Annotated in this window: 60 protein-coding genes (1 of these 60 cut by a window edge); 31 read left to right on the top strand and 29 right to left on the bottom strand. The window is 65.6% G+C overall.

Annotation, left to right across the window (positions count from 1 at the left end):
• Positions 1-734 carry the 5' portion of a polysaccharide deacetylase family protein gene (locus HNS34_RS03125; protein ID WP_172317824.1) on the bottom strand. The gene continues 43 nt to the left of window position 1, outside the view, so 734 of the gene's 777 nt are visible here — the first part of the coding sequence; it begins with the start codon at positions 732-734; its stop codon lies off the left edge, out of view.
• Between the two features lie 283 nt (positions 735-1,017).
• On the opposite strand from HNS34_RS03125, the gene HNS34_RS03120 reads away from it, so the two are divergent.
• A complete protein-coding gene (locus tag HNS34_RS03120) occupies positions 1,018-1,455 on the top strand; it encodes a tail fiber domain-containing protein (protein WP_172317822.1) in 438 nt (145 codons plus the stop codon).
• 50 nt (positions 1,456-1,505) lie between these two features.
• Entirely contained in the window at positions 1,506-1,709 is a 204-nt protein-coding gene (locus HNS34_RS03115) for a hypothetical protein (protein WP_172317820.1), read from the top strand.
• A gap of 45 nt (positions 1,710-1,754) precedes the next feature.
• Here HNS34_RS03115 and lon read toward each other — a convergent pair whose 3' ends face one another.
• From lon to tgt, 3 genes are all read right to left on the bottom strand, one after another.
• A complete protein-coding gene (lon, locus tag HNS34_RS03110; protein WP_172317818.1) occupies positions 1,755-4,160 on the bottom strand; it encodes an endopeptidase La in 2,406 nt (801 codons plus the stop codon).
• 235 nt (positions 4,161-4,395) lie between these two features.
• A complete protein-coding gene (locus HNS34_RS03105; RefSeq protein WP_214647396.1) occupies positions 4,396-5,493 on the bottom strand; it encodes an alkene reductase in 1,098 nt (365 codons plus the stop codon).
• 125 nt (positions 5,494-5,618) lie between these two features.
• On the bottom strand, positions 5,619-6,749 hold the full coding sequence (gene tgt / locus HNS34_RS03100; protein WP_172317816.1) for a tRNA guanosine(34) transglycosylase Tgt: 1,131 nt from the start codon (positions 6,747-6,749) through the stop codon (positions 5,619-5,621).
• Positions 6,750-6,826: 77 nt separating this feature from the next.
• Between tgt and rimK the strand changes: the two genes are divergently transcribed.
• Positions 6,827-8,218, top strand: coding sequence for a 30S ribosomal protein S6--L-glutamate ligase (rimK, locus tag HNS34_RS03095; protein WP_172317814.1), 1,392 nt, complete (start codon positions 6,827-6,829; stop codon positions 8,216-8,218).
• Here the strand turns inward: rimK and HNS34_RS03090 are convergent.
• Entirely contained in the window at positions 8,215-9,513 is a 1,299-nt protein-coding gene (locus HNS34_RS03090) for an MFS transporter (protein WP_172317812.1), read from the bottom strand. The two genes, rimK and HNS34_RS03090, sit on opposite strands and share 4 nt — an antisense overlap.
• Positions 9,514-9,664: 151 nt before the next feature.
• Between HNS34_RS03090 and HNS34_RS03085 the strand changes: the two genes are divergently transcribed.
• The 5 genes from HNS34_RS03085 (at position 9,665) to HNS34_RS03065 (ending at position 12,245) form a co-directional block, all read left to right on the top strand.
• Entirely contained in the window at positions 9,665-10,027 is a 363-nt protein-coding gene (locus tag HNS34_RS03085) for an SUF system Fe-S cluster assembly protein (protein WP_172317810.1), read from the top strand.
• A 112-nt stretch (positions 10,028-10,139) separates the two neighbouring features.
• The gene (locus tag HNS34_RS03080; RefSeq protein WP_172317808.1) at positions 10,140-10,790 is read left to right on the top strand and encodes a hypothetical protein; all 651 of its coding nucleotides are present in this window, start codon (positions 10,140-10,142) and stop codon (positions 10,788-10,790) included.
• Positions 10,784-11,485 (top strand): DUF3307 domain-containing protein, encoded by a 702-nt coding sequence (locus HNS34_RS03075; RefSeq protein WP_172317806.1) that lies wholly within the window; start codon positions 10,784-10,786, stop codon positions 11,483-11,485. The genes HNS34_RS03080 and HNS34_RS03075 overlap by 7 nt, the downstream gene beginning before the upstream one ends.
• A 59-nt stretch (positions 11,486-11,544) precedes the next feature.
• Entirely contained in the window at positions 11,545-11,925 is a 381-nt protein-coding gene (locus HNS34_RS03070; protein ID WP_172317804.1) for a HesB/IscA family protein, read from the top strand.
• A complete protein-coding gene (locus HNS34_RS03065) occupies positions 11,922-12,245 on the top strand; it encodes a TfoX/Sxy family protein (RefSeq protein ID WP_172317802.1) in 324 nt (107 codons plus the stop codon). Before HNS34_RS03070 ends, HNS34_RS03065 begins: the two co-directional genes overlap by 4 nt.
• Positions 12,246-12,346: 101 nt before the next feature.
• Here HNS34_RS03065 and HNS34_RS03060 read toward each other — a convergent pair whose 3' ends face one another.
• Complete coding sequence (locus HNS34_RS03060) at positions 12,347-13,270, bottom strand: isopenicillin N synthase family dioxygenase (protein ID WP_172317800.1); 924 nt, start codon at positions 13,268-13,270, stop codon at positions 12,347-12,349.
• Between the two features lie 145 nt (positions 13,271-13,415).
• Here HNS34_RS03060 and tpiA point away from each other — a divergent pair, with 145 nt between their 5' ends.
• The gene (gene tpiA, locus HNS34_RS03055; protein ID WP_172317798.1) at positions 13,416-14,165 is read left to right on the top strand and encodes a triose-phosphate isomerase; all 750 of its coding nucleotides are present in this window, start codon (positions 13,416-13,418) and stop codon (positions 14,163-14,165) included.
• Here the strand turns inward: tpiA and HNS34_RS03050 are convergent.
• Both HNS34_RS03050 and HNS34_RS03045 read right to left on the bottom strand, forming a co-directional pair.
• A complete protein-coding gene (locus HNS34_RS03050) occupies positions 14,162-15,502 on the bottom strand; it encodes a cytochrome P450 (RefSeq protein ID WP_172317796.1) in 1,341 nt (446 codons plus the stop codon). The two genes, tpiA and HNS34_RS03050, sit on opposite strands and share 4 nt — an antisense overlap.
• Positions 15,499-16,755 (bottom strand): hypothetical protein, encoded by a 1,257-nt coding sequence (locus tag HNS34_RS03045; RefSeq protein WP_407925846.1) that lies wholly within the window; start codon positions 16,753-16,755, stop codon positions 15,499-15,501. Before HNS34_RS03045 ends, HNS34_RS03050 begins: the two co-directional genes overlap by 4 nt.
• A gap of 237 nt (positions 16,756-16,992) precedes the next feature.
• Between HNS34_RS03045 and HNS34_RS03040 the strand changes: the two genes are divergently transcribed.
• From HNS34_RS03040 to HNS34_RS03015, 6 genes are all read left to right on the top strand, one after another.
• Positions 16,993-17,220 carry a sulfurtransferase TusA family protein gene (locus HNS34_RS03040; RefSeq protein ID WP_172317794.1) on the top strand — a complete coding sequence of 76 codons (228 nt, stop codon included), beginning with the start codon at positions 16,993-16,995 and terminating at the stop codon, positions 17,218-17,220.
• Between the two features lie 194 nt (positions 17,221-17,414).
• Positions 17,415-19,064: an MFS transporter gene (locus tag HNS34_RS03035; protein WP_235952594.1), complete on the top strand. Its 1,650-nt coding sequence runs from the start codon at positions 17,415-17,417 to the stop codon at positions 19,062-19,064.
• 127 nt (positions 19,065-19,191) lie between these two features.
• Positions 19,192-19,695, top strand: a complete 504-nt coding sequence (locus HNS34_RS03030; RefSeq protein WP_172317792.1) for a hypothetical protein — start codon at positions 19,192-19,194, stop codon at positions 19,693-19,695.
• Positions 19,692-20,081 carry a phage holin family protein gene (locus HNS34_RS03025; protein WP_214647395.1) on the top strand — a complete coding sequence of 130 codons (390 nt, stop codon included), beginning with the start codon at positions 19,692-19,694 and terminating at the stop codon, positions 20,079-20,081. The genes HNS34_RS03030 and HNS34_RS03025 overlap by 4 nt, the downstream gene beginning before the upstream one ends.
• Positions 20,074-20,892, top strand: coding sequence for a DUF3618 domain-containing protein (locus HNS34_RS03020; protein ID WP_172317790.1), 819 nt, complete (start codon positions 20,074-20,076; stop codon positions 20,890-20,892). Before HNS34_RS03025 ends, HNS34_RS03020 begins: the two co-directional genes overlap by 8 nt.
• A 57-nt stretch (positions 20,893-20,949) precedes the next feature.
• Positions 20,950-21,372, top strand: a complete 423-nt coding sequence (locus tag HNS34_RS03015) for a PRC-barrel domain-containing protein (RefSeq protein ID WP_172317788.1) — start codon at positions 20,950-20,952, stop codon at positions 21,370-21,372.
• Between the two features lie 63 nt (positions 21,373-21,435).
• Here HNS34_RS03015 and HNS34_RS03010 read toward each other — a convergent pair whose 3' ends face one another.
• Positions 21,436-21,636, bottom strand: a complete 201-nt coding sequence (locus HNS34_RS03010) for a CsbD family protein (protein ID WP_172317786.1) — start codon at positions 21,634-21,636, stop codon at positions 21,436-21,438.
• 126 nt (positions 21,637-21,762) lie between these two features.
• On the opposite strand from HNS34_RS03010, the gene HNS34_RS03005 reads away from it, so the two are divergent.
• Positions 21,763-22,818, top strand: coding sequence for an AI-2E family transporter (locus HNS34_RS03005; RefSeq protein WP_172317784.1), 1,056 nt, complete (start codon positions 21,763-21,765; stop codon positions 22,816-22,818).
• Here HNS34_RS03005 and HNS34_RS03000 read toward each other — a convergent pair.
• Genes HNS34_RS03000 through HNS34_RS02985 form a run of 4 tightly spaced genes read right to left on the bottom strand, consistent with a single transcriptional unit; the run spans position 22,815 to position 26,818 of the window.
• Entirely contained in the window at positions 22,815-24,365 is a 1,551-nt protein-coding gene (locus HNS34_RS03000) for a phospholipase D-like domain-containing protein (RefSeq protein ID WP_172317782.1), read from the bottom strand. The genes HNS34_RS03005 and HNS34_RS03000 overlap by 4 nt on opposite strands.
• 1 nt (position 24,366) lies before the next feature.
• Positions 24,367-26,100, bottom strand: coding sequence for a sensor histidine kinase (locus HNS34_RS02995; RefSeq protein WP_172317780.1), 1,734 nt, complete (start codon positions 26,098-26,100; stop codon positions 24,367-24,369).
• On the bottom strand, positions 26,100-26,657 hold the full coding sequence (locus HNS34_RS02990; RefSeq protein WP_172317778.1) for an RNA polymerase sigma factor: 558 nt from the start codon (positions 26,655-26,657) through the stop codon (positions 26,100-26,102). Before HNS34_RS02990 ends, HNS34_RS02995 begins: the two co-directional genes overlap by 1 nt.
• Entirely contained in the window at positions 26,654-26,818 is a 165-nt protein-coding gene (locus HNS34_RS02985; RefSeq protein WP_172317776.1) for a NepR family anti-sigma factor, read from the bottom strand. The genes HNS34_RS02990 and HNS34_RS02985 overlap by 4 nt, the downstream gene beginning before the upstream one ends.
• 107 nt (positions 26,819-26,925) lie before the next feature.
• On the opposite strand from HNS34_RS02985, the gene HNS34_RS02980 reads away from it, so the two are divergent.
• The gene (locus HNS34_RS02980; protein WP_172317774.1) at positions 26,926-27,738 is read left to right on the top strand and encodes a response regulator; all 813 of its coding nucleotides are present in this window, start codon (positions 26,926-26,928) and stop codon (positions 27,736-27,738) included.
• A 132-nt stretch (positions 27,739-27,870) separates the two neighbouring features.
• On the opposite strand, the gene HNS34_RS02975 is transcribed toward HNS34_RS02980, so the two are convergent.
• Positions 27,871-28,041, bottom strand: a complete 171-nt coding sequence (locus HNS34_RS02975; protein WP_172317772.1) for a DUF1328 domain-containing protein — start codon at positions 28,039-28,041, stop codon at positions 27,871-27,873.
• Positions 28,042-28,155: 114 nt separating this feature from the next.
• A complete protein-coding gene (locus tag HNS34_RS02970; RefSeq protein WP_172317770.1) occupies positions 28,156-28,515 on the bottom strand; it encodes a hypothetical protein in 360 nt (119 codons plus the stop codon).
• 100 nt (positions 28,516-28,615) lie between these two features.
• On the opposite strand from HNS34_RS02970, the gene HNS34_RS02965 reads away from it, so the two are divergent.
• Positions 28,616-29,344: a Crp/Fnr family transcriptional regulator gene (locus HNS34_RS02965; RefSeq protein WP_172317768.1), complete on the top strand. Its 729-nt coding sequence runs from the start codon at positions 28,616-28,618 to the stop codon at positions 29,342-29,344.
• 6 nt (positions 29,345-29,350) lie between these two features.
• Here HNS34_RS02965 and HNS34_RS02960 read toward each other — a convergent pair whose 3' ends face one another.
• The 7 genes from HNS34_RS02960 to HNS34_RS02930 form a co-directional block, all read right to left on the bottom strand.
• A complete protein-coding gene (locus HNS34_RS02960) occupies positions 29,351-30,268 on the bottom strand; it encodes a YihY/virulence factor BrkB family protein (protein ID WP_172317766.1) in 918 nt (305 codons plus the stop codon).
• Between the two features lie 3 nt (positions 30,269-30,271).
• On the bottom strand, positions 30,272-30,460 hold the full coding sequence (locus HNS34_RS02955; RefSeq protein ID WP_172317764.1) for a PLD nuclease N-terminal domain-containing protein: 189 nt from the start codon (positions 30,458-30,460) through the stop codon (positions 30,272-30,274).
• A 143-nt stretch (positions 30,461-30,603) separates the two neighbouring features.
• Complete coding sequence (locus HNS34_RS02950; RefSeq protein WP_235952593.1) at positions 30,604-31,761, bottom strand: iron-containing alcohol dehydrogenase; 1,158 nt, start codon at positions 31,759-31,761, stop codon at positions 30,604-30,606.
• Positions 31,762-31,784: 23 nt separating this feature from the next.
• Positions 31,785-33,431 (bottom strand): acyl-CoA dehydrogenase family protein, encoded by a 1,647-nt coding sequence (locus HNS34_RS02945; protein WP_172317760.1) that lies wholly within the window; start codon positions 33,429-33,431, stop codon positions 31,785-31,787.
• 87 nt (positions 33,432-33,518) lie between these two features.
• Positions 33,519-34,091 (bottom strand): NYN domain-containing protein, encoded by a 573-nt coding sequence (locus HNS34_RS02940; RefSeq protein WP_172317758.1) that lies wholly within the window; start codon positions 34,089-34,091, stop codon positions 33,519-33,521.
• 70 nt (positions 34,092-34,161) lie between these two features.
• Positions 34,162-34,728, bottom strand: a complete 567-nt coding sequence (locus tag HNS34_RS02935) for an MAPEG family protein (protein ID WP_172317756.1) — start codon at positions 34,726-34,728, stop codon at positions 34,162-34,164.
• 85 nt (positions 34,729-34,813) lie between these two features.
• The gene (locus HNS34_RS02930; RefSeq protein WP_172317754.1) at positions 34,814-35,263 is read right to left on the bottom strand and encodes a type II toxin-antitoxin system RatA family toxin; all 450 of its coding nucleotides are present in this window, start codon (positions 35,261-35,263) and stop codon (positions 34,814-34,816) included.
• An 81-nt stretch (positions 35,264-35,344) separates the two neighbouring features.
• On the opposite strand from HNS34_RS02930, the gene hpt reads away from it, so the two are divergent.
• From hpt to HNS34_RS02915, 3 genes are all read left to right on the top strand, one after another.
• Positions 35,345-35,887, top strand: a complete 543-nt coding sequence (gene hpt / locus HNS34_RS02925) for a hypoxanthine phosphoribosyltransferase (protein ID WP_172317752.1) — start codon at positions 35,345-35,347, stop codon at positions 35,885-35,887.
• 168 nt (positions 35,888-36,055) lie between these two features.
• Positions 36,056-36,538 (top strand): c-type cytochrome, encoded by a 483-nt coding sequence (locus HNS34_RS02920; RefSeq protein ID WP_172317751.1) that lies wholly within the window; start codon positions 36,056-36,058, stop codon positions 36,536-36,538.
• A gap of 85 nt (positions 36,539-36,623) precedes the next feature.
• Entirely contained in the window at positions 36,624-37,505 is an 882-nt protein-coding gene (locus HNS34_RS02915; RefSeq protein WP_172317749.1) for a c-type cytochrome, read from the top strand.
• A gap of 170 nt (positions 37,506-37,675) precedes the next feature.
• On the opposite strand, the gene HNS34_RS02910 is transcribed toward HNS34_RS02915, so the two are convergent.
• Both HNS34_RS02910 and lipA read right to left on the bottom strand, forming a co-directional pair.
• Positions 37,676-39,013 (bottom strand): SEL1-like repeat protein, encoded by a 1,338-nt coding sequence (locus HNS34_RS02910; RefSeq protein WP_172317747.1) that lies wholly within the window; start codon positions 39,011-39,013, stop codon positions 37,676-37,678.
• Between the two features lie 85 nt (positions 39,014-39,098).
• Positions 39,099-40,052, bottom strand: a complete 954-nt coding sequence (gene lipA / locus HNS34_RS02905; RefSeq protein WP_172317745.1) for a lipoyl synthase — start codon at positions 40,050-40,052, stop codon at positions 39,099-39,101.
• A 178-nt stretch (positions 40,053-40,230) separates the two neighbouring features.
• Here lipA and HNS34_RS02900 point away from each other — a divergent pair, with 178 nt between their 5' ends.
• Positions 40,231-40,779: a peroxiredoxin gene (locus tag HNS34_RS02900; RefSeq protein ID WP_172317743.1), complete on the top strand. Its 549-nt coding sequence runs from the start codon at positions 40,231-40,233 to the stop codon at positions 40,777-40,779.
• A gap of 101 nt (positions 40,780-40,880) precedes the next feature.
• Here the strand turns inward: HNS34_RS02900 and HNS34_RS02895 are convergent, their stop codons facing one another.
• Positions 40,881-42,023, bottom strand: a complete 1,143-nt coding sequence (locus HNS34_RS02895) for a DUF6456 domain-containing protein (RefSeq protein WP_235952592.1) — start codon at positions 42,021-42,023, stop codon at positions 40,881-40,883.
• Positions 42,024-42,228: 205 nt separating this feature from the next.
• Here HNS34_RS02895 and HNS34_RS02890 point away from each other — a divergent pair, with 205 nt between their 5' ends.
• Entirely contained in the window at positions 42,229-42,489 is a 261-nt protein-coding gene (locus tag HNS34_RS02890) for a DUF6477 family protein (protein ID WP_172317741.1), read from the top strand.
• Between the two features lie 6 nt (positions 42,490-42,495).
• Here HNS34_RS02890 and HNS34_RS02885 read toward each other — a convergent pair whose 3' ends face one another.
• Together HNS34_RS02885 and HNS34_RS02880 are read right to left on the bottom strand one after the other, a co-directional pair.
• Entirely contained in the window at positions 42,496-44,043 is a 1,548-nt protein-coding gene (locus HNS34_RS02885) for a trimethylamine methyltransferase family protein (RefSeq protein WP_172317739.1), read from the bottom strand.
• A gap of 337 nt (positions 44,044-44,380) precedes the next feature.
• Positions 44,381-45,079, bottom strand: coding sequence for an MgtC/SapB family protein (locus HNS34_RS02880; RefSeq protein WP_235952591.1), 699 nt, complete (start codon positions 45,077-45,079; stop codon positions 44,381-44,383).
• A gap of 147 nt (positions 45,080-45,226) precedes the next feature.
• On the opposite strand from HNS34_RS02880, the gene guaA reads away from it, so the two are divergent.
• The 8 genes from guaA to HNS34_RS02840 all read left to right on the top strand — a co-directional run bounded on the left by guaA (position 45,227) and on the right by HNS34_RS02840 (position 53,610).
• A complete protein-coding gene (gene guaA / locus HNS34_RS02875; RefSeq protein WP_172317737.1) occupies positions 45,227-46,798 on the top strand; it encodes a glutamine-hydrolyzing GMP synthase in 1,572 nt (523 codons plus the stop codon).
• 193 nt (positions 46,799-46,991) lie between these two features.
• Positions 46,992-47,876, top strand: coding sequence for a DMT family transporter (locus HNS34_RS02870; RefSeq protein ID WP_172317735.1), 885 nt, complete (start codon positions 46,992-46,994; stop codon positions 47,874-47,876).
• 169 nt (positions 47,877-48,045) lie between these two features.
• Complete coding sequence (locus HNS34_RS02865; RefSeq protein ID WP_172317733.1) at positions 48,046-49,152, top strand: OmpP1/FadL family transporter; 1,107 nt, start codon at positions 48,046-48,048, stop codon at positions 49,150-49,152.
• 145 nt (positions 49,153-49,297) lie between these two features.
• Positions 49,298-50,164 carry an ATPase gene (locus HNS34_RS02860; RefSeq protein ID WP_172317941.1) on the top strand — a complete coding sequence of 289 codons (867 nt, stop codon included), beginning with the start codon at positions 49,298-49,300 and terminating at the stop codon, positions 50,162-50,164.
• 15 nt (positions 50,165-50,179) lie between these two features.
• Entirely contained in the window at positions 50,180-51,124 is a 945-nt protein-coding gene (locus HNS34_RS02855) for a homoserine O-succinyltransferase (protein ID WP_172317731.1), read from the top strand.
• Positions 51,124-52,071, top strand: a complete 948-nt coding sequence (locus tag HNS34_RS02850) for an alpha/beta fold hydrolase (RefSeq protein ID WP_172317729.1) — start codon at positions 51,124-51,126, stop codon at positions 52,069-52,071. Before HNS34_RS02855 ends, HNS34_RS02850 begins: the two co-directional genes overlap by 1 nt.
• A gap of 56 nt (positions 52,072-52,127) precedes the next feature.
• The gene (ppk2, locus tag HNS34_RS02845) at positions 52,128-53,000 is read left to right on the top strand and encodes a polyphosphate kinase 2 (RefSeq protein ID WP_172317727.1); all 873 of its coding nucleotides are present in this window, start codon (positions 52,128-52,130) and stop codon (positions 52,998-53,000) included.
• On the top strand, positions 52,993-53,610 hold the full coding sequence (locus HNS34_RS02840) for a TetR/AcrR family transcriptional regulator (RefSeq protein ID WP_172317725.1): 618 nt from the start codon (positions 52,993-52,995) through the stop codon (positions 53,608-53,610). The genes ppk2 and HNS34_RS02840 overlap by 8 nt, the downstream gene beginning before the upstream one ends.
• A 153-nt stretch (positions 53,611-53,763) precedes the next feature.
• On the opposite strand, the gene rpsI is transcribed toward HNS34_RS02840, so the two are convergent.
• Complete coding sequence (gene rpsI, locus HNS34_RS02835) at positions 53,764-54,261, bottom strand: 30S ribosomal protein S9 (protein ID WP_172317723.1); 498 nt, start codon at positions 54,259-54,261, stop codon at positions 53,764-53,766.
• Between the two features lies 1 nt (position 54,262).
• A complete protein-coding gene (rplM, locus tag HNS34_RS02830) occupies positions 54,263-54,724 on the bottom strand; it encodes a 50S ribosomal protein L13 (protein WP_172317721.1) in 462 nt (153 codons plus the stop codon).
• Positions 54,725-54,868: the final 144 nt, after the last annotated feature.

The following is a 54,868-nucleotide window of genomic DNA, read 5'->3' as shown; positions in this document are numbered from 1 at the left end:
TGGTTCCAATGCGGCCAGCCGACCAGTTCCGAGACGGTGACGAACCGGTAGCCGCGCGCGATCAGCGCATCCAGCGCGGCGGGCATGGCGCGCACGGTGGATCCGATGATGTCATGCGCCAGGATCACCGCGCCGGGCCTTGTGCCGCCGACGATGCGGTTGGCAACGACCGAACTGCCCGGACGGCGCCAGTCCTGCGGATCGACCGACCACAAGATCGTGGGCAGCCCGCGCGTCTCGTTGATCAGGCGGCGCTGACGTTCGGACAGCAACCCGTAGGGCGGGCGCATCGTCACCGGCGGGCGGCCCACAACCTGGTGGATGGCCTGCGCGGTGCGGTCCAGTTCATGCATCAGCCCGGCATTGCCGAGGTTGATCAGGCGCGGATGGGAATAGCTGTGATTGCCGATCTCATGCCCCTCACTGGCGATACGCGCGGTCAGTTGCGGATACATCGAGACGCGCCGCCCCACCACGTAGAAGGTCGCCCGGATGCCGCGGGCCGCGAGAATATCGAGCAATTGCGGCGTCAGGCTTTGATGCGGACCATCGTCGAAGGTCATCGCGACAACGGGCTGTGTCGTCGGCACCTGGGTGATGGTGGTGGCCCCGCCGCGGGTAATCCCGGCGGGCAAGACATGGTCGAGCCGCGCCTGTGCGCGGGCCCGTCCGACAAGGGCAGGCATGGCCATAAAACTGGCCGCGCCACCCAGAAGGGTACGGCGTGTAAGCATTCTCAAATTCCCCAGCTACGTCAATTATTGGCAGATTTCTTGTGCAGCCGGGAAAGCCAAGCCGAAATTCCCTTGCGAATCAAGCATTGGCGAATCGCCGCCGGATTAAACTGTGACATAATGAACGCGGCCCGACTGGCGTGATTTCATCGGGAATATCAGGCGGTTCCAAGGTCAACTGCGTCCAAATGCCTGTATTCCTTGCTTTTGAAACCGGTTTGCTGAAGATTTGGGTTCTGATTGAAGCGGGGCGCGCTGCCAGTGTCCCGAAGGGGGAAACACAATGTTGAAAACCGTTCTGGCCGCAACGACGGCCCTGTCTTTTGCCGGGGCCACCAGCCTCGCCGCGCAGACCGCACCGGCCACATCGGTCGAGATCGTGACCCAGGATGCGACCTCGACGGCACCCGATGAGCGTCACCTGCTGGTGCCGATCCTGTTCGTGGTGCTGGTCATGGGGGCGGCCAGCGGCGGCGGCTCGGGCTATGGCGGCGCGGTCGCCAGCGACGAACGGCTCAAGACCGATATCGCCCGTATCGGCACCGCGCCCAATGGCCTGCCGGTCTACCAGTTCAGCTATATCGGGATGGCGGGCAGCTATCAGGGCGTGATGGCGCAGGATGTGCTATCCTACCGGCCCGAGGCCGTGATCCGGCATCCCAGCGGTTACCTGATGGTGAATTACGACATGTTGGGATTGGAGATGACACGCGTTGAGTGACGATTGGGGCGGCGTTCCCTGGCCCCGGAGCCAATATGAAGGAGGATATCATGAAAACTCTTCTGGCGGCGGGCCTGACCTGCATCGCTCTGACGGCAACCCCGGCCCTGGCCGGAGATGAAGGCGGGGATGAGGATGGCGACACCTATGTCACGCCACAAGGGACGGTCGTCCGCGACACCACCAGCAGCGCAGGCGGCATCATCTTGCCGATCATTTTCCTGCTTCTCGTCGCGGCGGCCGCCGCGGATTGAAAAAACCGCCGCATGATGTCGGTCATGCGGCGGTTCGTCTTTCTGTCAGTGGGCGGTGGCTCCGGCTGATCCGCCCGAGGCCTCCAGCCGCGCGGCGGCGGCGGCTTCCTCGGCTTCCTCGTCCCAGTCGATGGGCTCGGGCGCGCGGATCAGGGCGTGTTTCAGCACTTCGCGCACGTTCGAGACCGGGATGATCTCCAGTCCCGACTTCACGTTATCGGGGATCTCGGGCAGATCCTTTTCGTTATCCGCCGGGATCAGCACCGTCTTGACGCCACCGCGCAGGGCGGCCAGCAGCTTCTCCTTCAAGCCGCCGATCGGCAGCACGTTGCCGCGCAGCGTCACCTCGCCGGTCATCGCGATATCCTTGCGCACCGGGATCTGGGTCAGCACCGACACGATCGAGGTGACCATCGCCACACCGGCAGACGGCCCGTCCTTGGGCGTCGCGCCCTCGGGCACGTGGACGTGGATATCCAGCTTGTCGAACCTGGGCGGCTTGACCCCGATCTGCGGAGAGATGGACCGCACGAAGCTCGAGGCCGCGTCGATGCTTTCCTTCATCACGTCGCCCAGTTTGCCCGTGGTCTTCATCCGGCCCTTGCCCGGCAGGCGCAGCGCCTCGATGGACAGAAGGTCACCGCCGACCGAGGTCCAGGCCAGGCCAGTCACGACACCGATCTGGTCGTCTTTCTCGGCGAGACCGTATTTGAACCGCTTGACGCCGAGCATGTCCTCAAGATTGTCCGGCGTGATCTCGACCTTGTCGACTTCCTTCTTGACGATCTTGGTGACGGATTTGCGCGCCAGCTTGGCGATCTCCCGCTCCAGGTTCCGCACCCCCGCCTCGCGGGTATAGGTGCGGATCATCTCGGTCAGCGCGGCATCGGAGATCGAGAACTCGGACTTCTTGAGCCCGTGGTTCTTGACCTGCTTGTCGATGAGATGCTGCTTGGCGATCTCGCGCTTTTCATCCTCGGTGTAGCCTGCCAGCGGAATGATCTCCATCCGGTCCAGAAGCGGCCCCGGCATGTTGTAGGAGTTCGCCGTGGTCAGGAACATCACGTTGGAGAGGTCATATTCCACCTCCAAATAGTGATCCACGAAGGTTCCGTTCTGTTCCGGGTCCAGCACCTCCAGCATGGCGGATGCGGGATCGCCACGGAAATCCTGGCCCATCTTGTCGATCTCATCGAGCAAGATCAGCGGGTTGGTCGTCTTGGCCTTCTTCAGGGCCTGGATGATCTTGCCGGGCATCGAGCCGATATAGGTCCGCCGGTGGCCACGGATCTCGGACTCGTCGCGCACGCCGCCAAGCGAAATGCGGATGAATTCACGCCCCGTCGCCTTGGCGACCGATTGGCCGAGCGAGGTCTTGCCCACGCCGGGAGGGCCGACAAGGCACAGGATCGGGCCTTTCAGTTTGGCGCTGCGGCGCTGCACGGCGAGGTATTCGACGATGCGTTCCTTGACCTTTTCCAGCCCGTAGTGATCGTCATCCAGCACCTTCTCAGCGCGACCGAGGTCTTTCTTGACGCGGGACTTGGTGCCCCACGGGATCGACAGCATCCAGTCGAGGTAATTGCGCACGACAGTGGCTTCCGCCGACATCGGTGACATCGACTTGAGCTTCTTCAGCTCGGCATCGGCCTTTTCGCGGGCCTCCTTGCTGAGCTTGGTCTCGGCAATGCGCGCCTCAAGCTCGGCCACTTCGCCGGCACCATCCTCACCATCGCCCAGTTCCTTCTGAATGGCCTTCATCTGCTCATTCAGGTAGTATTCGCGCTGCGTGCGCTCCATCTGGGATTTGACGCGGGTCTTGATCTTCTTCTCGACCTTCATGACGCTCAACTCGCCCTGCATCAGGCCATAGACCTTCTCCAGCCGTTCGGCGACGTTCAGGGTTTCCAGAAGATCCTGCTTCTGATCCACTTCAATCCCGAGGTGACCGGAGACGAGGTCGGCCAGCTTGGCGGCTTCGGTGCTTTCGGCCACCGAGGTCAGCGCCTCTTCGGGGATGTTCTTCTTGATCTTGGAATAGCGCTCGAACTCATCGGCGACGGTGCCGAGCAGCGCCTGGATCGCCTGTGGATCGCCGGGGATCTCGTCCAGATCCTCGGCGCTGGCCTCGAAGAAATCGACATTGTCGACGAAACCGGTGATCCGCACGCGGGCACGGCCCTCGACCAGCACCTTGACGGTGCCATCGGGCAGTTTCAGCAATTGCAGCACATTGGCCAGCACGCCGGTGCGGTAGATGCCATCCGCGTCCGGGTCATCGACGCTTGGGTCGACCTGGCTGGACAGCAGGATCTGGCGGTCATCCTGCATCACCTCTTCCAATGCGCGGACCGATTTCTCGCGCCCCACGAAGAGCGGCACGATCATATGCGGAAACACCACGACATCGCGCAGCGGCAGGACAGGGTACGTAAGGGTATGCTCTGGCATTCAAGCCTTCCTTGTTCTTGGCAAGAGGGCACCGATCCCGATTGATTCCGGCAATCTGTTGGCCCTCTCCTGTTCAGGATACCTAAATCTGGGGTCGCGGCACCTGTGTTTCAACTGCTTTTCTTGTTGGCCCCAGTCTGCACTTCGCCGCCGCGCGGGGCAAGGCGCGATCTGTCCTCTTGATGAATGATGGGGGCGCGCGCCATGGCCGCAGGCGCGCGCCCGACCCTGGCCTTCAGGCGGCCGCACTGTGGTCCAGCGTCGGATAATCGGTGAAGCCCTCGCGCCCGCCGCCGTAATAGGTGTCGCGGTCGCCCTCGTTCAGGGGGGCGTCGCGGCGCAGGCGTTCGACCAGGTCGGGATTGGCGATGAAGGGCCGCCCGAAGGCCACAAGGTCGGCCTCGCCCGTGGCCGTCGCACGCAGCGCCATGTCGCGGTCATAGCCGTTATTGGCCATGTAGGGGCCGTCGAACAGGACGCGCAGCGCGCCGATGCTCTGCCCCTCCTCCAATTCGCGGCTGCCGCCGGTCGCGCCTTCGATCATGTGCAGATAGGCCAGGCCATAGCGGTTCAGCCCCGGCACGACATGGGCAAACAACGCCATCGGATTGCTGTCCGAAATGCCATTGGCGGGCGAGAACGGCGACAGGCGCAGGCCGACACGGCCCCCGCCCCAGACCTCGGTGATCGCGTCGAGCACCTCGAACAGCAGCCGCGCCCGGTTCTCGACCGAGCCGCCATAGGCATCCTCGCGCGTGTTCGCCCCGTCCTTCAGGAACTGGTCCAGCAGGTAGCCGTTCGCGACATGCAGCTCGACCCCGTCGAACCCGGCCTTTTGCGCCTGTTCGGCGGCGTGGCGATAATCGGCGACGATGCGCGACATCTCGTCCAGCGCCAGCGCGCGGGGGGTCGAGGTCTCCTCGAACCCGTCTTGCGTGAAGGTCTGGACCCCGGCGGCAATGGCCGAGGGCGCGACGGGGGATTGCCCGCCCGGTTGCAACGAGACATGGCTGATCCGGCCCACATGCCAAAGCTGCACGACGATCTTGCCGCCTGCCTCATGCACCGCATCCGTCACCTTGCGCCAGGCCGCGACCTGCGCGTCGCTATGAATTCCGGGGGTCTGGAAATAGCCCTTGCCCTCGGGCGAGATCTGCGTCGCCTCGGTCACGATCAGGCCCGCGCCCGCGCGCTGGCTGTAGTAATCGACATGAATCTGCCCGACCTCGCCGGTGTCGTTATCGGCCCGGTTCCGGGTCAGCGGGGCCATGACGATGCGATTGGACAGGTCCAGATCGCCCGCGGTGAAGGGGCTGAACAGCGCCTCGGTCATGATGGTGTCTCCTTGGTGTGGGGTCTCGTCTCTCACACTCACCTAGGCGCGGGGCGGGGCCGCCTCAATGACAGGGGCGCGCGCGGCCAGTCCTGCGCAGATGCACAGGGTGCGGGTGTTGACCCTCAGAGAGGCTCGACATCCCCCCCGGCGCGGTCCCGATGAAACCGCGTCTCGAACCCCGCGAAGTCATCCGCCGCAATCGCCGCCCGCATCTCGGCCATGAGCTCCTGATAATAATGCAGGTTGTGCCAGGTCAGCAGCATCGAGGAGATGATCTCCTGGCTGCGGAACACATGGTGCAGATAGGCGCGGGAATAGCCCGTGCAGGCGGGGCATGTGCAGGCTTCATCCAGCGGGCGCGGGTCGTCGGCGTGGCGGGCGTTCTTGATGTTGAGTTGCCCCCGGCGGGTCCAGACCTGCCCGGTGCGGCCCGAGCGCGAGGGCAGCACGCAATCCATCATGTCGATGCCGCGCTTGACGGCGCCGACGATATCGTCGGGCTTGCCCACCCCCATCAGGTAGCGCGGCTTGTCTTGCGGAAGCATGTCGGGCGCGTAGTCAAGGCAGTCGAACATCGCCGCCTGCCCTTCGCCCACGGCGAGGCCGCCGACCGCGTAGCCCTCGAACCCGATTTCGCGCAGCGCCTCGGCGCTTTGCCCGCGCAGATCACGTTCCAGCCCGCCTTGCTGGATACCAAAAAGGGCGTGACCGGGCCGGTCGCCAAACGCCTCACGGCTGCGCCTGGCCCATCGCATCGACAATTCCATGCTCTCCGCGATCCGGGTGCGGTCGGCGGGCAGTGCCGGGCATTCGTCGAAACACATCACGATATCCGAGCCCAGAAGCCGCTGGATCTCCATCGAGCGTTCGGGGCTGAGCATGTGTTTCGAGCCGTCGATATGCGAGCGGAACTGCACGCCGTCCTCGGTCAGCTTGCGCAATTCCGCGAGGCTCATCACCTGGAACCCGCCGCTATCGGTCAGGATGGGGCCCTGCCAGTTCATGAAGCGGTGCAGGCCGCCCAACCGGTCGATCCGTTCCGCCGTCGGGCGCAGCATCAGGTGATAGGTGTTGCCAAGCAGGATATCGGCCCCGGTCGCCGCCACGCTTTCGGGCAGCATCGCCTTCACCGTCGCCGCCGTGCCCACCGGCATGAAGGCGGGCGTGCGGATATCGCCCCGCGGCGTGCGGATCACCCCGGCGCGGGCGCGGCCGGAGGTGGCGTTGAGGGAAAACGAAAAGGGGGCTGTCATATCCGGGGCCGTGTCCTGTTAGGGTCGGCCCCGTTCATAGGCGATTCTGCCGCGATGAAAAGAGAGGGACCCTCTGGATGGATGATCAAACCGACAGCTTGCGCCTGGGGTGGGAGGAATGGGTGGGGTTGCCGGGGCTTGGGCTGCCCGCGCTCAAGGCCAAGGTCGATACCGGGGCCAAGACCTCGGCGCTGCATGCCTTCGATATCGAGACCTTCGGTCCGGCCTCCAAACCGCGCGTCCGCTTTGCCGTTCACCCCGTGCCGGGGCGCACCGACATCACCATCGCCTGCTCCGCCCCGGTCAAGGACCGGCGCGAGGTGACATCGTCGAATGGCGAGACCGAACAGCGTTTTGTCATCGAGACCGACCTCGCCATCGGGACCAGCCGCGAAAAGGTCGAGGTCACGCTGACCGACCGCACCACCATGGCCTACCGGATGCTTTTGGGCCGCCAGGCGATCCAGCCCGATTGGGTGATCACGCCCGCCGAGAGCTTCTGCCAGCCGGAACTGGATTACGACGTTTATCACAGCGCCGCGGTCAAGGCCGCCGCCCCCAACCGGGCGCTGCGCATCGCGGTGTTGAGCCGCGAGAACAACTACTCCACCCGCCGCCTGGTCAGCGAGGGCGAGGAACGCGGCCACACCATCGAGGTGATCGACACCACCCGCTGCTACATGGCGATCAACGCGCTGGCCCCCGAGATCCACTATGACGGCAAGCGCCTGCCGCGCTATGACGCCGTGATCCCGCGCATCGGCGCCAGCGTCACCGCCTATGGCACTGCCGTGCTGCGCCAGTTCGAGACGCTCGGCACCTATTGCGTGAACGGCAGCGCAGGCATCACCGCCAGCCGCGACAAGCTGCACGCGCATCAGCTTCTGGCGCGCCACAAGATCGGGATGCCGCGCACCGCCTTCGCCGCCAGCCCCAAGGATACCGACAACCTGGTCGGCCTGGTCGGCACCGCGCCCCTGATCGTGAAGCTGCTGGAATCGACGCAAGGCAAGGGCGTGGTGCTGGCCGAGACCAAGAAGGCCGCGCAATCGGTGATCGACGCGTTTCGGGGCCTGCGGGCCAATTTCCTGGTGCAGGATTTCGTCAAGGAGGCGGCGGGCGAGGATGTGCGCTGCCTGGTGATCGGCGGCAAGGTGGTGGCGGCGATGAAGCGCACCGCGGCGGGCGACGATTTCCGGTCGAACCTGCATCGCGGCGGATCGGCGGTCACCGTGCGCATCACCAGGGAGGAACGCGAGGCGGCGCTGCGCTCGGCCAAGGTGTTCGGGCTCGGCATCGCAGGCGTGGACCTACTGCGCGGATCGGAGGGGCCCAAGGTGCTGGAGGTCAATTCCTCGCCCGGTTTCCAGGGCATCGAGGAGGCCACCGGCAAGAACATCGCCGGGCACCTCTATGACGCGATCGAGAAGAAGGTGCGCCCGACGCCGGCGCGCAAGCGGAAGGGCTAACGCCGCTCCTCGGAGGCCGTTTCCGGATGGGGGTCGCTTGCGGCATCCGCTTCGGCCACGGCCTCCTCCTCGCTGGCGCCGAGCGAGGCGGTCTCGGGTGTCGAAATGCCCATCGTGGGACGCACCTGGAAGGCCGATTTCTCCTCCTCGGCCACCGCGTCGCGCACCGAGATGCGCCAGACGGCAAAGCCGATCAGGACGACATGCGCGGCCAGCGTCGTGGCAAACAAACCCGTTCCGCCAAGCCGTGCCATGCCGACCCCCGCAACAAGCGGCCCGATGATCGCGCCAAGCCCGTAGACCACCAGCAGCCCGCCCGAGGTCTGGATATAGGAGCCCTCGGGCGCGTGGTCATTCGCATGCGCCGCGATCACCGGATACATCGAGAAGATCGCCCCGCCGAGGATCGCGGCAAGGATCAGGTTGAGCATGCGGTTTTCCGGCGTCAGGAGGATGAAGGCCAGGTCGGCCAGCGCCGCGACCACCGCGATACCCACCAGCACCTTGCGCCGGTCGATCCGGTCCGAGAGATACCCCACCGGGATCTGCGCCGCGGCCCCCGCCAGGATCGGCAGGCTGGTGAACAACGCCACCGTGGTCAGCACCAGCCCGATCCGGTCGGCATAGACCGCGGCCAGCGTGCCGAAGGCGCTGTTGGAGACGCCAATGAGTGCCACGCCCATCACCGCGACGGGCGAATTGCGCCACAGGCTGCGCAAATCCAGCCGCACCGAGACCAGCGGGCGCGGCGTGGCCGAGGAACTGAGCGCCGTCGGCACCAGCGACAGGCAGTAGAAGATGGCGGCCAGCACGAAGAAGAGAAACCCGGTCGTGTCGCCAAGCGTCAGCGACATCTGCCCGGCGGTCGAGGCCCCGAGCGTGACCATCGTGTAGATGCCGTAGACCTTCCCGCGCGAGGCCGGTTCGGTGCGCTCGTTCAGCCAGCTTTCGACGATCATCGCGGCGCCTGCAAAGCAGAACCCCGACAGCGCGCGCAGGGGAATCCAGGCCGTGGGCGTGATGAAGATGAGCGACAGCAGCATCGCCACCGCCGCGAAGGCCGCCATCACCCCGAAGGCGCGGATATGGCCCGCAAGCGCCACCAGACGCGGCGTGGCGACGCAGCCGGAGATATAGCCAAGCGCCCATCCGGTGCCCAGAAGGCCAAGCGAAAAGGCGGAAAACCCCTCGGCCGAGCCGCGCACCGGCAGGATCAAGCCATTGATGCCGCCCGCAAAAAGCAAAAGCGCCGTGCCCAGGAGAAGGGCAGAGATGGGCAGAAGCTGACGTGTCATACCGGGGGCGCTCGCGTGGTTTGCTGGGGCCGACCCTAGCGGCGCGGGTCACGCCACCACAAGGGGATTTCGCCCGCGCCCCCCTGCCCCACTGGACGGCCTGCGCCATATTCCCTATATCTTTGGTCAAGTAATCAATGGACCGATACGCATGACCCAGAGCCAAGAGCAGCTTGAAGGCGCCCCCCTGATCAAACCCTCCTCGACAGAGCATCCGCTTTATGATCGCATCATCGAGGCCTGCCGCACCGTCTATGACCCCGAGATCCCGGTCAACATCTACGATCTCGGCCTGGTCTACACGGTCGAGATCAGCGATGAAAACGAGGTCGAAATCCTGATGACCCTGACCGCGCCGGGCTGCCCCGTGGCGGGCGAGATGCCCGGATGGCTGGCCGATGCGGTGGAGCCTGTCGACGGGGTCAAGACGGTGAATGTCGAGATCACCTGGGATCCGCCCTGGGGCATGGAGATGATGTCCGATGAGGCGCGGCTTGAGCTCGGGTTCATGTGAGTCGGTCAAGCCTTTTGGGTTAATTTTGGCAATTTCAAGCCATTTAGGTTGATTTTCTAACTTCAAGCCTTTTGGGTTGATTTTTGTATTATCAAGCTATATGGCTTGATATATGACAGGCGACACTTCCATCGTAGCCGTGCTGAGCGGTGATTTGATCGGTTCCTCCGAGGCTCCGCCTAAAGACACCGAATACGCCATCAAGCGGATTCTCGCGACGGCCGCCGCGATGGAAAAATGGCCAGGAAACGGTCCGACCCGGTTCACACGCGTTCGCGGGGATGGGTGGCAATTCATCCTTTCCAATCCCGCATATGCCCTTAGGGCATCGCTCACGGTATTTGCCGGTCTCATCGGCGCAAAAGATCTCCTCCATACCCGCATTGCTATAGGTCTCGGCGCAGCAAATCCGATAGATGGGCCCGATCTTTCCTCCGCTTCGGGCGCAGCATTCGAATCGTCGGGGCACGCCCTTGACGCCATGGCGACATCCGATCGTTTTGCAATCGCGGGCAAAGCCGTATCACCGCTACATCGGGCCATCATCGCCCTTGCGGAAAACCATATCGGTCGCTGGACTCCCGAGCAGGCCGAAGCAGCGTTCATCTATCTGAACACAACCGACCCGACCCTCAAAGACATTGGCCAGACTCTCGGCATATCGACGCAAGCCGCCCACTCCCGCGTGACCGGTGCGGGAGGTCAAGCGCTGAGACAAGCCGTCAAATACTGGGAAGACCAGAGGGATCTCGTTCCATGCTAGACACCATCGCCGCCCTCCTCCTCGCCCATGCCCTGGCCGATTTCGTGTTTCAATCCAGGTGGATGTCGGAGAACAAGCATGACATGCCGCCGCTTCTGGCGCATACGGCCATCGTCTTCGCCCTCAGCCTTGCAGCGCTTGGCGGCGCGTTCTGGCCCGCGCTGCTGGTCGCCCTTCTGCATTTGCAGATCGACTTCGCCAAGGCCCGGCTCGGCGGCCAGAGCCTTGGCCCCTTCCTGGCCGATCAGGCCGCGCATGGGGTCGCGATCCTGGTCACGGCGCTGCTCTTCCCTCTCGCGGTTGCACGCGGGCTCTGGCCCGCCATCCACTCGGATGCGGGACAGGCCATGGCGCTTCTGGCGGGGTTGATCCTGGCCACGCGGATGGGGCAATTCCTGGTCGGCAAGCTGATGGCGCCCTATGCCGATGCGATCCACGAGGAGGACGGGCTGCCCGATGGCGGCGCCCTTATCGGCCTTCTGGAACGCGGGCTGACCTTCATTTTCGTGCTGGCGGGGCAGACCACGGGCGTCGGCCTGCTGATCGCGGCCAAGTCCTTCCTGCGCGTCGGCACCGCCAATGAAAGCCGCAAGATGGCGGAATATGTCATCATCGGCACGCTGGCCTCGATCGGATGGGCCCTCCTCGTGGCCTATGGCGCGCAATGGCTGATCGCGCGCCTCGCGGATGGTTGAGAAACCGCGCCGCGGGCCTTACATTGGGGCTAACCACGCGAAACCAAGGACAACCCCCCATGTTCGGTATCCCCGGAAAACAGGCCGTCACCATGACCCCGCGCGCCGCGAAACAGATCGCGCGGCTGATGGAGAGGAACGGCACCACCGGCCTGCGCATCGGCGTCAAGAAGGGCGGCTGTGCGGGCATGGAATACACCATGGACGAAGCCACCGAGATCGACCCCAATGACGAGGTGGTCGAACAGGACGGGGCCCGCGTGATGATCGCGCCGATGGCGCAGATGTTCCTGTTCGGCACCGAGATCGACCACGAGGTCGGCCTGCTGGAATCGGGCTTCAAGTTCCGCAACCCCAATGTCTCGGATGCCTGCGGCTGCGGCGAATCCATCAAGTTCAAGGATGTCGAGGAGCTGGCCGCCGAACGCGGGCGGGAATGAGCCTCTCGGAGGAAGAGATCGCCCATGCGCGCGACCTCTTCGCAGGGCTTGGGGCCATTTCGGTGCGCAAGATGTTCGGCGGCGCCGGGTTCTATCACCGCGACACGATCTTTGCGGTGATGCTGTCGGATGGACGGCTGATGCTGAAGGGCAAGGGCGCGTTCATCGAGGTGCTGGAGGCCGAGGGCTGCACCCACTGGACCTACACGCGCGACAATGGCCCGTCAGGCTCGATGCCCTATTGGTCCCTGCCCGATGCCGCGCAGGACGACCCGGAGCTTGCCAGCGATTGGGCGCGCCGGGCGCTGGAGCATCTCTAGAGCACGTTGCATTCATTCACATTCACGCAGGCGCCCACTAGCCCTTTGATCCCGCATGTCCGAGGGGCTCAAAACCGGTTCCCACTTTTGAGCGACATGCTCTAACCCGTCTTCATATGCAGATAGGTCTCCTCAAACCGCCGGGTCAGGTGGTCGCCTGCCAGGATCACGTCGCCTGAGCCGATCGGGGCGACATTCGCCTCGAAATTCGGATTGAAGAAGAGCGGGATCGAGATCCGCTCGTCTTTCGTGCCACGCACCCGGTGCGGCGTCGCCTTGACGCGGCCGCCTGTCCACATCTCCAGCATCTCGCCGAAATTCACCACGTAATCGCCGATGGGGGCCTGCACAGCGGCCCATGTGCCGTCGCGCAACTGCGCCTCCAGCCCCGGCGCGCCATCGGTGGCCAGAAGCGTCAGGCAGCCGTAATCGGTATGCGCGGCGATGCCGAAATCCTTGTCGCCGGCCCAGGTCGGCCGCGCCGGGTAGTAATTGCCGCGCAACAGCGCCATGGGCCGGGTGAACTTGTCATCGAAGAAATCGGCGGGCTCTCCGATGGCCTTGGCGATGGCCGCCAGAAGCCGCAGCGAGAACGCGGTGGATTTCTGGTAATAGGCCTGCACAATGGGGCGAAACCCCGCCGGGGACGTGGGCCAGAGGTTGGGCGCATAGACCGCCAGATCGGACAGGCTGTCGCCCGGCGGCAACTCATAGCCGCAATCGAACACCTCCTTGTAATCGGGGTTGGCGGCGGGATCGACCTGTTCGGACAGCGACGCCCCCCACCCGCGATTGGCCCCGGTGCGGGCCATGTCGATCTGCGCTTTCTGCGGCTCGGGCTGCGAGAAAAACGCGCGGTAAGCGGCGATAAGATCGGCCAGCTCGGCCCCCGAGATGGGCGTATCGCAGAGCGTGAAGAACCCCACTTCCGTCGCGGCGCGGGCCAGTGCGTACAATTCGCGCGCGTGGTCGGGGTGGCCCGCATCGACAAGGGCTGCGGCGTTGAGACGGGGAATGGCTGTCATCGGCGTTGATCCTGATCGGGGCGGAACCTGCCCGCTATATGAGACGTTGGAGCGGGCCATGCAATGCCGCCCGCCCCTTCCCGAGGGGCGGCATTCGCGATATGCCTCAAGGCCATACCCAAAAACGGACGAGGAGCCCGCCCGGATGCCCAGAAAACTCGCCGCCGGAAACTGGAAGATGAACGGATGCAGCCCCGATCTGACGGAGGCGCGGCGCTTGCGCGAGGCTTGCCCCGACCCATCCGTCGGCGTGCTGATCTGCCCGCCCGCGACGCTGCTGTCGCGGCTCTCCGACCTGTTGCAGGACAGCCCCATCGCCACCGGCGGGCAGGATTGCCACGCCAATGGCAATGGTGCCCATACCGGTGACATCGCCGCCGGGATGCTGGCCGATGCCGGGGCGGCCTTTGTCATCCTTGGCCATTCCGAACGCCGCACCGATCACGCAGAAAGCAACGATACCGTCCGCGCCAAGGCCGAGGCCGCGATTGCGGCGAGGCTGACCACCATCATCTGCGTCGGCGAGACCAAGGCCGAGCGCGAGGCGGGCGACACGCTGAAGGTCATCGCCGCGCAACTGGCCGGATCGCTGCCCGATGGGGTCACGGCGGAGAACACCGTCATCGCGTATGAGCCCGTCTGGGCCATCGGCACCGGGCTGGTCCCAACCATCGACGAGATCGACGAGACGCATGAGTTTATCCGCACCCATCTGGATGCGCGGTTCGAATCCGATACCGGCGAGGAGATCAGCCTGCTCTATGGCGGCTCGGTCAAGGGCTCGAACGCGGCCGAGATCTTCGCGGTGGAGCATGTGAACGGCGCGCTGGTCGGCGGGGCCTCGCTGAAATGCGACGATTTCCTGCCGATCATCCGGGCGCTTGAGGCCAGCTAACGCGGTGTGACGCGCAGGTGAATCCCGTCCCGCGAGCGCACCGTCAGATGCGCGACGGGAACCGGGGTCTTGCCCGCCACGGCCTCGAAGCGGAAGCGTTTCAGCAGCATCGACAGCAAAAGCGGCCCCTCGACCATGGCAAACCCCGCCCCGGTGCAGACACGCGGGCCAGCCGAGAACGGCATATAGGCGCGGCGCATGCAGTCGCGCCCGCCCTCGGTCTGCCAGCGGGCGGGATCGAACCCGTCGGGATTGTCCCATATCCTCGTGTGGCGATGCAGGTGCCAGGGCGACAGCACCACCTGCGCGCCGGGTTTCACGTCACGGCCCCGGAAGGTTTCGGGGCAGGTCGTCTCGCGCACCATCATCGGCACCGGTGGATAGAGCCGCAGCGCCTCGCGGAACACGTCGCGGCTGAGTTTCAGCTTTGACATCACCTTGAAATCGCAGCTGTCCAGCGCGTCTGCCTCCTCGGCCAGCCGCGCCTGCCAGTCGGGGTGCGTCGCCACCAGGTAGAGCGTCCAGGCCAGCGCCGAGGCACTGGTCTCGTGCCCCGCAAGGAAAAAGATCGCCACCTGGTCGACCATCTCGGCGGTGGTGAACGTCTCGCCCGTTGCCGGGTCCGGCGTGGTCATAATCTTGGTCGCCAGATCATCGGGCGCGGTGCCCGCCGCGATCTCGGCCATCCGCGCCTCGGTCAGCCGCGTGATGAGGTCGCGGATCGACCGCGCCGTGGCCTTCGTGCGCCGCCGGTGCCCGCGCGGCAGGAACCGGGGCAAAGGCAGGAAGGCCGCGATGTTCAGCAAGGGCTGCGTGCGCTGGTAGTCGCGGAACTGGGCAAACACCTGCGCCGCGATCTCGTGCTCGATGGGGATCGAGAAGAGCGTGCGGAATATCACATCCGCCGCGGCATGGCTCATCTCGGCCTCGACCTCGACCTCGCCTGCCCCGATCCGGTCGCAGGCCGCCTGCCCCGCCGCCCACATTGCCGGGAAGGTGTCGCGCAAGCGCCCCCCTTCGAAGGCGGGGTCGATGATGCGGCGCTGGCGTTTCCAGGTCTCGCCATTGGTCAGGAAGACCGAGTCGCCAAGCAGTGGCCGCAAGCCTTCGCCGATGCGGTCGGATTTGGGGAAATCGTCGGGGCGTTCCTTGAGCACAAGATCGACCAGCGGCGGATCGTTCACCATGTAGCTGCGGAAGAACGGCGTGCGGAACTCGGCCATCCAGGCCCGGTAGAGCCGCGCGGGTTGCGCCGAGAGGATATCCTGCCGGAAGAGCCGCAGATAGCGCAGGAGGGACACGCGGTCGGGGCGGGCGTCGGGCTTGGGAGGGGTCATCGCGTGGCGGTGTAGCGGTTGATCGCGCGGGTGATGCGGGATTTCGACGGCTGCCGCCCCGCGAAGCGCGCGGCAAGTGTCTTGGGCCCCGCGGTGATCTGGAAATAGTCGTAGTCCCCGGGACGATCAAAGGCGTTGAGATACTGGAAATGCAGCTCGAACAGCCGCCAGCGCAGCGCCTTCCAGCGCGCAGGCGTCAGCGTCTGGGTGAAGGCCGCCGAGATCACCAGCGGCCAGCGCTTGCCTTCGTCAGGCGCCACCCCCGACACGGCCACCGGATCACAGAGCGCAAAGGTGCAGCCATCGCCCGGTGCGGTCACATCGACCCAGGTCAGCCCCTCCTGCTGGCACAGATAGGCCAGGTCGGCGCGCAGCTTGGTCGCTTTCGGCAGAAACGACACCATCGGCACCACCTGGCCGAGCGTCAGGAAAGACAGGGCCGGCCCCGCCACCGGCAGCCGCCCGGCCCGCATCAGATCGGCCAGCACGTTCACGCCCATCTGCGCGCCGGAACTGTGGCCGACGATCAGCACCTCATCGGCACCCGAGGCCATGGCGTCCAGCACGCGGGCCTTGAACGCCTCCAGCCGTGCCTCCAGCGCGGGCGGGTTGGCGCCGCGATGCCTGGCGGTGAAGGCGTAATCATGCATCAGGTAATAGGCCAGCACCTTGCCGTCATGGCGCTTGAAAAGGGCCAGCACCCCCCAGACCGCCAAGGCCCCCGGCACCAGCCCCGCGACCGTCAGCGGCACGCCGATCAGCGCCGCGCCAAGCCACGAGGTCAGCGCCGCGACGCCCGCGCCCACGGCCAGCGCGATCAGCAACTGCCCAAGCAGGAAGATCACCGGGTAGAGCGCCGCAATCACCGGCCCCTTGCGCAGGCGAAAGAGGCGGAACAGTGCGCCCGTGCCGATATAGACCCAGGCGGTCCGGAGAAGCTGCAGATAGGTCGCGGCAATGCCGTGCGACATGCTGTCCTTGACGATATCGGACCAGACCAGCACGTCGATATCCGCCTGGGTTTTCGCGCCGCCGGTCTCGGCCTCGACATGCCAGCCGAACGGGCCTTCCGTCCGCTGTTTCGACAAGGTGATCTCATAGCCCGAGATCCGCGCCTGTTCCGCCGCGCCGCGCCGATACCTCTCGCGGTATTTGCGCGCCGGGACCGGATCGAAGCCCGGAATATACAGCACCCGGCGCTGGCGCACGCGGGTCTCGGTCCTGGCACTCATCTCATAGCTCTGCCCATCCATGCCGCCACTCTAGCGGAGAATCTGGGCGAGCCTATGGCGAATCCTCCGATCACGTCCATCGCCTGCAGGAAGGAAAACCCCGGCCCGGCGGCAGAGGCGGCAAGCGGCACCGCTGCGCGTGAGATCGCATCATCCGACCGTGCGATCAAAGACCTGGCGGTCCGCGCCCCGAAGGCCAGACCCACACGCTCACATTCGCGTGGACAAAGCGCCGCCTGCCCCCTACATCCCCGCCCCATGGATGCGGACCTGACCATCGACGCCCTGGGCCTTCTGTGCCCCCTGCCCGTTCTGCGGCTGCGCAAGCGGATGCAGGCGCTTGCCCCCGGCCAGGTCGCCTGCCTGCTGGCCGATGATCCCGCCGCCGCCGTGGACGTGCCGCATTTCTGCGCCGAGCAGGGCCATGCCTTTCTGGGCGAGGCCCCGCACGGCCCCGCCACGGCCTATTTCATCCGCAAGACCTGATCATCTTCTTGGTCTAAATACTCAAATTCCACGCCTGACCCGCACGCAGCGAGCAGGGTTCCGCACCCCCTTTTTTTGTCATGTCAGCCCGTTACGATCTGGTCTACCTTGGAGCAAACGCCCGACACATCCCCCCTTCGGCGACCCTCGGTCCGGCTGGCCCCCCGTGACGTCCCGCCCATAGGAGACCCGTCTTGCACGCCCCGCCGCCCTCGCCCTTTTCGGTGCCGATCTTCCGCGCCATCTGGCTGGCGTCGATGTCGTCGAATTTCGGCGGGCTGGTGCAGGCGGTGGGGGCGTCCTGGCTGATGACGTCGCTGTCGGGCTCGGCGCAGGACGTGGCGCTTGTGCAGGCCTCGACCGCGCTGCCGATCATGCTGTTTTCCCTCATGGCGGGCGCGATTGCCGACAACCTGGACCGCCGCCGCGTGATGATCTTCGCGCAGGTCTACATGCTGATCGTCTCGGCGATGCTGGCGGTCTTTGCCTGGCAGGGCTGGCTGTCGCCCTGGGGCCTTCTGGCCTTCACCTTCGCCATCGGCTGCGGCAACGCCTTCAACAACCCGGCCTGGCAGGCGTCGGTGGGCGACATGGTCCCGCGTGAGGCGCTGCCGGGGGCTGTGGCGCTCAATTCGATGGGGTTCAACATGGCGCGCTCGGTCGGGCCTGCCATCGGCGGCGCGATCGTGGCCCTGGGGGGCGCTGCGGCGGCGTTCCTGACCAACGCGCTGAGCTATATCGCGCTGATCGCGGTCCTGTTGCGCTGGAGCCCCGAGGTCAAGCCCCGCAGCCTGCCGCGCGAGCGCATCGACCTCGCCATGCAGGCGGGGCTGCGCTATGTCGCGATGTCGCCCCGGATCCGCGTCGTGCTGGCGCGCGGCACCCTGTTCGGGCTGGCTGCCACCGCCCTGCCCGCGCTGATGCCCGTTGTCGCGCGCGACCTGATCGACGGCGGCCCGCTGACCTATGGCATCATGCTTGGCGGGTTCGGCGTGGGGGCCGTTGCGGGGGCGCTGTCCACCGTGCGCCTGCGCGCGCGGATGAGCACCGAGACCCTCATCCGCATCGCCTCGGCCGCGCTGGTCGTGGGCGCCGTGGGCACCGGGCTCAGCCGCACCATGTGGCTTACCGTGCCTGCGCTGATGGTGGCGGGGGCGGGATGGGTCTGGGCGCTCTCGACCTTCAATGTCACCGTGCAGCTTCTGACGCCGCGATGGGTGGTGGGGCGCGCGCTGTCGCTCTACCAGATGGCGACCTTCGGCGGCATGACCGTGGGGGCCTGGATCATCGGCACCATCGCGGAAACCTCCAGCGCGACCGCCGCGCTGATGACCGCCGCTGCCGTGCAGGCCCTTGGCGGGATCGTCGGGCTGGCCCTGCCCCTGCCCGGCAGCGGCCATGAGGATCTGGACCCGCTCGGCCGCTTCACCGAGCCCGAGACCGCGCTGAGGATCACCAACCGCTCCGGGCCCATCGTGATCACCCGCGAACACCGCATTGCCGAAGCCGACGTTCCCGCCTTCATCCTGGCGATGAACGAACGCCGCCGCATCTGCCGCCGGGACGGCGCGCGGCGCTGGTCGCTCCTGCGCGACCTGGCCGAGCCGGACCGCTGGATCGAGCGCTACCACATGGCGACCTGGCTGGACTATATCCGCGACACGCACAGGCGCACGCAGGCCGACCTGGACAACCTCGAACAGATCGTCGCCCTGCAACGCGCGGGTCACAGCATCGTCGTGCATCGGTTGATCGAGCGCCCGACAGGATCCTCGACCGTGGCCGGAACGCCGGGCGAGCGCGGCATCGGCGATGCGATGACCGACCCGACGCGCGCGAACTGAGCCGCCCCCCTTTCGTCGCAGGCACCTGCCGGGAACAATCCCGCCTCTCGCCCGTTGACCTCCAAGACCAATCGCGGGCGCGTCAAGGAACGCCTCCCGCCTCATCGCCATCCGAAGGAGGACAGACATGACCACATCGACCTCGCCCATTGAAAAAGGCGCCGAAAAGGCCAAATCCACCGCCCGCGCCGCGAAATCGCGCGCCAAGGACGCGGTGGCCGAAACACGGGAGGCCGCCCGCGATGCCGCCACCGAGGCCAGGGCCCGCGCCGCTGACGGGGCGGATGCCGCCAAGGACAGCGTTGCCGACGCGATTGACAGCACCGCCGACCGGCTGGACGAGGCCGCGTCGAACATGACCGACGACTCGCCCCAGGCCAACACCACGGCGCGGGTCGCGGGCAGCGTCTCCCATGCCGCGCAATCCCTGCGTGATGCCGATTTCGCCACGCTCGGCGAGGATCTCGGCGACCTTGCCCGCCGTCACCCGATGGCCGTGGCCGGCGCCGCGGCCATTGCGGGCTTCGCGCTTGGGCGGTTCCTGAAATCCTCCTCGCCGCAGCGGCGCGGCACCCGCTCGGATGTGACCCCGCATCACATCCCCGATGCCTCCCACCGGGGGCGTGCATGAGCGGGAACGGCCAAAACGCGTCGGCGATCTCGACCGTCCTTGAGCATCTGCACAGCCTGATCCGCAAGGAAATGGCGCTGATCCGGGCCGAGATCGCCGAGAAGCTGAACCGCGCCGCCGTGGCAGTTGCCGTTCTGACGGTTGCGGTGATCGCGGTTCTGACCGGGCTCAACGTGCTGGCGGGTGCGCTGGTCGCGCTTCTGGTCGAACAGGGGCTGACCGCCGGTTGGGCCGCGCTTGTGGTGGCGGGCGGTTTCGTCCTGGCTGCCGCCATTCTCTGCGCCGTCGGCGTGCGGATGCTGAAATCCATCTCGCTCATGCCGACCGAAACCATTACCGCGCTCAAACGCGATGCGCGCACCCTCAAGGAGAGTTTCCATGATTGATGACGATCCGACTCCATCCGATCTCGAAGCCGAAATCGCCGCCGAACGCAGCGCGCTGGCCGAGAGCCTGAGCGACCTGACCCGGCAATTGTCGCCGGAGAACCTGGTCAACTCCATCGGCGACACCTTGCGCGACCAGAGCGAGGATCTGGCCCATGCGGTCGTCAAGGGCGTGCGCGAAAACCCGGTGGCCCTGGGGCTGATGGGGGCGGGTCTGGCCTGGCTGATGCTTGGCAACAAGGTCACGGGCGACGGTGATCCGCGCCCTGCCTCGCGCCCCGCCGCCGAACCCGGCCGCGTCGAGAAAACCCGCCGCTTCATCTCCGACAGCGCCGCCGAGATGCGCGACACGATCTACGAGGGCACCTCGGAGCTCAGCGACATCGCCCGCGACCGGGTCATCCAGGCCCGCGAAAAGGCGATTGCCGCGCAGGAGAAGATCGAGGCTGCCAGCCACCGCGCGCTGCGGCGTGGGCACAGCTTCTACGAGGAAAACCCCCTGATCGTCGCGGTCGGACTGGCCGCCGCCGGGGCCGCGCTGGCCGCCGCCCTGCCCCGCACCGAAGCTGAAAACCGGGCTTTCGGGGCACGGCGCGATGCTCTGGTCGAAGAAGCCGAGCGAATCTGGTATGATGAGGTCGCCCGCGCCAAGGCCGCGGGCCGGGCCGCCCTGGACGAGATGCGCGTGATGGCCGACGAGGCCGTCGAGGATATCCCTTCGGGCGAGGAGGCCGTGGACCTGGCCGAGGAGAAGCTGCGCGACGCGGGCGAACGCATCAGAAGCCGCGCCGCAGACGCACACGCGAAATGATCGACCGCCCGCGATGGGGCAATCCTGTCGCGGGCCGTTGAAGGAAACGGAGGCCCCATGCAGACCCTCGCTGCCACGATGGTCCTGAGCGCCGCGTTCGCAATTTATGAAACGGATGGTTCTTCCGGCGGACCGATCGAGGTCGGCGGCGAGGAAAGACCCCCCGCGCCGGTGATCCAGCGCGAGGGCTATGTGTCGTTGGACCTGACGGGGGTTCAGCCCGACGCCCTGATCGGCGAACGCGTCTACGATCTTCAGGATATATGGGTCGGCGACGTGCGCACCATCCTCGCGGATCCGTCGAACGGGATCGCCGCGCTGGTGATCGAGGTCGGCGGGTTTCTCGGCATCGGCGAGCGTCCCGTTGCCGTCGCCCTCGATGACCTGACATTCCTGCAAGAGGAGCAGACCGGCAATCTGCGGATCTATCTGCACCTGTCCGATGAGGCGCTGGACGCCCTGCCCGATTACGCCGAGTGACGGACAGAAAAACGCCCCGGACCATAAGGACCGGGGCGCGCATTTCCTGAAACGTCCTGAATATCAGGGCTGTTTGCTGAGCCAGCTATCCACCTCGTCGCGGGCGGCCTCCTTGCTCTTGCCGTATTTCTGCTGGATCAGGCCCTCCAGCTGCTGCCGGTCGCCGGCGGCCTTGTCCAGCTCATCGTCGGTCAGTTCGCCCCATTGCTCCTGGGCCTTGCCCTTCATCTGCTTCCATTGTCCTTGCACTTGATCCCAGTTCATGACTGTTCTCCTCTCTTTTGGATGTATCGTCGTTTCACACCGGACAAACGCCCGCCTCGCGGGGACAGTTCCAGCCCCGCGGAACATTCTTTCAAGCGGCGGAGTTGTGGCTGGGAAGGAGCCTCCATGCCCGCAACGCCCCCTGTCCGGATCGCGATCTGGATCCTGACAATCATCGCCGCCTTCACGGTCCTGAAGCTTGCCGCGCCGCTTTTCGCGCCGATCCTGCTGGCGCTGGTGCTCGGCGTCGTTCTGTCGCCCTTTGCCGGACGCATCGACCGCCTCGGCGCCCCGCCCGCGCTATCCGCCCTGCTGACGTTGCTGGCCGGTCTTTGCGCCGTGGCCCTGCTGATCCTCGCGCTTGAGCCGGTCCTGTCGGGCGTCGTCCGCCGCGCGCCGGTGATCTGGAACGAGCTGCGCGAGATCATCACCTCGGTGCAGGCGGCACTGCGCGGCCTGGACGATGTCGGCGACCAGGTGGCTGACGCGCTGAACGGCCCCGAGGAGGGCGACCCCGCCGCCGCAGTGGCGGGTCGCGGCGATGACACGGAAGGCGAAGGCATGCGAATGCCCCGGATCTCCGAGGCGATCCTCTACGCACCGGGCTATGCCGCGCGGCTGATGATCTTTGTCGGCACGCTCTATTTCTTCCTGCTGTCGCGGCGCGAGGTCTATGACTGGATCAGCACCTCGAACTTCGCGGCGGGCACCGAGGAGATGCTGGAGGCCGAACACGAGGTGTCGCGCTATTTCCTGACCATCACCCTGATCAACGCCAGCTTCGGCGCCTTGCTTGCGGGCGCGCTGTGGCTGCTCGGGATGCCCTATGCGGTGCTTTGGGGCTTCATGTCCTTCCTGGGCAATTTCATCCTCTATCTCGGACCGGCGGCCTTCGCGCTGTCGATGCTTCTGGGCGGGGTCGTGGCCTTCGAGGGCCCGATCAGCTTTGCGCCGGTGGCGATCTATGTCGGGCTGAACCTGATCGAGAGCCAGTTCGTTACCCCCAGCCTGATCGGTCGACAGATGGCGGTCAGCCCGCTTCTGGTGTTCCTGTCGCTGGTCTTCTGGCTGTGGCTGTGGGGGCCTGTGGGCGGTATCATCGCCATTCCGCTGCTGGTCTGGGGCCTTGCGCTCTACAAGCGCAGCGCGCGGTATCAGCGGGCGGTCGAGGCCAGATCTTAAACCAACTCCTCGGGCAGGCCCGGCAGGTTGCGCCCGAAGCGGCGCGCGGGCGCGACCGGGTAGCGCATGACGAACCCCTCCCGGTCGTCGGGGTCGCGTTCCGCGTTGCGGTCGGCCAGCGCGGCCCATGCGGCAATGGCGGTCTCATCGGTGAAATAGGCGTCTTCCGCATCCTCGGGCAGCCAATGCGCAAAGCAGCGGTACCGCAGATGCTGCACAGTGTCGGCCTCGGTCAGGGTCACGCCTGCCTCGGTATCCCATCGCAGGCTGCGCCCGTTCAGGTTGGCCGAGGAGATGATCACGGCGTCATGGTCGAAGATCGCCACCTTCGCATGCAGGTAGACCAGCGGCGCCTCCTCCAGGCTGGCGCGGCCCTTGTGCCCGGCATGTTTGGGCTGGCCCGGTGCCATGACGAAGGCGCGGTCGCCAAACGCCTTCGAGACGATGTGAACGCATTTGGCCTGAAGATATTCGCCATAGCGGGCATCGCCCTCCTTGGCGTTGTCATAGGCCACATCCTCGGGCGCGCCGGGCAGGACCAGCAGCAGGCGCAGGTCGGGGATGTCCCGCGCCGCGCGGGCCAGGGCGCGGGCCACGGGCAGGCTGCGAAAGAACTGCGTTTCCAGGTAGATCAGGCGGCGGGCCTTGCGGGCGCGGGCGATATGGGCGTCCTCCAGCCCCTTTTCGATGGTCTTGGGCGACAGGCGGAAACGCCCGGTATGCCGATGCCGAGTCGAAATCGTGCGCAGCAGGTGGCGCATTTCGGGTGGCTCCTGCCGCGCATTGGCGACAGACAGCAGCGTGTCGAGATGCGCCTGCGCCTCGCGCGCCGCTGGCCCCTCGATCAGCAGTTGCGTGTCATGCCAGGTGTCGCGGCCCGGACGGTCGTGATCGGGCGTGTCATAGCGGCGCTCATTCAGGTCGATGCCGCCGATGAACAGCCGTTCCCGGTCGAACACGGCCAGTTTCTGATGATGCGAGGCCGGGATCAGCGGCGCGACCGGCCAGATCTTCGGGCGCAGATGCGGATGCTCGCCCGCCAGATGCGGTTTCAGCCCCGGCATATGGGCCAATTGATCCTCGGCCTCGCGGGCCTCCAACCCGTTCAGCCGCCTGGCCTCGTCGCGCAGCTTGGCCGCGATCTTGGGCCAGAAGGCCAGGCGCATCCCGAGACCCACCCGCGCCGGGTGCATGGCCGGGATGACCGACAGCAGATCGGGCCGCCCCGAAGCCTCGCCCGCCGCCATCAGGCTGGCCGTCGCGCGCCAGGTCTCGCGGTGCATCGAGGGCCGCACGACGGGGTCGAAATCGGCCAGGATCAGGCGGAAGGACACGCCGCGCGCCAGCGTGTGGCCGATCAGGTCGGCCCAGGTCCGGCCCACCTCACGGCCCCGCCCACGCAGCCTGGTGCGGATGTCGAACACCCGGAACCCCGCGGAAATCTCGGACCGCGCCTCAAGAAACAGCGCCTCCAGCGCCGGGTAGGCCTCGGCCGCGGTCAGGTAGATCTCCGCGGCGTCCCTTGTCTTGCGATCCGCCCCGGCCATGTCAGTGATCCGCCGGGTCGGTCATGAACTCCTCGACCTTGAAGTTCACCACGACATCATAGAGATCGTCCGTCTGCGTGATCTGGACCTCGCCGCCCACCTGCGCGGCGAAGGCGCGGATCAGTTGCGCGCCCAACCCCGTGCTGTCATCCGTTTCGGTCGTCCTCCCGACGCTGTTGCGGCAGGTCAGCCGCGCGATCCCCGGTTCGATCAGGGACAGCGTGGCGCGGATCGTGGGCCGCCCGCCGCCGTCGCTGCCGGCATATTTCAGCGCGTTGGTGGCCAGTTCCGAGGCCAGCAGCGCCAGCGGCACGGCCTGGTCGGGAAACAGGATCACATCGTCGAAATCGCCGCGATAGTCGATATTGCTGCCCGCCTCGGCCCCCGACGAGATCAGTTGGCCGAACAGGTCCGACAACAGCCGACCGGCATTGGACCGGCTCAGGTTCTCGGTCTGGTAGAGGTTGCGATGCACGGTCGAGAGGCCCATGATACGTTCCTGCAACCGCTTCAGCACGGCGATGGTTTCGGGCTGGCTGGCGCGGCGGATCTTCATGTTCATGATCGAGGAGATCAGTTGCAGGTTGTTCTTGACCCGGTGATGCACCTCCTTCAGCAGCACGTTCTTCTCGCGCAGCGCGTCCTCCATCCGGGCCTCGTCATCCAGAAGGGAATAGGCCATGTCGGTGAAGGCCCGGTTCAGATCCTCGAACTCGCTGGATTGTCCGCGCGTGCGCGGGATCGGGTCGAAGCTCCGGCTGCGGGCAAAGGCGTTCATCCGGCCCTGCAAGGCCGCGACATGGCGCACCGCCAGCCGGTCCACCGCGAAATAGGCCACCGCGACACTGGCCAGGAACATCAGCAGCGGAAAAAGCGCCGGGCTGTAATTGATCCCGAACAGGCTGGCATGCGGCTGTTCCGGCGGCCAGGCGGCGAGGCTGTAGATCAGATCCGGGATGACAGGCATCAGGACAAAGGTCCGGTTCTGCCCGAACTGGTCCCGCGCGGCGAAGGTGTCGGCCCCGCCCCCGAACAGCAGCGCAAGCGGCACCTGGTCGGGCATCGAGGCCAGGGCATCGCTGCGCTGGCTGGATTCGGTCAGGATGATGCCCTGCGCGTTGAAGGTGATCAGGCTGGAGGGGCGGCGCGCGGCATCGGCATCGGGCTGATCCATGACCAGCCGCTCGGGCACGGAAATCGAGACATAGCCCACGAAATCGCCGGCCTCATAGATCGGGTGCTGGATGTTCAGGACGCTTTCGGTGCTGACCTGTGGGTTGGCGATGGCCATGGCGCGCGGCTCGATCGTGGCCATCCATCCATCCAGGCGTTCGTCCTGCGACAGGTCCAGCGTGGCCGGAGCCGACGAGCACGAGATCACCCCGCCGGGCGGCAGGAAGCCGATGAAACTGTAGCGCCCCGTCGCCTCCAGGTAATCGCTGAGGTAGCGGCGGCAGCTTTCCGGCTCGTCCCGGATCTCCAGCAGGACGGAACTGAGCGCCTCGGCCGCGCCGAAGGCCCGTTCGATCACCTGGCGTTCGCCGAACGAGGCCCGGTCGGTCAGCGCCTGCAGCGTCAGCTCGGTCCGGATCCGAACCTCCTGTGACAGGTCGCGCGTCTGCAAGATGCCCACCACGCCGATGGGCAGAAGCGCCAGCGCCAGCACGGCGGCCACGCGAAACCGCAGGCCCCGCGAGATCGGGCCCCGCGGCGCAAGCTCGTCCCCGTCCTGCATCAGAAGGCGGTCGCCTTGTTGGCCGTGACCACCGCCATGGTCGCCGAATCGGTCAGTTCCATCGCTTCATCCTCACCCAGATGCATCAACTCGGCCAGACGCTTGCGGCCCCTGTTCGCCCGGCTCTTGATGGTGCCGACGGCGACATGGCACATCTCGGCGGCCTCCTCGTAGGAAAAGCCCGAGGCGCCCACCAGGATCAGCGTCTCGCGCTGTTCATCGGGCAATTGTTCGAACGCGCGGCGGAAATCGGCAAGCTGCAAATGCCCGTCATGGGCCGGTTTCTCGGACATGTTCTCGGAGAAGGCGCCATCGACATCGGCCACCTCGCGCTTGATCTTGCGGCGGCTGGAATAATAGGTGTTGCGCAGGATCGTGAACAGCCAGGCCCGCATATTGGTGCCGGCCTTGTATTTCTCGATATTCGTCCAGGCCTTGACCACGGTGTCCTGCACCATGTCATCGGCGGTCGCGCCATTGCGCGTCAGGCTGAGGGCAAAGGCCCGCAGGGCCGGCAGATGTTCCACCAGCTCATCCCTCGGATCCGCTTTGCTCATTTCCGGCCACCCGACCCTTTCTTGCCGTCCTGTTCCTTCAGTTGCGACAGCAGGTCCTTGAACCGGTCAGGCAGCTCCTCCTGGACCTTCTCCTGAAACACGCGGCGCAGGTTCTCGTCGATCTGCTGCCGCGTGCGCGCGTTTGGTTCCTTGTTTGTCATCAGCTCGACTACTACCATATTATGAGGTCCGGATACATTTTGTTCGGAACCAAACGTGCCATCAAGGGTTCGGTTCCGAAGAAAGTCGCGATTTTGGGGAAAAATACATGACGGCAGAAACGACAGATCAGGATCTCACGACGCAGATCGGGGCCACGCTGCCCTATCTGCGGCGCTATGCGCGGGCGCTGACCGGCGATCAGACCAGCGGCGACACCTATGCCGCCGCCACGCTGGAGGCGATCCTGAGCGACCGAGACATCCTGGATGGCGGCATGGCGGTGAAGCCCGCCCTCTTCAAGGTGCTCCATTCGATCTGGCAAAGCAGCAAGTCGGACGCGGTCGGCCCGCGCGACGGGCTGGAGGGGGCTGCACAGCGGCACATGGCCAAGCTGACCGACAATACCCGCGAGGCGCTGCTGCTGCACACGATCGAGGAATTTCCCTTCACCGACGTTGCCGCGATCATGGGAATCGACCAGGACGAGGCCGAGGAGCTGGTCTCGATCGCGCATCGCGAGATGGCCGACAGCATCGCGGGCCGGGTCCTGATCATCGAGGACGAGCCGGTGATCGCCATGGATATCGAGAACCTGGTCGCCGATCTGGGTCACCGGATCACCGGCATCGCGCGCACCCGCGCTGAGGCGGTCGAGAAGGGTGCCGCCGACAAGCCCGACCTGATCCTGGCCGATATCCGGCTGGCCGACAATTCCTCGGGCATCGACGCGGTCAACGACCTGCTGACCCAGTTCGGCGAATTGCCGGTGATCTTCATCACCGCCTACCCCGAACGCCTGCTGACCGGCGACCGGCCCGAACCGGCCTTCCTGATCTCCAAACCCTATACCGAGGACCAGGTCAGATCGGCCGTCAGCCAGGCGATGTTCTTTTCGACCACCGCAACGCTCAAGGTCTGACACCGGGGGTGCGGCCGCTCGGTCGACCGAGCGCATTTTGCGGCCCATCGACGGGCCGCACCCGCGCCCCGAACCAGAACAGGCGGCCCGCACGGGCCGCCTGTCGTCGTTCAAACCGTGCCGTCCCTGCCGTCAGGGCGCGCGTCCGCGCAAGGCCCGTGCGACCAATGCAACGATGAACAGCACGAGGAAGACAAAGAACAGGATCTGCGCGATCCCGGCGGAAGCAGAGGCGATGCCGCCAAAGCCGAACACACCGGCAATGATGGCGACGACAAAGAAAATAAGAGCCCAATAGAGCATGAGATATCCTTTCAGCGTTTCCTTTCAGGTCCACCTTCCCGGTGGTCGGTCATGCCTGAAAAACGCCCCCGATGCGCAATTGGTTCCCGCCGAAAAGGGCCGCCCGCGACGGGCTCACTCCGCGTCCGGTCTGGGGTTCCTGAAGATCGCCTGGATCGCATCATTGGTGAAGGGTGCGGCGATGTCGGTCTCATGCCGGGCGGTCCGGCCCGAGCGGTCCGCGGGCGCGCCGATCCGGACCAGATGGGCACCGTGATTGTCCACAAGGTCCAAAAGCGCCGCATCCTCGGACTGCGCCGCGCTGCCGTTCAGAAAGACCATGTCCACGCGCAGGCCCGACTGCATCTCGGTCAGCGCCTGCTGCACGTCCGGGACCGCGATCACAGTGACACGCTCCAGCGTCTCACGCAGGATCTGGGACAGATCCTCGCAGACGAACAGATCGGATTCGACGATGATGATTCGGGCAGCCATGCGGACTGATTCCAAACTTCGGACAAAAACCGAGTCTGGAACTTTCCGCGCGCCCGCGCATTAAACCACGACATAGCAAATGTCCGGAGGACCCGCCGTCATGGCGACGAAATGCGCCCATTGCCCCCTCAGACGCAGCAACCTGTTCGTGCCGCATTCCGATGACGACACGAAATTCATGCAGCGCTTCAAGGTGGGCGAGCTGGTGATCGAGCCGGGCACCCCGATGCTGATCGAAGGGTCCAACAGCCCGCAGCTCTTCACCGCGCTGCGCGGCATGGGGCTGCGCTACAAGACGCTGGAGAACGGGCGCCGCCAGGTGCTGAACTTCGTCTTTCCCGGCGATTTCATCGGCTTGCAGGCCGCCGTGATGGGCGAGATGCAGCATTCGGTCGAGGCCACGACGCCGATGACGCTCTGCGTCTTCAACCGGGCCGAATTCTGGCATTTCTTCAAGACCCATCCCGAACGCGCCTTCGACCTGACCTGGCTGGCCGCGGTCGAGGAACATTTCATGGGCGAGACCCTGGCCACGGTCGGACAGCGCGACGCCACCGAGCGGGTGGCCTGGGCGCTGGTCAAGATCATGCAGCGCGGCGAGGCCCTGGGGCTGGTCAAGAACCACACCATGCCGCTGCATTACCGCCAGCAGGATCTGGCCGATGCGCTCGGCCTGTCGCTGGTGCATACCAACAAGACGTTATCCAAGCTGCGCGAGCGGCAACTGGCCAGCTGGCACGACGGCGCGCTTTTCATCAATGATTGCGAGAAGCTGGCGAAGATCGCCAGGATGGACACCGAGGCGCCGCCTCAGCGCCCGCTGATGTAGCGCGGATCAGATCTCGACATAGGTATCGGCCGCCTGCGCCCCGCGCTCGCCCAAGGGACGGTCGCGGCCGATGGTGCTGTCGGGTTCGGTGTGGCGCTCCAGCTCGGCGTTCAACGCGGCCCCCAGTAGCAGCAGGAAGCCCGAGATGAACAGCCACATGAGCAGCGCGATCACCGCCCCGATGGAGCCATAGACCTCGTTGTAATTGCCGAAATTCGTCAGGTAGATCGAGAAGGCGACCGAGGCCCCGGCCCACAGGAACACCGCCAGAACCGCCCCCGGCGTGATCCAGGGCAGGCGTGCGGCACGGCGGTTGGGACCGTAACGGTAGATCAGCCCGGCGCCCAGGAAAAGGATCCCCACCGCCACCAGCCAGCGCCCGACCTCGACCGCGACGGTGGCCAGCGCCCCAAGCGGCACCAGCGCCATGATCGCGGGCACCAGCAACACGGCGCTGATCGCGACAAGCGCCACGAGGATCAGCGCCACGGTCAGGCCGAAGGCGGTCAGGTAATGCGCCAGCCCGCCCCGGTTGCGTTCCTCGTAGACCGCGTTCATCCCCTGCATCAGCGCCGCAACGCCCGCGCGCGCGGACCAGAGCGCCAGGAAGATCGAGAGCAGCGTGGTCCAGCCCAGGGTGCTTTCATCGGCGGCGGCCAGCGCCGTGATCTGGCCGCTGATGATGTCGAACACATCCGCGGGCAACAAGACGCTGTAGCGCTCCATCACCGGCAAGATCGCCTGCGGATCGCCGACGATCCCCCACAGCGCGATAATCGCGGCGATGGCAGGAAAAAGCGCCAGGATGCCGAAAAAGGCGATCCCGGCGGCAATCAGGCTCAACCGCTTTTCCCCGATGGCGTCGAGGACACGTTTGCCGATCGACCACCAGACCTTGGGGGAGCGGTTGGGAACCGGGACCATGGCTCAGGCCCGGCCGGTTTCCGCGCGCGGTCCGGCGATAAGCCAGATAATGAAGCCCAGGATGGGCAGCACCAGGATCAGAAGCGACCACAGGACCTTCTTCCCGGTGCTGACCGAAGACCCGAGAATCGAGATGATGGCCCAGATGTCGAGGCCGAGAACGATCAATCCGCCTAGTCCTGCGATTTCCATGTCGGGTCTCCTTCGGGTTCGGACCGGGCAGACTGCCCGGCCCTCGTGTCAGATGGGTGTCGGGCGTCATTCCGCCCCGTTTGTGGCTGGATAACGCGCACCGGACCTTGCCGGTTCCCATGAAACGACCGGATGGCGCGGGATCAGCGGCCCGTTCTCCACGCCGCGCGGAGGATCGTTTCCACCTCGGACGCGCTCGCGGCGCGCGGATTGGTGGCCGCGGCACTGTCCTGCAACGCTTTCTGGGCGAGGCGGGATGCGCCATCTTCCGGCACGCCGATCTCGGCCAGGGTCTTCGGAATGCCGATCCGGTCCAGAACGGCGCAAACCCATCCGTGAAACGCGTCGAAGGAGGTATCGTCCAGCCCCACCGCCTGCGCCATGGGCACGATCCGGCCCTCCAGCGCGGGCGCGTTGAAGCGCAGCACGGCGGGCAGCAGCACCGCATTGGTCAGCCCGTGCTGCGTGTCATGCTCGGCCCCCACCATGTGCGAGATCGCATGGACCAGCCCGAGCCCCTTCATGAACGCCACCCCCGCCAGGCAGGAGCCCGCCAGCATCGCGCCGCGCGCCTCCAGATTTTGCGGCTGCTCCACCGCCACGGGCAACCAGCGCGCGATGAGGCGCAGCGCCTCAAGCGCCAGACCGTCGCAAAGCGGGTGGAAACCGGGAACCGAGTAAGCCTCGATCGCATGAACCAGCGCATCCGCCCCGGTCCAGGCGGTCAGGTGCGGTGGCAGGCCAAGCGTGATCTCGGGATCGAGCAGCGCCAGGGACGGTTTCAGATCGGGGTGCCAGACGCACCATTTCATCGCCTTTCCCGCGTCGGTGATCATCGCCGTGCTCTCGGTCTCGGCCCCGGTTCCGGCGGTGGTCGGAATGGTGATGAGCGGCGGAAATCCCGCCACATCCGGGCTGCCCTGCTCGAACTCGAACGCCCAGAGATCGAGATCGTTCGCCGCCGTCAGGGCAATCGCCTTGCCGCCATCCATGCCGCTGCCGCCGCCAATGGCGATGATGCCGTCATGGCCGCCCTCGCGGTATTGCGCCCGTCCCGCCGCGATCTCGGTGTCGCGCGGGTTGGGAGAGATCCCGGAAAAGAGCGCCGACTCCAGCCCGCCCGCCGCCAGGTAGCCGCGCAGATCGTCCAGGAACGACAGCGAGGCCGAGCCGCGATCGGTCACGATCAGGGGCCGGATCATGCCCGCACGGCGGCAATGGTCGGCCATTTCGCGCAGGCGTCCGGGGCCATAGGCGATGGGGACAGGAAAGCTCCAGTCCTGGGGGGCGAGATGATTCAAGGCATGTCTCCGAGGTTTCGCGGTCAGTCCGGCAAAGCACGATCTATGATGGAAGCCAAGTCGCATCCCCTGGGCAACGTCCCGAACGCGCCGCGATACTTGTCCCCGAGGCGCGCGGCACAGAAGGCTTCGGCCACCGGCGTGGGCGCGTGTTGTATCAGGAGCGCCCCTTGCAGGGTCAACGCGATGCGTTCCGTCACGGACCGCATCCGCGCTTCGATCCCGTCCCGGTCGCCCAGATCCTGCGTCAGATCATCCACCGCGCGGTCAAAGGCCGGGTGCCCCCCGCGCGCGGCCTCCAACTCCCCCAGAACCGCCGGGACCGCCTCGGCCTCGCGCCCCATCGCGCGCAGCACATCCAGCCCCATGATGTTGCCCGACCCTTCCCAGATCGAGTTGACCGGCGCCTCGCGGTAGAGGCGCGGCATGATGCTCTCCTCGATATATCCCGGCCCGCCATGACATTCGAGCGCCTCCACGACGAGGCTGGGACAGCGCTTGCAATTCCAGTATTTCGCCACCGCCGTTCCGATGCGCGCCAGCGCCGCCTCGCTCGGGTCGTCAGGTGCGTCCATCGCACGCGCCACGCGCAGCCCAAGCGCCAGCGCCCCCTCGACCTCCAGCGCCATATCGGCCAGCACATTCTGCATCAGCGGCTGCCGGATCAGCCGTTTCTGAAAGGCCGAGCGGTGCGCGCAATGGTGTAGCGCCTGCACCAGAGCCTGCCGCATGATGCCCGCAGACGACATGGCGCAATAGATGCGGTTGCCGGTCACCATGTCGATGATGGTGCGGATGCCGCGCCCGTCCTCGCCCACCATTTCGCCCCAGGTGTCCTGAAACTCCATCTCACCGGAGGCGTTCGACCGATTGCCGAGCTTGTCCTTCAGCCGTTGCAGGTAGAGCGCGTTGCGCGTCCCGTCGGGCCGCCAGCGCGGCACCAGGAAGCAGGAGAGGCCGGCTTGCGTCCGCGCCAGCACCAGGAAGGCGTCGCACATCGGCGCGGAGCAGAAGAACTTGTGCCCCGTCAGCAGGTAGCCACCCTTGACGGGCCGGGCCTGCGTTTCATTCGCCCGCACATCCGAGCCGCCCTGTTTCTCGGTCATGAACATGCCGATGAGCGCGCCGGTCTTTTCCCCCGCCGGGATATCGCGCCGGTCATAGTCGCGCGACAGGATGCGCGGCATCCAGGTCTCGGCGAGCGCAGGCGTCATGCGCAGCGACGGCACGGCGGAATAGGTCATCGCCATGGGGCACATCACGCCGCCCTCGGGCTGGCTGAACATGTAGGTCAGCGCCGCCTGCCCCAGATGACCCGCCCGCCCTTCATGTTCCCAGGCGAAATTGGGCAAGCCGTGGGCCACCGACAGCGCCATGAGGTCGTGATAGGCGGGGTGAAACTCCACCGCATTGAGGCGCATTCCGTAGCGGTCGAAGGCACGCAGCTCAGGCGGGTGGCGGTTGGCCTGGTTGGCCTTTTCGAACACCGCATCGCGCCCCGCAGCCTTGCCCGCCGCGGCCAGCGCGTCGTGGTGAATGTCGCCGCCCTGCGCGGTCACGAAGGTCCGCAAGGCGCGGTCGCCACCCCAAAGATCCTGGTCGCCCATATGGGGCGGCATGTTGGTGACCTCATGGGTCGGCAGATCGGCAATGGGCGCGCGGGGTTGCATGGCGTGGTCCTCCCACGGACAAGGCTAGGACGGCTGCCCTCGGCGGCGCAATTCCTAATTCCGTGATCCGCGATTTCGGCGGCCCCGTCAGGCCCTCGCCGCCGCCTGCGCCAGATCGAGCCAAATCCGCCCCTGCCGGACACCGCCCCGGATCAGGTGGCCTTTTTGGGTAATCTCGGGGAAGTCCTCGGCCCAATCGCGATAGCGGTCATTGGTGACGATCCGCGCGCCCATGTCGCGCGCGGCGCGCAGGATATAGGGGTCGGCGGGCGTGCCCTTGGGCACCACCATCACACGGTCGGAGGGCAGCTTCAGCGCCCGACCCAAATCGCCGTCATGGCGGTAGTGGCCCGACAGCAGGTAGCCCGCATTGGCGTCGAACACGACACCGGGGGTGTAGCCCGCCGCCTCCAGGTCGCGCAGCACGGATGCAACAATCTCCAGCCGCGGCGTCCCGTCCTTCCAATGCATGACGTTGGAGCCATCGAGAATGATCAGGTTTTCCGCCTTCGGCCTGCGCCAGAAGAAACGCAGCAGAAGAACGAGCGCCGCAATGGCGGCGGGCGGCCCGATCAGCAGAAGGTCGGACCATCCCGGCGCGAAGAGGCCGATGACGGTGACAGCACTGGCGAGGGTGAGAATGAAGACGGGCACGGACATGGCGCAAACTCGTATCGGAAAACCACTGATGGGTTATCCGTGCCAGCCGAACGCGGCGAAATTTTGGCCCTCAGAGGAAAAGCGCGATCAGGAGGTATCCGGCCATGCCGTAGAGCGCGATGAGGCTCACGCTCATGAAGCCCCCGCGCAGACCCGCCTGACCGCTGAGAAACCCGTAACTGTGACCGAGCCGCCCGATGGCAAAGCCGATCATCCAGATCTGCGCGGCCAGGGGCGCGGGCGAGGACAGCACCATCGCGCCCGCCAGAACCGCGAAGATCACGCTGTTCTCGGTCGCGTTGCGATGCGCGTTCTGACGCCGTTGCAGCTCGGCATGCCCCTCGGGCGCTATATCGCCGGGGGTTCTGCCGCTCTCGGCCCATTCCTCGGGCGTGGCCTGCATCCCGTAGCGCAGCCGCGCAAGCTCGGTCGAGGTCATCAGCCAGGTGTGATTGGCCAGAAGCAGAAGGGCGGCCAGGATCAGCGCCGCAAGCACGGGCGTCGTTGGCAGACCGACCGCGAGGGGCCGGATGCCGGTAAGGCCCAGATTGACCAGCGTCGCAATCGCCATCAGCGCGAAGGGATAGCCAAGGATGATCGCCGTGAAGCGCCGTGTCCTGATCGCGTCCGTCTTCATCTGCCGCCCTGCCCGTTCCCCCGTGAGAGGGGGGATCAAGCGCAGGATGCGTCGCCTCGGTCAAGGGCCTGCCGGTGACCCGGGGTCAGGCATCGCCGTAAAGTTCACGCGCGCGCGCCTCGAACGCCCGCACGATCCGGGTCATGGCATCTTGAAAGAACAGCCCCGCCGCGCCCTGCAACAAGCGGCTCTTGAATTCGAAATCGACGTCGAAGCGCACCTCGCAGCCGCGCTCGACATCCTCGAATTCCCAGTTCGAGCGCATGTGCTTGAACGGCCCGTCGATATATTCGGTCTCGATCCGGCAGCGGGCGGGAAGGAATGTCACCCGGCTGCCGAAGCGTTCGCGGAACATCCGGAAGCCGATCACCAGGTCGGCCAGCATCACTTGCCCCTCCTCCGTCGGCGTCACGGATCGCACCCGTGCGGCCAGCGTCCAGGGGATGAATTCGGGGTAACGCGCGACATCGCCGACCAGATCGTACATCTGCGCGGCGGAATAGGGCATCACCCTGGTTTCGGCATGGCTCGGCATCGGGTTTCGGGCTTTCCTCTTGCGTCATCCCCATGTCATAAACCGTGCGGGGACTTCAAGCGACCAGCACGGGATCACGGGATGACGCAGAAACCTTACGTCGTGGACAAGATGATCTCGGCCAAGCGCATCGCCGCGCGGATCGAGGAGTTGTCGCGCGAGATCGAGACCGCCTTCAAGGGCACCGAGAAACTGATCGTCGTAGGCCTTCTGCGCGGCTCTTTCGTCTTCATCGCCGACCTCGTGCGCGAGCTGCACCTGCCGGTCGAGGTGGATTTCCTCGAGGCCTCCTCCTACGGCGATAGCATGACGTCGAGCCGCGAGGTGCGCATCCTGAAGGATCTGCGCGGCGAGATCCATGGCCGCGACGTGCTGGTGGTCGAGGATATCGTCGATACCGGCCACACCCTGAACCATGTGCTGCACCTGCTTGAAAGCCGCCAGCCCGCCCGGCTCAAGACCATCGCGCTCTTGGATAAACCCACCCGGCGCGAGGTCGATGTCAAGGCAAGCTGGACCGGCTTCGAGATCCCCGATGAATTCGTTGTGGGCTATGGCATCGACTATGCCCAGATGAACCGCTCGCTGCCCTATATCGGCAAGGTGCGGTTCGTCGAGGAGTGAGGCCCCGGCTGCGCGCCCGCGCAGGGCGCAACCTGCGATTTCGCACAAGACCTGTGCAGATCACCATCGCGTGAGGCGCGCTGGAAGGATTGATTTACGCAAGGACAACCCGAATGCTGGACCTCACGCCAGCCAAAGGTGCAGGCCCACAAACAGGGAGATTTCCAGATGAAGAAGCTGATTGTGATACTCGCTGCCGGGGCGACGCTCGCCCTGCCTGTCGCGACCGCGGTCTATTCCGCAGCCCATAGCAACCCGTTCTCCGCCCATATCGCCGCCCGACAGGGACAGATGAACATCCAGTCCTTCAATATCGGTGTCTTGGGCGGCATGGCGCGGGGCAATACCGAATACGATGCCGATGCCGCGCAGACCGCCGCCGACAACCTGGCCGCACTTGCGATGATGGATGGCCGCGCCCTTTGGCCCGAAGGCTCGGACAATGCAGCGCTTGGCGACGCCACCCGTGCCCTGCCCGCGATCTGGGAAGACATGGGCGCGTTCGGCGCGGAGTGGCAGGCTTATGGTGAAGCGGTCAGCGGGATGCAGGAGGCCGCGGGTGGCGGGCTCGAAGCGCTGCAGGCCGCGATGGGGCCGCTTGGGTCGTCCTGCGGCAGCTGCCATGAGGATTTCCGCCAGTCCAACAACTGAGCCGGATAACGTGAGACTGTGACAGCAACGGCGCGGGGGGCCAGCCTTCCGCGCCGGTTTTGCCATTACCGCCAAGGGGGCCGATATGCGCAATTTCCTCCGCTTCATCCTGGGGCTGATCCTTCTGGGCGGTGTCATCGGCTGGATTGTCACCGCGCCCGATCCGCTTTCCGCCGCCGATGTGCCCGCGCGCGACGGGGATGCGGAAAACGGCGAGCAGGTGTTCTTTGCCGCCGGCTGCGCGTCGTGCCATTCCGCGCCCGAGGCCGAGGGCGAGGATCGGCTGGTCCTTGCGGGCGGGCGCAGCTTTCCTTCCGATTTCGGCACCTTCTTCGCCCCCAATATCAGCCCCGACCCCGAACAGGGCATCGGCGACTGGTCGGAACGCGACTTCCTGAACGCGGTGATGCGCGGCGTGTCGCCCCAAGGCCAGCATTACTACCCGGCCTTTCCCTATGGCACCTATGGCCGGGCGGAGGTGGAAGACATTCAGGATCTCTGGGCCTTCATGGCCACCCTGCCCACTGATGCCACGCCGTCGCGCGCGCATGACGTGGGCTTTCCGTTCTCGGTCCGGCGCAGCCTCGGCGGCTGGAAGATGCTCTTTTCGCAAGACGATTGGGTCGTCACCGGTGAGCTTGCGCCGGAGCTTGAGCGCGGCCGCTACCTGGTCGAGGCGCTTGGCCATTGCGGCGAATGCCACACGCCGCGCAATCCGCTTGGCGGGCTGCAACGCGACGCCTGGCTGACCGGCGCGCCCCACCCCTCGGGCGACGGGCGCATCCCCGACATCACGCCCGCCGAGCTGACCTGGTCGGCCTCGGATATCGCCAATTACCTCAATGACGGCTTCACGCCGAATTTCGACAGCGCGGGCGGCGAGATGGTCGAGGTGATCGCCAATATGAGCCAACTGCCCGCGTCGGATCGCGCCGCCATCGCCGCCTATCTGCGCGCCCTGCCTTAGAAAACGCCGCGTTCATTCCCGCAGGCGCACTCCAACCTCTTGATGACGCCATGTCCGAAACATGCACTATGCGGCAAACCCCGGACAATTTGACTAAAATTTTCCTTCTTTGTTCTGAAAATATCCCGGGGAGCGCGAGGGGCAGCGCCCCTCGCTCCCCAAATCGCCGATCAGAGCTGCCGTGAGCGTTCCAGCGCGGCGGCGCGATCCTCGGACGACAGCTGCGCCTCGATCGCATCGCAGGTTTCCGTGTAATGCGCGGGGACATCGCTGCCCGCCATGGCGATGCCCCGGATGCAGAACGCCATCGCCTCTACGGGGCGGTGCCGGGTCGAGCCGGGGATATGCAGCAGGTTGGCCAGGCTGATCGCGGCCTCGGAATCCCCCATCGCGAAGCCCTGCCGCAAGAGCGCCTCGGCGCGCTCCGGATCGGCGGGGCCACCGCGCCCGTCGGCCCACATATTGCCCAACTCGTTCGCCGCCCAGTCATGGTCGCGCTCCAGCGCGATCTCAAGCATGTGTCGGGCAAAGACGTGATCCTCGGGCAAGAGGTCGCCATCGCGCGACATGGTGCCGAGCACATAGGCGGCATCGGCCGATCCCATGTCGAAGCCGCTCCAGTAATAATCCAGCGCGCGCTCCTGATCGGCGGGCACACCGCGCCCGCCTTCGTAGATCCAGCCAAGCGCATAGGCGGCATCGCCGTTGCCCGCGTCCATCGCCCGCTCGTAATAGCGGATCGCGCGGGGCACGTCGGCGGGCACGCCCTCATCCCCGCCGAAATGGATGTCGGCCAGGGAATAGAGCGCCTCGGGGTCGCCCAGATCGCCCGCGCGTTCATAGAACCGCATCGCGGCGGGCAGGTCGGCGGGGCCGCCCCACCCCCGTTGCAGAAGGTAGCCCAACTCGTCCATCGCGCCCGCATTGCCGCCATCGGCGGCGATGCGGTAATAGGCGCGGGCGCGTTCGTGATCCTGCGTCACGCCATCGCCCCGGCCATAGAGCGCGCCGATATTGCGCGCCGCATCCATGTTGCCAAGCGCCATGGCCTGCCGGTAGAGATCCAGCGCGCGGGTGTAGTCCGGAGCGCCGCCCGCCCCGGCCTCGTACCAGACGCCGAGGCTGTTGATCGCGCCGACATTGCCAAGCGCCATTGCCTGTTCAAGCAGCGCGCGGGCGCGGGCCGGATCGGCGGGATAACCCTGAAACTCCTCGGTCAGCATGGTGCCCAGATTGGCCATGGCGCGGGCCTCGCCCAGGGCGATGGCCGCCTCGAAATAGGCAACGGCGCGCGGCACGTCCTGCTCCACCCCCTCGCCGTTCTTGTAGAGCACGCCAAGCATGTTCTGCGCCCGCGCCACGCCCTGGTTGGACAGCGCGCGGGCGTATTCCAGGGCGGTCCCGTATTGGCCCGAATTATAGGCCTCGACCGCGTCGTCGATGCTCTGCGCGCTGACCGGGGTCACCAGCAGGGCCAGGGCGAAGGTCAGGCAGCTAAAATGTTTCATGGCAAGCCTCTTTGTCTGAATCGCTGAATCGAAAAAACCGCGCCAATCCTAGCGCGGTTTTCGGTTTCGACAAAATGGGCAGCCGTCAGGCCGGTTGCAATTTGCGCAGCCGTGCCTCGCGCAGCTTGGCGAAATCGTCGCCCGCATGGTAGGAGGAGCGTGTCAGCGGCGTGGCCGAAACCATCAGGAAGCCCTTGTTATAGGCGGCCTTCTCATAGCCCTTGAACTCCTCGGGCGTGACGAAGCGATCGACCGCGTGGTGCTTGGGCGTCGGTTGCAGATACTGCCCGATGGTCAGGAAATCGATATCGGCGGCGCGCATGTCCTCCATCACCTGGATGACCGATTGCTTGTCCTCGCCCAGGCCCACCATGATGCCCGATTTGGTGAACATGGTCGGGTCGATTTCCTTCACGCGCTGCAACAGCCGCAGCGAATGGAAATAGCGCGCGCCGGGGCGCACCTCAGGATACAGGCCGGGGACCGTTTCGAGGTTGTGGTTGAAGACATCCGGCTTGGCGGCGACGACGATCTCCAGCACGGCAGGGTCACAGCGGATGAAATCGGGGGTCAGGATCTCGATCGTGGTGCCGGGCGACTGGCGGCGGATGGCGCGGATGGTCTGCGCGAAATGCTCGGCCCCGCCATCTTCCACGTCGTCGCGGTCGACGGAGGTGATCACGACATGGTTCAGCCCCAGTTTCCTGACCGCATCGGCGACGCGGCCCGGTTCGAACACATCCAGATCCTCGGGCGGCTTGCCGGTGGCGATGTTGCAGAAGGTGCAGGCGCGGGTGCAGACCTCGCCCATGATCATCATCGTGGCGTGACCCTGGGACCAGCATTCGCCCACATTGGGGCAGCCCGCTTCCTCGCAGACGGTGGTCAGCTTGTGGTCGCGCATGATCTTGTGGGTGGCCTTGTAGCCCTCGCCCACGGGGGCCTTCACCCGGATCCAGGCCGGTTTCTTCGGCTGCGGATTGTCGGGGCGGCGCGCCTTTTCGGGGTGGCGCTGCTCGGGGATCTTCAGGTCACGCATGGGCGGTCCTCCTCGGGAGGCAGTTTAACCGTGGAACATCCTGAAAGTCACCCCTTCCAGGTGGGATGCTGCCATGCAGCATTGTCGCATTGAAAGCCGTTTAGAAGGGTTCTAAATGACCACAGAAACGGTCGGGTCGCCGACCTTGTCCAGTAACTGTATTCTTCGGAGGTTTCACATGCAAACCGGCGCGACACTTCCCCACGTCACCTTCAAGACCCGCATCCGCGACGAGGCCATCACCGGCCCCAACCCGTTCCGCTGGCAGGACAAGACCACCGAGGACTATTTCGCGGGCAAGCGCGTCGTGCTGTTTTCCCTGCCCGGCGCCTTCACGCCCACCTGCTCGACCTACCAGTTGCCCGGATATGAGAACGGCTTTGCCGATTTCCAGGCCGAAGGGATCGACGCGATCTACTGCATGTCCGTCAACGACGCGTTCGTGATGAACAAATGGGCCGAGGCGCAGGGGCTGCAAAATGTCCAGGTCATCCCCGATGGCTCGGGCGAGTTCAGCCGCCGGGTGGGCATGCTGGTGCGCAAGGACAATCTGGGCTTCGGGCTGCGCTCCTGGCGCTACGCGGCGGTGGTCAATGACGGCGTGGTCGAGGCATGGTTCGAGGAACCGGGGCTGAGCGACAACCACGCCGAAGACCCCTATGGCGTGTCCTCGCCGGAAACGGTGCTGACCTGGCTGCGCGAGGAAAGCGCCGAGAAAGCCGCCTGAATGGAAAAAACCGGGTCCGGCATCTCCTGCCGGGCCCGGTTTTCCATCTGCCCCGGGGAGAGGTCGGGGCCGATATCACCAATATTGTATCCGAATCGAGATCAATCTAGCGAGACCGGGACGAAGCCGTAAACCGTCTCGTAATGCTTGAGCAGCCGCTGAAGCCCGATCTTGAGGACGATCTTGCCCGACCGGGCCGACCAGCCAAGCCGCTTCTCCGCCGATTCCAGCCCCTCCAGGAAACAGCACACCCGCAGCACGACATCGGCCAGCCCCGGCCCCATATCGTCGACGGCGCGGGTCACCCGGTCGCGCGCGGCGCGCGGGCCTTCGGCCATGCCACCATCCGAGAACCCCGAGCCGCGATCGCCGCCGGTCAGGAATTTCTCCCAGTTCTGGGCGACGCGCGGTCCCATCTGGGCGCGCTCGAAATCCTCGCGCAGCTTCTCGCCCGCCTGCACCAGGTCCATGGTCATGAAGGGCCTGCCATCCTTGCCCTTGCGCCGCGCCAGCGTGGCCAGCGGGGATTCGGCCAGGTTGACCCGCATTTTACGGATCGTGCCGTCATCGGCGCGCACGGGCTTTTCACCCCAGAGCTGGTGCTGCGCCAGGAAGGGTGTCGCGGCCTCGGCCATTTCCATCTGCGGCTGGCGGCGGCGCTTGCGGTCGGCCTCGATCAGCCGTTTCAGCGCCGATTTCCCCGCCTCGGTAATGGTATAGACGCTGACCCGGCCGGCCCTGGCGGTGGCGATCCAGTCCTTCAGCGCAAAGGCCTGCGCGACCTTGCGATCCAGCACGGCGGTGCGGGTCTGGCTGCCATCCACCCCGGTGCGCAGGACGATGGCCTTGTCCATGTCCCGGGCCAGCACCAGCGTCGCCTCGGTCTTGCACAGGCGGCGCAGGATGCGGCGGGCTTCGCGATTGACGGTGGTGTCATCGGAAACCAGGGGGGGCCTGAGGGGTGCGGTCATGTGTTCTGGCTCCTTGCCGTTGTCGATTGTTGCGGGTTTGGAAACGCAATCTGCCTGAAGCGCGGCGAGCGCCTCATCGACCAGCGGGTCGTCGCGGCGGGCCTCATAGGCCCGGATGCGGCGCGCGATGGTCGAGGGGTGACGATGCGTGGCCCGCGCAATCTGACGCACGGAGGCGCCGTTGCCGGTGTGATCAAGGTAGTTTCGTGCCCCTTCCGGCAGCCAGGCCGGGTAGCGCCTCTTTTCCGTGACGGTCGTTTCGCAAGTCATCATCGTCCCCAACAAACTGTGGATAACCTGCGCAAGCCTTTAAAAATATTGATTACTGTTTGGTTAAAATCTGTGGAAATCCTGTGAACTGTTGCCAAAGCGTAAACAAATTGCCGCCAGCGCGCGCTGCAAAAAAGATTCCGCAACAGGCCGGTCACCGGGGGCAGTCTCATCGCCATGAACCATGTCACCCAGGGGGACCGACCAGATGACCACATTGACCCAGGAATTGCGCCAGATGCACCGCCCCGGATTGCTGTTGCAGGCGGCCAGATACGGGGCATCGGCCCTCATCCGCGCGGGCCGGGACCGGGCGGCGGGGGTGCAGGGCAGCATTGCCCGCCTGCTCAGCGAAGAGGCCGAACAGGAGGCGATGCGCGTCACTGGCGAGGCCGCCTATTCACCGCGTCGCCATGTCGAATTGCTGATGTCGCTCTTGGCCGCGGCACAGGGACCGCGGCCCGCCTGAGCCGCCTTACATGAAGCTGTCGGGCATCTCTTCCTTGCGCTTGGCCATATAGGCCTTCAGCGCCTCGTCGATCGCGGGATCCAGCATTGGCTGCTGGTAGTCCGACACAAGCTTCTCGACCCGCGCGGCGGCCAATGCCTGGGTGTCGCGCGCGCCTTCCTCGGACCAGGTCTCGTAGGGCTTGTAATCCAGCAGGTTGGAGCGCCAGAACCCGGTCTTGAAATTGGCCTGGGTATGCGCGCAGCCCAGGTAATGCCCGCCCGGTCCGACCTCGCGCAGCGCGTCCATCGCCTGCGCGTTCTCGTCGATGGGGATCCCCTCGGCCAGTTTGTGCAGCGCGCCAAGCTGGTCGGCATCCATCACGAATTTCTCGAAACTGGCGACCAGCCCGCCCTCAAGCCAGCCACAGGCGTGAAGCATGAAATTGACCCCGCCCAGAAGCCCCGCATTGAGCGAATTGGCGGTTTCATAGGCGGCCTGCGCATCGGGCAGCTTGGAGCCGGTGAACGACCCCGCCGAGCGGTAGGGCAACCCCAGGCGCCGCGCCAACTGCCCGGTGCCGAGCGTGATCTGCGTGGCCTCGGGCGTGCCGAAGGTGGGCGCGCCCGAATTCATGTCGATCGAGGTCACGAAGGCCCCGAAAATCACCGGCGCGCCGGGGCGGATCAATTGGCTATAGGCGATCCCCGCCATCACCTCGGCCAGGATCTGCGTCAGCGTGCCCGCGACCGAGACCGGGGCCATCGCGCCGCCGACGATGAAGGGCGAGATGATGCAGGCCTGCCCGGCGGCGGCGTAGTTCTCCAGCGCGCCCAACATGATCGGGTCGAAGGTGAGCGGCGAGTTGATGTTGATCAGCGAGGTCATCACCGCGTTCTGATCGACGAAATCCGCCCCGAAGAGGATCTTTGACATCTCGATCGAATCGAGCGCGCGGCTCTCCTCCGTCACCGAGCCCATATAGGGTTTGTCGCTCAGCGACATATGCGCGTAGAGCATGTCGAGATGGCGCTTGTTGACCGGCAGGTCGGTCGGTTCGCAGACCGTGCCGCCGGAATGGTGCAGCCATTTCGACATGTAGCCGAGCTTCACGAATTTCTGGAAATCCTCCATCGTCGCGTAGCGGCGGCCGCCATTGACGTCATGCACGAAGGGCGGCCCGTAGACCGGGGCCAGCACCAGGTTGCGGCCCCCGATGACGACCGAGCGCTCGGGGTTGCGGGCATGTTGGGTGAACTGCGCGGGCGCCGTCGAGCACAGCTTGCGCGCCAGGCCCTTGGGCAGGCGCACGCGTTCGCCATCGACATGCGCCCCGGCCTCGCGCCAGCGTTCCAGCGCGCGGGGGTATTCGACGAAGTTGACGCCGATCTCCTCCAGCACGATCTCGGCATTGGCCTCGATGATTTCCAGCGCCTCGTCGTTCAGCACGTCCAGGTCGGGGATGTTGCGCTCGATATATTTGGCGGTTTCGATCTGGACCGCGGTGCGTTCGGCGCGGCGGGCCGCCCCGCCGCCCCCGCGACCGCGGCGTCCTGCGCGTGGCACTTCATTCATGGCCTGCTCCTCCGGGCAAATCGGCTGTTGCGCCTCTCATACAGCCCCACCGGGCGGCCCTGCGGGCGATATGCGGCGATTATGGGGGGAAAGCGACATCGGCGGGTCGGGCATGGTCGCGGTTGACACATCACCTTCGGCACGACCAATGGCGCGGGCCTTGGCGTCGAACATGCCTTTACCGACCGGATCAATCTGCGCGCGGCGATCCTGCATTACCAGTTCGACGAGGACGACTACCAGACCGATGTGCTCTATAACGACATCGACGGCGACCTGACCGAGATCGAACTGGGCGTCGTGTTCCGGTTCTGACCGCTTTCCGGCGCGCCTGCCGTCAGGTCGCGCCGGTATACTCCCACCCGACCGAGCGCACATCGGGTTCGGTCATCAGGGGCGACAACGCCTTGTTGATCGTCTCTTCGTCCATGTCCTCCATCATCACGGTGATCTCGAACAGGGTCTCGTCGCCATCGAGGCCCTTCGACCGCTCGATCCCGGCCACCTGCATCCCCGGTTGCGACAGGCATTGCAGGGCCAGCGCGCGCAGGCGCGGGGCCTTGGCGGTCTCGACGCCCACCATGACCTGGTATTCCAGCGCCGGAGGGGCCCCCGCCCCGGTGCGTTTCTTGATCCATTTGACCAGCGGGCGCAGGCCCAGATTGACGAAGACGACAAAGCCGGTCAGCAGCGCGGCAAAGATCGGCGCGCCCCCCCCCGCCGTGGTGCCGACCGCCGCCGAACACCACAGCGTCGCCGCCGTGTTCAGCCCATGCACGGTAAAGCCATGGCGAAAGATGATGCCCGCCCCCAGGAACCCGATGCCCGAGACCACCTGCGCCGCGACCCGCGTCGGGCTGACCTCGTCGGGATAGAGCCCGGAAAAGACGACGAACCCCGCCGCGCCAAGCGCCACCAGCGCGTTGGTGCGCAAACCGGCGGTGCGGCGGCGGATCTGACGCTCGGATCCGATAAGCGCGCCGCAAATCATCGCCAGCAGCAGATTCAGCGCGGCGGCATCCAGGGTGATGGGCAAGATCGGTCTCTCCTGACTGTTGGACCCCAGATCATAACACCATGCCAATTCTGATTGCCATAGAATAATGACATGTTATCTCCGTCCCATCGCCCCCGCGCGCCTTGTCTCTTGCGCAATCCCCGCCTCTGGCCTATGGCGCAGGGCATGAGCCAGACATCCCATGACCGCCTGTTGATCATAGATTTCGGCAGCCAGGTGACGCAACTGATCGCGCGCCGCCTGCGCGAGCTGAACGTCTATTGCGAAATCCACCCGTTCCAGAACGTGACCGACGATTTCCTGCGCGATTTCGCCCCGAAAGCGGTGATCTTCTCGGGCGGGCCGGATTCGGTGATGCGCGAGGGCAGCCCGCGCCCGCCGCGCGCCGTCTACGGTCTCGGCGTGCCGATCCTGGGCATCTGCTATGGCCAGCAGGTGATGATGCAGGATCTGGGCGGCCGCGTGGAGGCCGGCGAACATGCCACGGCCGAGTTTGGCCGCGCCTGGGTGAAACCGTCCGACAAGCGCGACGACATCCTGGCGGGCTGGTTCCTGGATGGGTCGGGCCGCGAACAGGTCTGGATGAGCCACGGCGACCATGTCTCTGATCTTGCACCGAAATTCGAGGTTCTGGGCACCTCGCCCGGCGCCCCTTTCGCGATCACCGCCGACCGCGCGCGCCATTTCTACGCGGTGCAGTTCCACCCCGAGGTGCATCACACCCCGAACGGCAAGACACTCTACCAGAATTTCGTGCAACTGGCAGGCTTCAAGGGCGACTGGACGATGGACGCCTACCGCGAGGAGGCCATCGCCCGCATCAAGGACCAGGTCGGCGACAAACGCGTGATCTGCGCCCTCTCGGGCGGTGTCGACAGCTCCGTCGCCGCGGCGCTTCTGCATGAGGCGATCGGCGATCAGCTGACCTGCGTTTTCGTCGATCACGGGCTCTTGCGGCTCAACGAGGCGCAGGAGGTCGTGACCATGTTCCGCGACCACATGAACCTGGCAGTCATCCACGCCGAGGAGCAGGAGCTGTTCCTGGGCGAGCTGGACGGGCAGAGCGACCCCGAAACCAAGCGCAAGATCATCGGGCGGCTCTTCATCGACGTGTTCCAGAAATACGCAAGCCAGATCGAGGGGGCCGAGTTCCTGGCGCAGGGCACGCTCTACCCCGACGTGATCGAATCGGTCAGCTTCTCGGGCGGGCCGTCGGTGACGATCAAGTCGCACCACAATGTCGGTGGCCTGCCCGAAAAGATGGGGCTGAAGCTGGTCGAACCCCTGCGCGAGCTTTTCAAGGACGAGGTCCGCGCGCTCGGCCGCGAGCTTGGCCTGCCCGACAGCTTCATCGGCCGCCACCCCTTCCCCGGCCCCGGCCTCGCCATCCGCTGCCCCGGCGAGATCACGCGCGAGAAGCTGGAGATCCTGCGCAAGGCCGATGCCGTCTATATCGACCAGATCCGCAAGCACGGGCTTTACGATGAAATCTGGCAGGCCTTCTGCGCCATCCTGCCGGTGCGCACCGTGGGCGTGATGGGCGACGGGCGCACCTATGATTTCGCCTGCGCCCTGCGCGCGGTCACCTCGGTCGACGGCATGACCGCCGATTACTACCCGTTTTCCCACGATTTCCTGGGCGAGACCGCGACCCGGATCATCAACGAGGTCAAGGGCATCAACCGGGTGACCTATGACATCACCTCGAAACCGCCGGGCACGATCGAGTGGGAGTGACTGCCCGCCCGACCCGGCAATATCCCAAGCGGCGTTAAGGTTAACGGGCCACCGCCCCTTTCATTTTGCTCCAAATACCTCGGGGGAGGCGCCGCCAGGCGCCTGGGGCAGCGCCCCTTGCCAATGTTGCGGCACGGTGCCACTGCTGATACCTGATCCCCCGCCCGCGTCCCATTGCCCCGAGACCCCGCCCATGTCCGCCCCAGATCAGAGCCAGCCCGGCCGCGCCGCCCTGTGGATGATCGGGTCGATCGTCTCGTTTTCGGCCATGGCGGTGGCGGGGCGCGAGTTGTCGACCGATCTCGATACGTTCGAGCTGATGACCTACCGGTCGCTGATCGGTGTCGTGATCGTGGCGGGCGTGGCGTTGGCGACGGGGCGCGCGGGCCAGATCACCACCGACCGGTTCGGTCGCCACCTGATCCGCAACATCGCCCATTTCACCGGGCAGAACCTTTGGTTCTACGCCATCTCGATGATCCCGCTGGCGCAGGTCTTCGCGTTGGAGTTCACCTCGCCTCTCTGGGTCATCCTGCTGGCCCCGATCTTCCTGGATGAACGCCTGAGCCTGCGCAAGCTGGCCGTCGTGGCAGTGGGCTTCAGCGGCATCCTGCTGGTCGCGCAGCCGGGCGGCGCGCCGATCTCCATCGGCACCTTCGCCGCCGCCGGGGCCGCCATGGCCTTTGCCATGACCGGTATCCTGACCAAGCAACTGACCCGCAGCGCCAGTGTCATCTGCATCCTCTTCTACCTCACCACGATGCAGCTGGTCTTCGGGCTGATCTGCGCCGGCATCGACGGCGACATCGCGTGGCCCTCGCTCGCCAACCTGCCCTGGATCGTGGTCGTGGGCATCGGCGGGCTGACGGCGCATTTCTGCATCACCACGGCGCTGACGCTGGCGCCCGCAACCATCGTCATGCCGATCGACTTCGCCCGCCTGCCGGTCATCGCCATCGTCGGAATGATGCTCTATGCCGAGCCGATCAGCCTGGCGGTCCTGATCGGGGCGGTCCTGATCTTCGGGGCCAATTACGTGAACATCCAGCACGAGACCCGGCCCCGTCCCGCCGCTTAACCTCGCGCGCGGAAGTTGTAGCAATTCGGTCACATTTCCGGCTGTAAACGGGCCGATAGGCCGCCCGTCCATTTCCTGACGCTAGGGAAGAATTGACCTTTCCACCGCTATTTTGCGTAAGTGAAAGTAGGGATATCGGGCAACATCCAGCCCTTTGGAGGGACTAGTAATGAAAAGACTGACGATGGCCGGTGCGGCCCTTCTGGCAAGCACGGCAATGACACAGGCAGGCGGGATCGAGCGGACCGGGTTCACCACCGGCATCCTGTTCGAGGAAGGCACCTATGTCGAATTGAGCTATGGCAGCGTCTCGCCGGATGTCAGCGGCGTTTATCCCGGCCCGCCTGCGGCAGCGGCCTCGGGCGACATCAGCCCGACCTTCAACACGCTGACGCTCGGCTACCGCCAGGACATCACCGACCAGCTTTCGTTCGCGCTGGTGCTGGACAACCCCGTCGGGGCCGATGTCGCCTATCCGGCGGGCACGCCCTACCCGTTCGCGGGCTCCTACGCCGAGCTCAGCTCGAACCAGATCACCGCCGCGCTGCGCTATGAGATGGCCAACAACATCTCGGTCTATGGCGGCATCCGCGCCGTGCATGTCGAAGGCGACGTCTTCGTCACCACGCCCGCCTTCTCCTACGTGCTGAACGCGGAAAACGACTATGACATGGGCTATATGTTCGGCGCCGCCTATGAGCGTCCGGATATCGCCCTGCGCGTCGCGCTGACCTATTTCAGCGAGGTTGATCTGGGTCTGGCCGGTGTCGAGGGTGTCGCCCCTCCGGGCACACCGCAGGCGCTGGTCCCGACCGGTCCGACCTCGTTCGAGGTGACGCTGCCGGAATCGATCCTGCTGGAGGCACAGTCGGGCATCGCCGAGAACACGCTGCTCTTCGGCTCGATCCGCTGGACCGCCTGGGACGGCTTCGCGATCACGCCGAATGCCTACCCGACCCCGTCGGGCAACCTGGTCGATTACGACGATGACGTCTGGACCTTCGCCCTCGGCGTCGGCTACCGCATCAACGAGAACTGGTCGGTCTCCGGCTCGCTCGGCTATGAGGCGGAGCAGGACGGGCTCCAAGGCAACCTCGGCCCGACCGATGGCTACACCTCGGTCAGCCTGGGCGCGGAATACACCCAGGGCAACATGTCCATCGCCGGCGGTGTGCGCTACATCATGATCGGCGACGCTGTTACGGAATCTATAAATTCCAACTTCAACGACAACGATGCCGTGGCCCTTGGCCTGCGGGTTGGCTTCAACTTCTGAAGCGCCCCCATCGGACTTCTGATCAGGCCCCGTGCGACAGGACGCGCGGGGCCTTTTTCTTTGCGTCGATTTCGGGCATGGACGCCCCCCGCGCCCCGCGCTACGTAAGGCCCCGTGAAACCGAGGGATACCGCCTGATATGGGCCTGATCTACGAGACCGCCCGCGACTGGATCGCCGCGCCCGACAAGCGGGTGCTGTTCTTCGGCATGTCGGGCCTGGGCAAGACCCATCTGGCGAACCTCCTGCGCGCGCATGGCGACTGGTTCCACTACTCGGTCGATTACCGCATCGGCACCGCCTATATGGGCGAGCACATCACCGACAACCTCAAGCGGCAGGCAATGACGGTGCCGTTTCTGGCGACGCTGCTGCGTTCGGATTCGATCTATATCGGCTCCAACATCACCTTCAACAATCTCGCGCCGCTGTCGAGCTACCTGGGCAAGCCGGGCGATCCGGCCAAGGGCGGGCTGCCCTTCAGCGAATACATGCGCCGCCAGGACCTGCACCGTCGAGCCGAGATCAACGCGCTGCTGGACACGCCGCAATTCATCGCCCGCGCGCATGACCTCTATGGCTACGAGCATTTCGTCTGCGATACCGGCGGCTCGATCTGCGAGGTGGTCGACCCCGAGAACCCCGCCGACGAGGTGCTGCGCACGCTTGGCGCGAACACCCTGATGGTCTGGATCGAGGGCAGCGGGGATCACACCGAGGAGCTGATCCGCCGCTTCGACAAATCGCCCAAGCCGATGTATTACCAGCCCCGGTTCATGCGCCGCATCTGGGATGAATTCAAGAACGAAACCAATACATTGGGCGGCGACGTTGATCCTGATGCCTTTGTCCGCTACGCCTATGGCCGGGCGCTCCGCCACCGTGCGCCGCTCTACGCGGCGATGGCGCGGAACTGGGGCGTGACGGTGCAGGCGGATGATGTCGCGAAAGTCCGCGATTGCGACGACGTCATCGCCCTTGTCGCCGATGCCCTTGCCACCCGCCCCAACTGACCCCCGGATCCTGACATGCCCATCAAACTGCCCTCCAACCTGCCCGCCTATTCGGTCCTCGGCCGCGAGGGGGTGCAGGTCATGGATGAGGATGCGGCCGCACGGCAGGATATCCGGCCCCTGCGGATCGGGCTGCTCAACCTCATGCCCAAGAAGATCCAGACCGAGAACCAGTTCGCGCGGCTGATCGGGGCCACGCCCTTGCAGATCGAGCTGAGCCTCATCCGCATGAGCGAACACCGCACCCGCAACACCGCCGCCGAGCATATGGAGGCATTCTACCGCCCCTTCGAGGAGGTCGCGGCCTCGGGCGAAAAGCTGGACGGCCTCATCATCACCGGCGCGCCGATCGAGCATATGGCGTTCAATGACGTGACCTATTGGGACGAACTCACCCGCGTCTTCGACTGGACCCAGACCCATGTGCATTCCACCTTCGGCGTCTGCTGGGGTGGCATGGCGATGATCAACCATTTCCACGGCGTCAGGAAACACCTGCTGGAGGCGAAGGCGTTCGGCTGCTACCGGCACATGAACCTCGCCCCGGAAAGCCCTTATCTCAGGGGATTTTCCGACGATTGCACCATCCCCGTCAGCCGTTGGACCGAGATGCGCAAGGCCGAGATCGAGGCCGCCGAAGGGCTCAAGATCCTGCTCGATTCCGACGAGGTTGGCCCCGCGCTGGTCGAGGATCCCGGCCATCGCGCGCTCTATGTCTTCAACCATTTCGAATATGACAGCTTCACCCTGAAACAGGAATATGACCGCGATGTCGCCGAGGGCACGCCGGTGACGGTGCCGGTCAATTACTACCCCGGCGACGACCCCGCGAAACAGCCGCAGAACCGCTGGCGCAGCCACGCGCATCTGCTCTATGGCAACTGGATCTCCGAGATCTACGAGACCACGCCCTATGACATTGCCCGCATCGGGCAGGACCGCACGGACCTGCGCGGCTGATGCGGATCCTGGCTGTTCTTGTCCTTCTTCTGGCGGGGTTTGCCGCGCTGACCCTGTGGCGCGCGGCCCGGAACGAGGCGGCGACGGAACGCGCCTATCCCCCTTCGGGGCAATTCATCGAGGTGGATGGCCAACGGGTCCATGCGCTGGTGCAGGGCGAGGGGCCGGATCTTGTGCTGATCCACGGCTCCTCGGGCAATTTGCGCGATTTCACCTATGACATGGTCGGCCCGCTGTCCGAACGCTACCGCGTCATCGCCTTCGACAGGCCGGGCCTGGGCTATTCCGACCCGATTTCGCCGGAGGGGGCCAGCCTGTCGGAACAGGCGGCGGTGCTGGTGGCGGCCGCGCGCCAATTGGGGGCCGAGCGGCCCATTGTCTTGGGGCAGAGCCTGGGCGGGGCCGTCGCGCTGGCCTGGGCGGTGGAACATCCCGACAGCCTCTCGGCGCTGGTCACGGTCTCGGGCGTTGCCTACCCGTGGGATACCGGCCTTGGGCTCTACTACACGGTGCTCGCCAGTTGGCCGGGGCGGACATTTGTGATCCCGCTCATCACCGCCTGGATCAGCGAGGCGCAGATCGAGGGCGCGATAGCCGATGTCTACGCGCCGCTGCCGATGCCCGAGGGCTATGCCGACCACCTCGGCCCCCGCATGATCGTGCGCCGCGGCCCTCTGCGGGCCAATGCGCTGCAACGGCGCGGCTTGCTGGACTGGGTCACGGCGCAGGCCCCGCGATACGGCGACATCTCGGTGCCGGTCGAGATCGTGCATGGCCGCGAGGATACGACCGTGGCCTACCGGATCCACGCCATCCCGCTGAGCGAGGCGGTACCGGGGGCCAATCTGACCCCGCTGGAGACCCCCTCGCACATGCCGCATCACACCCATTTCGACACCGTGATCGACGCCATCGACCGTGCCGCCGCCCGCGCCGGATTGCGCTGACCGCCGCCCCGGCCCATATTGAGGCCAAGAGCAGCAATAATCCGACGAGGAACGCCATGGCCCTGCCCTTCGACGGCGCGATTTCCGATTTCTTCAAGAACGACGCGCCGGATCCTGTGCGTGAGGCCATCGAGACCGCGAAAAAGGACAGCGTTCTTGACCCGTCCTACCCCTATGACGACCGGATGGACAAGAAGGCCTATGAGGACGATCTGGAGGCGCTGCAGATCGAATTGGTGAAATGCCTGGCCTGGGTCCGCGAAAGCGGCGCGCGGGTCGCGGTTGTCTTCGAGGGCCGCGATGCCGCCGGCAAGGGCGGCTGCATCAAGCGGGTGCGCGAGCACCTCAACCCCCGTGCGGCGGGCGTGGTGGCCCTGTCGAAACCCACCGACCGCGAGACGCGGGAATGGTATTTCCAGCGCTACGTCCAGCACCTGCCGGCGGGCAGCGAGATGCGGCTCTTCGACCGGTCGTGGTACAATCGCGGCGTGGTCGAGCATGTCTTCGGCTTCTGCACCGAGGCGCAGCGCGAAAGCTTTTTCCGTCAACTGCCCGAATTCGAGGATATGCTGGTCGATGACGGCATCCACCTGGTCAAGATCTGGCTCAATGTCGGGCGGGCCGAGCAATTGCGCCGCTTCCTGGACCGCGAGGGCGACCTGCTGAAGCAGTGGAAGCTCAGCTGGATCGACGTCAAGGGGTTGAAGAAATGGGACGCCTACAGCGCCGCGATCCATGAGACGCTGACCCGCAGCCATACCGGCGTCGCGCCCTGGGTCGTGATCCGGTCCGACGACAAGCGCCGGGCGCGGCTGGCGGTGATCCGGCAGATCCTGTCGGGGCTGGACTATACGGGCAAGGATCACGACCTGGTCGCCCGCCCCGATCCCGCGATTTCCGGCGGCCCCGAGATCTGGGCCGATGGGTAAGCGCGGCTATCATCACGGCAACCTGCGCCAGGCGCTGGTCGATGCCGCCCTCGTTCTGATCGAACAGAAGGGCCCGACCGGCTTTACCCTCTCCGAGGCCGCCAAGACGGCGGGCGTGACGCCTGCCGCCGTCTATCGCCATTTCGAGGGCCGCGAAGACCTGATCGCGGAAGGCGCGCGGCAGGGGCACGAGATCTTCGCCGACCTGATGGAATACGCGCTTGAGACCGGCGGACCCACGGCGCTGGCGGCCTTCGAGGCCACGGGCCGCGCCTACCTGGCCTTTGCCCGCAAATACCCCGGCCATTACATGGCGATGTTCGAAAGCGGCATCTCGCCCAATGCCAACCCGGAACTGGCCGCCGCGTCAGAGCGTTCACGCGCCATCCTGGAACGCGCGGCGGACGCGCTGTCGGAACATATCCCGCCCGACAAACGCCCGCCCGCGCGGATGTTCTCGGCCCATATCTGGGCGATGAGCCACGGCGTGGTGGAGCTATTCGCGCGCGGCAAGCCGGGGGGTGCGGCGCCGTTTCCGCCCGAGGATCTGCTGGAGGCGGGGATCGGGATTTATCTGCGCGGCTTGGGGCTGATCGCGCCGGATCGGTGAGGGCGGCACCCGGTTCTGCTGTCCGGTTTCAGGTATTTGGACGAAGAAGATGAGGGCGGGGGGCGTTAACCTTAACCGCGGGTGACTGCGCACAGGATGCGAAAAGGGCCGCCCTGATGGGACGGCCCTTTTGCAAATTCCTGTCGCCAAACTTCAGCGCTTGGAGAACTGGAAGCTCTTGCGGGCCTTGGCGCGGCCGAACTTCTTGCGTTCCACGACGCGGCTGTCGCGGGTCAGGAAGCCTGCCGCTTTCAGCGCGCCGCGCAGGGACGGCTCGTAGCGCTGCAGCGCGACCGAGATGCCATGCTTGACGGCCCCGGCCTGGCCGGACAGACCGCCGCCCTTGACGGTGGCCATCACGTCGAACTCATCCTCGCGGCCTGCCACGGTGAAGGGCTGGCGCAGGATCATCTGCAGCACGGGGCGCGCGAAATACGCGTTCATTTCCTTGCCATTGACGGTGACCTTGCCGGAACCCGGCTTGATCCAGACGCGGGCGACCGCATCCTTCCGCTTGCCGGTGGCATAGGAGCGGCCCAGGGCGTCGCGCACGGGTTCGCGCGGCTCGGCCATGTCGAGGGTCGCGGGTGCGGCATCGTCGCCGCCGGCCACGGCCTTCAGCTCATCGAGAGAGGTAACGGTTTCGGCCATATCATGCGCTCCGGGTGTTTTTCGGGTTCATGGACGCAACATCCAGAACGGTGGGCGATTGCGCCTCATGCGGATGCTCGGCGCCTGCATAGATGCGCAGGTTGGTCATCTGCTGACGGCTGAGCGGCCCGCCGGGCAGCATCCGCTTGACGGCCTGCATCAGCACGCGTTCGGGATGCGCGCCTTCCAGGATCTGGCCGGTGGTGCGGGACTTGATGCCGCCCGGATAGCCGGTGTGCCAGTAATTGGGCTTGTTGCGCTTGTTGCCGGTCACCTGCACCTTGTCGGCGTTGATGACGATGACATTGTCGCCCATGTCCATATGCGGGGTGAAGGACGGCTTGTGCTTGCCGCGCAGCCGCATGGCGATGACCGAGGCCAGACGGCCCAGAACGACGCCCTCGGCGTCAATCACGATCCAGTCCTTGTCGATATCCGCCGGCGTGGCAGAAAAGGTTTTCATTGTCGTTTCCTCGGGTTTCCGGGGCGGAACGCGCCGGATGTCAGAAAAAGCAAACAGAGGGCGGGGCCCCCTGTCGTCTGGGCGTCTTTTACTGGATTTCGGCGGCGGGTCAAGTGGGGTTGTTTTGCAAAATTCGTTGGTTTT

This window comes from Alterinioella nitratireducens, assembly GCF_013155465.1.
Classification (GTDB): Bacteria; Pseudomonadota; Alphaproteobacteria; order Rhodobacterales; family Rhodobacteraceae; genus Alterinioella; species Alterinioella nitratireducens.
Note: the sequence above shows the minus strand (reverse complement) of the source record. Positions and strands in the feature narration are given on the sequence as shown.

Coding starts and splice junctions, on each gene's coding strand:
- HNS34_RS03120 (WP_172317822.1), top strand. CDS start 1,018: ATGTTGAAAACCGTTCTGGCCGCAACGACGGCCCTGTCTTTTGCCGGG.
- HNS34_RS03115 (WP_172317820.1), top strand. CDS start 1,506: ATGAAAACTCTTCTGGCGGCGGGCCTGACCTGCATCGCTCTGACGGCA.
- lon (WP_172317818.1), bottom strand. CDS start 4,160: ATGCCAGAGCATACCCTTACGTACCCTGTCCTGCCGCTGCGCGATGTC.
- HNS34_RS03105 (WP_214647396.1), bottom strand. CDS start 5,493: ATGACCGAGGCGCTGTTCAGCCCCTTCACCGCGGGCGATCTGGACCTG.
- tgt (WP_172317816.1), bottom strand. CDS start 6,749: ATGACAGCCCCCTTTTCGTTTTCCCTCAACGCCACCTCCGGCCGCGCC.
- rimK (WP_172317814.1), top strand. CDS start 6,827: ATGGATGATCAAACCGACAGCTTGCGCCTGGGGTGGGAGGAATGGGTG.
- HNS34_RS03090 (WP_172317812.1), bottom strand. CDS start 9,513: ATGACACGTCAGCTTCTGCCCATCTCTGCCCTTCTCCTGGGCACGGCG.
- HNS34_RS03085 (WP_172317810.1), top strand. CDS start 9,665: ATGACCCAGAGCCAAGAGCAGCTTGAAGGCGCCCCCCTGATCAAACCC.
- HNS34_RS03080 (WP_172317808.1), top strand. CDS start 10,140: ATGACAGGCGACACTTCCATCGTAGCCGTGCTGAGCGGTGATTTGATC.
- HNS34_RS03075 (WP_172317806.1), top strand. CDS start 10,784: ATGCTAGACACCATCGCCGCCCTCCTCCTCGCCCATGCCCTGGCCGAT.
- HNS34_RS03070 (WP_172317804.1), top strand. CDS start 11,545: ATGTTCGGTATCCCCGGAAAACAGGCCGTCACCATGACCCCGCGCGCC.
- HNS34_RS03065 (WP_172317802.1), top strand. CDS start 11,922: ATGAGCCTCTCGGAGGAAGAGATCGCCCATGCGCGCGACCTCTTCGCA.
- HNS34_RS03060 (WP_172317800.1), bottom strand. CDS start 13,270: ATGACAGCCATTCCCCGTCTCAACGCCGCAGCCCTTGTCGATGCGGGC.
- tpiA (WP_172317798.1), top strand. CDS start 13,416: ATGCCCAGAAAACTCGCCGCCGGAAACTGGAAGATGAACGGATGCAGC.
- HNS34_RS03050 (WP_172317796.1), bottom strand. CDS start 15,502: ATGACCCCTCCCAAGCCCGACGCCCGCCCCGACCGCGTGTCCCTCCTG.
- HNS34_RS03045 (WP_407925846.1), bottom strand. CDS start 16,755: ATGGATGGGCAGAGCTATGAGATGAGTGCCAGGACCGAGACCCGCGTG.
- HNS34_RS03040 (WP_172317794.1), top strand. CDS start 16,993: ATGGATGCGGACCTGACCATCGACGCCCTGGGCCTTCTGTGCCCCCTG.
- HNS34_RS03030 (WP_172317792.1), top strand. CDS start 19,192: ATGACCACATCGACCTCGCCCATTGAAAAAGGCGCCGAAAAGGCCAAA.
- HNS34_RS03025 (WP_214647395.1), top strand. CDS start 19,692: ATGAGCGGGAACGGCCAAAACGCGTCGGCGATCTCGACCGTCCTTGAG.
- HNS34_RS03020 (WP_172317790.1), top strand. CDS start 20,074: ATGATTGATGACGATCCGACTCCATCCGATCTCGAAGCCGAAATCGCC.
- HNS34_RS03015 (WP_172317788.1), top strand. CDS start 20,950: ATGCAGACCCTCGCTGCCACGATGGTCCTGAGCGCCGCGTTCGCAATT.
- HNS34_RS03010 (WP_172317786.1), bottom strand. CDS start 21,636: ATGAACTGGGATCAAGTGCAAGGACAATGGAAGCAGATGAAGGGCAAG.
- HNS34_RS03005 (WP_172317784.1), top strand. CDS start 21,763: ATGCCCGCAACGCCCCCTGTCCGGATCGCGATCTGGATCCTGACAATC.
- HNS34_RS03000 (WP_172317782.1), bottom strand. CDS start 24,365: ATGGCCGGGGCGGATCGCAAGACAAGGGACGCCGCGGAGATCTACCTG.
- HNS34_RS02995 (WP_172317780.1), bottom strand. CDS start 26,100: ATGCAGGACGGGGACGAGCTTGCGCCGCGGGGCCCGATCTCGCGGGGC.
- HNS34_RS02990 (WP_172317778.1), bottom strand. CDS start 26,657: ATGAGCAAAGCGGATCCGAGGGATGAGCTGGTGGAACATCTGCCGGCC.
- HNS34_RS02985 (WP_172317776.1), bottom strand. CDS start 26,818: ATGACAAACAAGGAACCAAACGCGCGCACGCGGCAGCAGATCGACGAG.
- HNS34_RS02980 (WP_172317774.1), top strand. CDS start 26,926: ATGACGGCAGAAACGACAGATCAGGATCTCACGACGCAGATCGGGGCC.
- HNS34_RS02975 (WP_172317772.1), bottom strand. CDS start 28,041: ATGCTCTATTGGGCTCTTATTTTCTTTGTCGTCGCCATCATTGCCGGT.
- HNS34_RS02970 (WP_172317770.1), bottom strand. CDS start 28,515: ATGGCTGCCCGAATCATCATCGTCGAATCCGATCTGTTCGTCTGCGAG.
- HNS34_RS02965 (WP_172317768.1), top strand. CDS start 28,616: ATGGCGACGAAATGCGCCCATTGCCCCCTCAGACGCAGCAACCTGTTC.
- HNS34_RS02960 (WP_172317766.1), bottom strand. CDS start 30,268: ATGGTCCCGGTTCCCAACCGCTCCCCCAAGGTCTGGTGGTCGATCGGC.
- HNS34_RS02955 (WP_172317764.1), bottom strand. CDS start 30,460: ATGGAAATCGCAGGACTAGGCGGATTGATCGTTCTCGGCCTCGACATC.
- HNS34_RS02945 (WP_172317760.1), bottom strand. CDS start 33,431: ATGCAACCCCGCGCGCCCATTGCCGATCTGCCGACCCATGAGGTCACC.
- HNS34_RS02940 (WP_172317758.1), bottom strand. CDS start 34,091: ATGTCCGTGCCCGTCTTCATTCTCACCCTCGCCAGTGCTGTCACCGTC.
- HNS34_RS02935 (WP_172317756.1), bottom strand. CDS start 34,728: ATGAAGACGGACGCGATCAGGACACGGCGCTTCACGGCGATCATCCTT.
- HNS34_RS02930 (WP_172317754.1), bottom strand. CDS start 35,263: ATGCCGAGCCATGCCGAAACCAGGGTGATGCCCTATTCCGCCGCGCAG.
- hpt (WP_172317752.1), top strand. CDS start 35,345: ATGACGCAGAAACCTTACGTCGTGGACAAGATGATCTCGGCCAAGCGC.
- HNS34_RS02920 (WP_172317751.1), top strand. CDS start 36,056: ATGAAGAAGCTGATTGTGATACTCGCTGCCGGGGCGACGCTCGCCCTG.
- HNS34_RS02915 (WP_172317749.1), top strand. CDS start 36,624: ATGCGCAATTTCCTCCGCTTCATCCTGGGGCTGATCCTTCTGGGCGGT.
- HNS34_RS02910 (WP_172317747.1), bottom strand. CDS start 39,013: ATGAAACATTTTAGCTGCCTGACCTTCGCCCTGGCCCTGCTGGTGACC.
- lipA (WP_172317745.1), bottom strand. CDS start 40,052: ATGCGTGACCTGAAGATCCCCGAGCAGCGCCACCCCGAAAAGGCGCGC.
- HNS34_RS02900 (WP_172317743.1), top strand. CDS start 40,231: ATGCAAACCGGCGCGACACTTCCCCACGTCACCTTCAAGACCCGCATC.
- HNS34_RS02895 (WP_235952592.1), bottom strand. CDS start 42,023: ATGATGACTTGCGAAACGACCGTCACGGAAAAGAGGCGCTACCCGGCC.
- HNS34_RS02890 (WP_172317741.1), top strand. CDS start 42,229: ATGACCACATTGACCCAGGAATTGCGCCAGATGCACCGCCCCGGATTG.
- HNS34_RS02885 (WP_172317739.1), bottom strand. CDS start 44,043: ATGAATGAAGTGCCACGCGCAGGACGCCGCGGTCGCGGGGGCGGCGGG.
- guaA (WP_172317737.1), top strand. CDS start 45,227: ATGAGCCAGACATCCCATGACCGCCTGTTGATCATAGATTTCGGCAGC.
- HNS34_RS02870 (WP_172317735.1), top strand. CDS start 46,992: ATGTCCGCCCCAGATCAGAGCCAGCCCGGCCGCGCCGCCCTGTGGATG.
- HNS34_RS02865 (WP_172317733.1), top strand. CDS start 48,046: ATGAAAAGACTGACGATGGCCGGTGCGGCCCTTCTGGCAAGCACGGCA.
- HNS34_RS02855 (WP_172317731.1), top strand. CDS start 50,180: ATGCCCATCAAACTGCCCTCCAACCTGCCCGCCTATTCGGTCCTCGGC.
- HNS34_RS02850 (WP_172317729.1), top strand. CDS start 51,124: ATGCGGATCCTGGCTGTTCTTGTCCTTCTTCTGGCGGGGTTTGCCGCG.
- ppk2 (WP_172317727.1), top strand. CDS start 52,128: ATGGCCCTGCCCTTCGACGGCGCGATTTCCGATTTCTTCAAGAACGAC.
- HNS34_RS02840 (WP_172317725.1), top strand. CDS start 52,993: ATGGGTAAGCGCGGCTATCATCACGGCAACCTGCGCCAGGCGCTGGTC.
- rpsI (WP_172317723.1), bottom strand. CDS start 54,261: ATGGCCGAAACCGTTACCTCTCTCGATGAGCTGAAGGCCGTGGCCGGC.
- rplM (WP_172317721.1), bottom strand. CDS start 54,724: ATGAAAACCTTTTCTGCCACGCCGGCGGATATCGACAAGGACTGGATC.